This window comes from Rhodococcus sp. D-6, from assembly GCF_040256695.1.
Lineage (GTDB): Bacteria > Actinomycetota > Actinomycetes > Mycobacteriales > Mycobacteriaceae > Rhodococcus > Rhodococcus pyridinivorans.
The window spans coordinates 1376558-1434228 of the sequence record NZ_CP132970.1 but is presented as its reverse complement, the minus strand read 5'-3'; the positions used below and the strand labels follow the sequence as shown (position 1 = coordinate 1434228).

Sequence of the window (57671 nt, the reverse complement as noted above, 5' to 3'; positions counted from 1 at the left end):
ACGCCGAGGTGCTCGACCTCGTGGCGGCCCTGCAACGCAGCGTCGATGCGGCGGGCAAGAAGGTCCCGTCCGGTTCGTCCTCCGGCGGAAAGAAGTCGTCGAAGGACGAGGACGAGGACGAAGGCGAGGACGAGGGCACGAAGAAGAAGGCCCCCGCGAAGAAGACCGCGTCGAAGAGTTCGGCGTCGAAGAGTTCGGCGGCCAAGAAGACTCCTGCGAAGAAGAGCACGGCGAAGAAGACCGCGTCCAAGAGCTCGGCAGCCAAGAAGGCTCCTGCGAAGAAGACGGCCGCCAAGAAGACCTCCGGCGAACGCAAAGGCGCCTGACCTCCGACGCGAAGTCGAAGATCAGGCGCCGAGGCTCGGAGCCGGAGACAGCCGGATCAGACGGTGAATCCGAGTGCGCGCAGCTGCTCGCGTCCGTCGTCGGTGATCTTGTCGGGACCCCACGGCGGCATCCAGACCCAGTTGATGCGCAGCTCGTCGCACAGGCCGCTGCGCACGAGTGCGCCCTTGGCCTGCTCCTCGATCACGTCGGTGAGGGGGCACGCCGCCGAGGTGAGCGTCATGTCCACGGTCACGGTCTCGTCGACCTCGGAGATCCCGTAGACGAGACCGAGATCGACGACGTTGATGCCGAGCTCGGGGTCGACGACGTCGCGCATCGCCTCCTCGAGTTCGTCGAGGCGGCCCGGATCCAGCGGCGGGGCCGTGGCCGCGACCAGCGTCGAGGTCTCGTCCGCGCCGGCGTCGGCCGTCGGATTCTCGTCGGTGTTCACGGTGCCCGGTGCGGGTTCGGTCATCAGTTCTGTCCTCCGCTCGAAAGGGTGTGCGCGCCGCCCGCCAGGTCGGCGGGGGCGGCGTCCACGGTCTGCGCGACCGCGTCCTTGAAGGCCATCCAGCCCAGCAACGCGCACTTCACGCGCGCCGGGTACTTCGCGACGCCGGCGAACGCGATGCCGTCGCCGATCAGGTCCTCGTCGCCTTCGACGGTGCCGCGGCTGCCGACCATCTCGACGAACCCCTCGACGATCTTCAGCGCATCGCCGAGCGGAACGCCGATCACCTGGTCGGTGAGGACGGACGTCGAGGCCTGGCTGATCGAGCAGCCCTGCCCGTCGTAGGAGACATCGGCGACGGTGTCGCCGTCGATGTGCACGCGCAGGGTCACCTCGTCGCCGCAGGTCGGGTTGACGTGGTGCACTTCGGCGCCGAACGGTTCGCGCAGTCCGCGATTGTGCGGGTGCTTGTAGTGGTCCAGGATCACTTCCTGGTACATCTGCTCCATCCGCATCGGATCACGCCTCCCCGAAGAACTTCTGGGCGCGTCGGATCGCCGCGCCGAGTGCCTGCACCTCGTCCGGCGTGTTGTACACGGCGAACGATGCGCGGGCGGTCGCGGCCACCCCGAAGCGGCGGTGCAGCGGCCAGGCGCAGTGGTGTCCGACCCGGATCTCGACGCCCTCGTCGTCGAGAATCTGGCCGAGATCGTGGGCATGGATTCCGTCCACGACGAACGACACCGCACCGCCGCGCTGTTCGGCGGTCGTGGGTCCGATGATGCGCACGCCGTCGATGCCGCCCAGCTCGGCGAGCGCAGCAGCGGTCAGCTCGTGTTCGTGTGCAGCGACGGCGTCCATCCCGATGTCCTGCAGGTAGCGCACGGCGGCACCGAGGCCGACGGCCTGCGAGACCATGGGCGAACCGGCCTCGAATCGCTGCGGCGGTGCGGCGAAGGTCGTGGCCTCCATCGTCACCGTCTCGATCATCGAGCCACCGGTGATGAACGGCGGCACGTCGGCGAGCAGGTCGCGGCGACCGTAGAGGACGCCGACACCGGACGGACCGAACATCTTGTGTCCGGAGAACGCCGCGAAATCCACACCGAGAGCACGGAAGTCGACGGCCACGTGCGGCACCGACTGGCACGCGTCGAGCACGACGATCGCGCCGATCTCCTTCGCGCGTCGCACGATCTCCTCGACGGGAGCAACCGCGCCGGTCACGTTCGACTGGTGCGTGAACGCCACGACCTTCACAGCGTCGGTCAGCGTCAGCGAATCGAGGTCGATGCGACCGTCGTCGGTGACGCCGTACCAGCGCAGGGTGGCACCCGTGCGCCGTGCGAGTTCCTGCCACGGAACGAGATTCGCGTGGTGCTCGAGCTCGGTGACGACGATCTCGTCACCGGGGCCGAGCCGGTGCGGGAACCGGTCGTCGGCGAAGGCGTAGGCGACGAGGTTGAGCGACTCGGTGGCATTCTTGGTGAACACCACCTCGTCGATGTCGACCCCGACGAACGACGCGATGACAGCGCGGGCGTCCTCGTACGAGTCGGTCGCCTCCTCCGACAACGCATGCGCACCGCGGTGCACGGCCGCGTTCCGCGTCGCCAGGAACTCACGCTCGGCGTCGAGCACCTGCACCGGACGCTGGGAGGTGGCCCCCGAGTCGAGGTAGACCAGGGGTTTGCCGTCGCGCACCGTGCGCGCGAGGATCGGGAAATCCGCCCTGATCCGGGCGATGTCCAAGGTCCGCACCGGCACCGTCATCCGATCACGCTCCTTGCGTTGCTGCCTGGGTGAAACGAACGTAGCCGTTGGTCTCGAGCTCGTCGGCGAGCTCGGGGCCACCGGACTCGACGACGCGGCCACCCACGAAGACGTGCACGAACTGCGGCTTGATGTAGCGCAGGATGCGGGTGTAGTGGGTGATGAGCAGGACGCCGCCGTTCTCGTTCTCCTGGTAGCGGTTCACGCCCTCGGAGACGACGCGCAGCGCGTCCACGTCGAGGCCCGAGTCGGTCTCGTCGAGGATGGCGATCTTCGGCTTCAGCAGACCGAGCTGCAGGATCTCGTGGCGCTTCTTCTCGCCACCGGAGAAGCCCTCGTTGACGCTGCGCTCGCCGAAGGCCGGATCGATGTCCAGCTCGGACATCGCCTGCTTGACCTCCTTGACCCAGTGGCGCAGCTTGGGGGCCTCGCCGCGCACGGCGGTCGCGGCGGTGCGGAGGAAGTTCGACATCGACACGCCGGGCACCTCGACCGGGTACTGCATCGCGAGGAACAGGCCGGCGCGGGCGCGCTCGTCGACGCTCATCTCGAGCACGTCCTCACCGTTGAGGGTGATGCTGCCCGAGGTGATCTCGTACTTGGGGTGGCCGGCGATCGCGTACGACAGGGTGGACTTGCCGGAGCCGTTGGGACCCATGATGGCGTGCGTCTCACCCGAGCGGACCGTGAGGTTCACGCCCTTGAGGATGTCGATGGGTTCAGCGTTCTCGTCGGTCTGTGCGACGCGGACGTGCAGGTCCTTGATCTCGAGGACGTTCGAAGGTGTGGACATCGAAATGCGTTTCCTTAGTGAAGTATCGGGAGTACGGGGAGGCAGGGCCGGTCAGGCGCCGACGGCGGCGAGTTCCGCCTCGATGGCGGCCTCGAGCCGTTCGCGGACCTCGGTGACCGTGATGCGCTCGAGCAGCTCGTGGAAGAAGCCGCGGACGACGAGGCGACGCGCTTCCTCCTCGGGGATACCGCGAGCACGCAGGTAGAACAGCTGCTCGTCGTCGAAGCGGCCGGTCGCCGACGCGTGTCCGGCACCGACGATCTCACCGGTCTCGATCTCGAGGTTCGGCACGGAGTCGGCGCGCGCACCGTCGGTGAGCACCAGGTTGCGGTTGAGCTCGAAGGTGTCGGTGCCCTCGGCCTCGGCGCGGATGAGCACGTCGCCGATCCACACGGTGTGCGCGTCGGGCTTGCCGGAGGCCGGATCGCCCTGCAGCGCACCCTTGTACACGACGTTCGACTTGCAGTTCGGCTGCGAGTGGTCGACGAGCAGGCGCTGCTCGAAGTGCTGGCCGGCGTCGGCGAAGTACAGGCCGAGCAGTTCGGCGTCGCCGCCGGGGCCGTCGTACTTGGTGGTCGCCGACACGCGCACGAGATCGCCGCCGAGCGCCACGGTGAAGTGGCGAAGCACGGCATCGCGGCCGAGGCGAGCGTGGTGCGCGGCGACGTGTACGGCGTCGTCGGCCCAGTCCTGCACCGCGACGACCTTCAGCTGTGCGCTGTCGCCGAGCACGAACTCGATGTTCTCGGCGTAGGTGCCGCTGCCGCGCTGGTCGATGACGAGCGTGAGGTTGGCGAACGCCTCGAGCCGGATCTGCACGTGTCCGTAGGCGACGGCGCCCTCGCCCGGTCCCGTGATCGTCACGGTGACGGGCTCGGCGACCTCGACCTCGCGGCCGACGGTGAGGACGGTCGCGGTCTCGAACGACGAGTACGCCTGTGCTGCGATCCGGTCGAACGGCACACCGGCCTGTCCGAGTCGCGCGTCGTCGCGCGCCACGGTCTCGACCTGCACGCCGTCGACCGGGGTGACCTCGACGGTCGCGGTGCCGGTCGCGGGAGCGGTGCCGTCGTGCAGACCGCGCAGGCGGCGCAGCGGGGTGAACCGCCACACCTCGTCGCGACCCGACGGAATCTCGAAGGCGTTCACATCGAAGGACGTGAAGACCTCACCCTTGTTGATTGCCGGCTTGCCGGCGGTGTTGATTGCCGGCTTGCCGGCGGTGTTGATTGCCGGCTTGCCGGCGGTGTTGATTGCCGGCTTGCCGGCGGTGTTGATTGCCGGCTTGCCGGCGGTGTTGATTGCCGGCTTGCCGGCGGTGTTGACCGCCGGGGCACGGTTCTCGGCGCGCACGGCATCCTGCACTCCGGTAGCAGGAGTGTTCTTCGCTTCCGCAGTCATTTAGCCGACTGCCCCTTCCATCTGCAGTTCGATCAGGCGATTGAGTTCGAGGGCGTACTCCATCGGCAGTTCCTTGGCGATGGGCTCGACGAACCCGCGCACCACCATCGCCATGGCCTCGTCCTCGTCGAGTCCGCGGCTCATGAGGTAGAACAGCTGGTCGTCGCTCACCTTCGAGACGGTCGCCTCGTGACCCATCGTGACGTCGTCCTCACGGATGTCGACGTACGGGTAGGTGTCGGAACGGCTGATCTGGTCGACGAGCAGCGCGTCGCACTTGACGGTCGACTTCGAACCGTGAGCGCCCTTGTTGACCTGCACGAGGCCGCGGTAGGAGGCACGTCCACCGCCGCGCGCCACCGACTTCGACACGATGGTCGAGGAGGTGTGCGGCGCCAGGTGCAGCATCTTCGCGCCGGTGTCCTGGTGCTGGCCCTCGCCGGCGAAGGCGACGGAGAGCACTTCACCGCGAGCGTGCTCGCCCATCATCCACACGGCCGGGTACTTCATCGTCACCTTGGAACCGATGTTGCCGTCGATCCATTCCATCGAGCCGCCGGCCTCGACCTTGGTGCGCTTGGTCACCAGGTTGTAGACGTTGTTCGACCAGTTCTGGATGGTCGTGTAGCGGCAGTGTCCGCCCTTCTTGACGATGATCTCGACGACCGCGGAGTGCAGCGAGTCGGACTTGTAGATCGGGGCGGTGCAGCCCTCGACGTAGTGCACCGAGGCGCCCTCGTCGACGATGATCAGGGTCCGCTCGAACTGGCCCATGTTCTCCGTGTTGATGCGGAAGTAGGCCTGCAGCGGAATGTCGACGTGCACACCCGGCGGGACGTAGATGAACGAGCCACCCGACCACACCGCGGTGTTCAGGGCGGAGAACTTGTTGTCGCCGGCCGGGATGACCGTGCCGAAGTACTCCTTGAACAGCTCGGGGTGCTCGCGCAGGCCCGAGTCGGTGTCGAGGAAGATCACGCCCTGGCTCTCGAGGTCCTCGCGGATCTGGTGGTAGACCACCTCGGACTCGTACTGGGCGGCGACACCGGCGATGAGGCGCTGCTTCTCCGCCTCCGGGATGCCCAGCCTGTCGTAGGTGTTCTTGATGTCCTCGGGGAGCTCGTCCCAGCTCGCGGCCTGCTTCTCCGTCGAGCGCACGAAGTACTTGATGTTGTCGAAGTCGATTCCGTCGAGGTTCGAGCCCCACACCGGCATCGGCTTCTTGTCGAAGGTGCGCAGCGCCTTGAGGCGGATATCGAGCATCCACTCGGGCTCGTTCTTCTTGGCGGAGATGTCCCGCACGACCTCTTCGGACAGGCCGCGCTGCGCCGTGGCACCCGCGGTGTCGGGGTCCGCCCAGCCGTATTCGTAGTGGCCGAGAGAATCGATCGTCTCTTCCTGCGTCAGCGGCGCGGTTCCGGACGTCTGATCCGATGCGACGGTCATGCGAGCTCCTTCCGGAGTCTGGTGGGCGTCGGCGCGGGCTGTGCGTCGACGGTCGACGGGTGGGTGGATGTCTTCCTGATGTGCCCTGGTTCGCGGAGCACTCGCGGTGGGATCGTCACGTAGGCGGCTCCGGACGGGGCGCGTCCGCTCTGGAGAGAACGGGCACGTGTGTCGTGCAGAAGGCGTCGCCGTTCGCGATCGTCGCGAGGCGTTGCACGTGGGTTCCGAGGATCCGCACGAAGGCCTCCTGCTCCGCCTCGCACAGTTCGGGGAACTGCTCCGCGACGTGCGAGACCGGGCAGTGGTGCTGGCAGATCTGCACGCCGGTGCCGACGCGGCGGGTCGAGGCGGCGAAACCGGAGGCGGTGAACGCCCCGGCGATCTCCTCGGCGACGCTCTCGACGTCGTCGACGTTCTCGTCGGCGGGCGCGATGGTGCCGAGGATCGAGTCCACACGGCGGCGTGCGAAGTCCTCCACGGCAGCGTCGCCGCCGAGTTCGCGGAGGTGCCGCATGGCGGCGGTGGCGAGATCGTCGTAGGAGTGCCCGAGGCGGGCGCGTCCGACGGCGGTGAGCTGGAAGCGGCGGGCGGGGCGGCCACGACCGCGTCCTTGCCTGCGCGGCGGCGCGGCGGCCTGCGCCTCACCGGACTCGATGAGCGCGTCGAGATGGCGTCGCACGCCCGCGGCGCTGAGCCCCAGACGCTCGCCGATCTCCGGCGCGGTGATGGGACCTTCTTCGAGCAGCAGCTGCACGACGGCGGCGCGGGTCTGACCCTCCGGGATCTCGCGGCCCGTCGAAGCAGGATTCTTGCGGGTGTCCTCGACGCGCGACGCCGTCGCGGCAGGTGCGTGACCTGCGCGTTCTGCGGTGTCGGTGGTGTCGGACGGGTATTTCACAACACCAGTGTGACGGAATTCGGAAGGACGGTCCACCAAGGGTGCCCTTTGTTACACCTCGTGACGGAGCCGTCGGAGACCACCCTCGTCGTCCCGTTACGCTTCTGACGTGCCGTCGACTCCTCCCCTGTCCGCCCCGCACACGACGTCTCCGTCGCCGGGCCGATCCGGGGTCCGCGAACGGCTGCACGTGTGGATCCGACGCGCTCTGGGCCTCGACGCCCCGGGACCACACGCCGATGTCTCGGTCGTCCTGCACGGCGACGAGATCGAAGGTCGCGGACTCGACGCGATCGAGAACGTCTACCTCCACCGCATCCGGCTGCTCGGCGCCACCGGTGCCGTCCTCATGGCAGTCGGGGCACTCGGCGCCGGCGCCCAGCCGGTCCTGCAGAACCCCGTGCAGGGCGTCCGCGCCCTCGGACTGGCGGCACGCATGCCGAGCGCCGCCCTCACGACGACCATGATCGGCACGGCGCTGGTGATCCTCGCCTGGTTGCTGCTCGGCCGGTTCGCGATCGGCCGGGGCGCACCGGACGGTCCCGTGCGCCGACTGTCCCGGTCGCAGCTCGACCGCACCTTGCTGCTGTGGATCCTTCCGCTGGTCGTCGCTCCGCCGATGTTCAGCAAGGACGTCTACTCGTATCTCGCGCAGAGCGAGATTGCCGCGCGCGGGCTCGATCCCTACGCGATCGGTCCGGCCGGCGCGCTGGGGGTCGACCACGTCCTGACCCGGACGGTGCCGAACATCTGGCGCGACACCTCGGCCCCCTACGGCCCGGCCTTCCTGTGGATCGGCGAGAAGATCACGTACCTCACGGGCGAGAACATCGTGGCCGGCATCTTCGTCCACCGGCTGCTCGCGCTCGTGGGTGTGGCCCTGATCGTGTGGGCGCTGCCGCGGCTCGCCCGCCGGTGCGGCGTTGCGTCGGTGAGCGCGTTGTGGCTCGGTGCCGCAAACCCGCTGTTGCTCTTCCACCTGGTCGCGGGCATCCACAACGAGGCCCTGATGCTCGGGCTCATGCTCGCCGGTGTCGAGCTCGCGCTGCGGGCCGTCCACCCGGACGACGAGGCGGCCTCGCGCCTGCGTCTCGCGGGGTGGCTCGCGGCCGGCACCGCGCTGATCGCCCTGTCGTCGATGATCAAGGTGCCCTCGCTGCTCGCGCTCGGATTCGTCGGCATGGCCCTTGCCCGCAAGTGGGGGGGCGGCTTCCGCGCCGTGCTCGCCGCCGCCGCGATCCTCGGCATCGGGACCTGTGTCGTCATCGGCGCTGTGAGCTGGGGCAGCGGCCTGGGCTTCGGCTGGACGAAGACCCTGGGCACCGCCACGGAGGTCCGCAGCTGGATGTCGATCCCGACCCTGCTCGGCATGGGTACCGGCCTCGGCGGCGTGCTGCTCGGTCTCGGCGACCACACGACGGCCGTGCTGTCCATCACGCGCCCCATCGCAGCGCTGGTGGCCGCTTTCGTCACGATGCGCATGCTGCTCGCGGTGCTCATGGGACGGATCCATCCGGTCGGTGCGCTGGGGGTCTCGCTGGGCGCGATCGTGCTGCTCTTCCCGGTCGTGCAACCGTGGTACCTGCTGTGGGCGGTGATCCCGCTCGCGGCCTGGGCGACCCGTCCGGTCTTCCGGATCCCCACCATCGCGTTCTCGTCGGTTGTCGGCATGATCCTCATGCCCAACGGCAGCGAATACCAACCGTTCATCATCGTCCAGGCGTCGATCGCGACCATCGTCGTGGTCGGTCTGATCATCGTCGCCACACGCTCCCGGCTGCCGTGGCGGCTGCAGGAGCGCACACCACCGCGTCCGGCGGAAACCGCGGACGCCTAGGCTGGAACCCTGTGATCCCGAGTTCTCCCGCCGGTGCGGTACCGGCCGTGCGCCTGGACGGCGTCGTCAAGACCTACGGGGGCGTCACCGCCGTGAACGGTCTCGATCTGACCGTCGAACGCGCCCAGGTGCTCGCCCTCCTCGGCCCGAACGGCGCCGGTAAGACCACCACCGTGGAAATGTGCGAGGGGTTCGTCACTCCCGACATGGGCACAGTCCGCGTCCTGGGGCTCGATCCCGTCGCCGATTCCGACGCCCTCCGCCCCCGGATCGGCGTGATGCTGCAGGGTGGCGGCGCCTATCCTGGTTCGCGGGCCGGTGAGATGCTCGACCTGGTGGCGGCGTACTCGGCGGATCCCCTCGACCCCGACTGGCTGCTCCAGCGTCTCGGGCTCACCGACGCCCGCCGCACCCCCTACCGCCGATTGTCGGGCGGACAACAGCAACGCCTCGCGCTCGCATGCGCGCTGGTGGGGCGCCCCGAACTGGTGTTCCTCGACGAACCGACGGCGGGTCTCGACGCACAGGCCCGGCTGCTCGTCTGGGAACTGATCGACGCACTGCGCCGCGACGGTGTGAGCGTGCTGCTCACCACCCACCTCATGGACGAGGCGGAAGAGCTCGCCGACGAGATCGTCATCATCGATCACGGGCGGGTGGTCGCCGCAGGGACACCCGACGAAGTCACCCGCGACGGCGCCGAGGGCCAGCTGTGGCTGTCCGCGCCTCCGGGCCTCGACCTGAGTGCCCTGCAGTCCGCCCTGGCCGGCACCCACCGGATCCGGGAGGACAATCCCGGGCGGTATCTCGTCGAGGGCACGATCGAACCGTCCGTCGTCGCGGCGGTGGCGACCTGGTGCGCGAATCTGGGCGCACTGGCAACCGAGATCCGGGTGGATCAGCGCAGCCTCGAGGACGTCTTCCTCGAGTTGACCGGTCGGGAGTTGAGAGGGTGAGCGTGACCCACGATCGTCTGGCGAACAACCGGTTCGCGGAAGGGACCTTCACCCCGCGACCGCAGCCGAACTCGCCGTCGAAGATGCTCGCGGCGCAGACCGCCATGGAACTCAAGTTGCTGCTGCGCAACGGCGAGCAGCTCCTACTGACCATGTTCATTCCGATCACGCTGCTGATCGGCCTGTCGCTGCTACCGATCGGCGATCTCGGCGACTCGCGGGTCGACAGCGTGCTGCCAGCGGTGATGATGGTGGCCGTGATGTCGACGGCGTTCACCGGTCAGGCGATCGCCGTGGGCTTCGACCGCCGCTACGGCGCGCTCAAGCGGATCGGCGCGACCGCGCTGCCCAAGTGGGGAATCATCGCTGGCAAGAGCGCGGCGGTGGGCATCGTCGTCGTCCTGCAGGCCGTGTTGCTCGGTGCCATCGGGCTGGCCCTGGGCTGGCGCCCCTCCCCCGTCGACCTGCTCATCGGGGCGGTCGTCATCGCCTTGGGCACGGTGATGTTCGCGACACTGGGGCTGCTGCTCGGTGGAACCCTGCGCGCCGAGATCGTGCTCGCCCTCGCGAACATCGTGTGGTTCGTGCTGTTGGGCATCGGCAGCGTCGTGGTGCTCGGCGACGTGATCCCCGAAGCGGTGGTCCACCTGCTGCGGATCGTGCCGTCGGGGGCGTTGACGCTCGCGCTCGAGAACGCCACCTCGGGTGTGTTCGACTGGTTGTCGATCGTCTCGCTGCTCGTGTGGACGGTGATCGGCGGCACCGCCGCGGCGCGCTGGTTCCGCTTCACCTGAGTCGTGGGCGGCCCGATCGGGCACGACCCAACTACAGCGTGTAGTGGTTCACGCCGTACCATCGAACCGTGTTGTATCGCGGCTACCTGAGCCTTGTCGACCGTCTCCCCCTGCCGTCGCTGCGGACGCAGAAGATCATCGCGTTCCTCACGATTCTCACCCAGGGCGGCATCGCAGTGACCGGCTCGGTCGTCCGCGTCACCGCCTCCGGACTGGGTTGCCCGACCTGGCCGCAGTGCTTCCCCGGGTCGCTGGTCCCGGTGGGTGTGTCGAGCGGGGTGAACACCCTGCACCAGGTGGTCGAGTTCGGCAACCGGCTGCTGACCTTCGTGGTCGTGGCCGTCGCAGCCGCGATCGTCCTGGCCGTCACCCGTGCGCGGCGCCGCAAGGAGGTCATCGCCTGGGCGTGGTTGATGCCGGCAGGCACCGTGCTGCAGGCGATCATCGGCGGCATCACCGTCCTGGCCGGTCTCGCCTGGTGGACGGTCGCGATCCACCTGCTCGCATCGATGCTCATGGTGTGGCTGGCGACAGTGCTCTACGCGAAGGTGAGCGAGCCGGACGACGGCACGGTGGTGCAGGTATTGCCCCAGCCGCTGCGCCGGCTCACCGCCTTGTCGGGTGTCGCGCTCGCCGTGGTCCTCGTGCTCGGCACGATGGTCACCGGCGCCGGCCCGCACGCCGGAGACAAGAGCGTCGACAGACCCGTCCCGCGCCTCGCGCTCGACATCACCAATCTCGTCCACCTGCACGCCGAAGCGCTCATCGGCTATCTCGCGCTGCTGATCGGCCTCACCTTCGCCGTCTACGCGGTCCATGCACCCCGAGCCGTCACGCTGCGTCTGAAGGTCGTCCTGGCCCTGGTGGTCGCACAGGCCGGCATCGGCCTCGTCCAGTTCTGGACGGACGTGCCTGCCGTGCTGGTCGTCTTCCACGTCGCCGGCGCCGGACTGTGCACGGCGGCGACCGCCGCGGTCTGGGCGGCCGGACGGACGCGCACGACCGCACCGGATCGCGAGCCCGTTCCGGCCTGACCGTTCGACGACGCGGCCCCTCCCCGGACTTCCGGGAAGGGGCCGCGTGTCGTCGTACGGATGTCGGGCGGTCAGCGCTCGTTGCGGGCCTTGGGGAACTTCGTCTGACGTGCCACCCAACCGGCCATCTTCGCCCAGTGACCCTTCTGCGGGTTGGCGATGCTGGTGACCTCGCGGTCCCACTCGGAGACGGTGACGTCGGGGATCTCCTCGACGATGGCGCGCGCCGTCGGGAGGTCCTTCGCGACGCGGTCGCCGAGGGTGCCGTCGGCGGCGACCACGGTGATCCGGACGCCGGACAGACCGATCGGCTGCAGCACGGCCTTCCCGGAACCTCCGTGCTCGGCGACGAAGCTGCGGATGGACGAGACGATGTCGGCCGGTGCGGCCACGACCTGTGTTTCGACGCTCATGTCTGCAGAATACTGTGAGCGCTATGCACGCAATCGAAGTGGCACAGCACGGAGGCCCCGACGTCCTCGTCCCCGTCGAACGACCCGACCCCTCGCCCGGACCGGGTGAGCTGCTGGTTCGCACCGACGCGATCGGCGTCAACTTCATCGACACCTACTTCCGCACCGGCCTCTACGGCACGGAGCTGCCGTACATCCCGGGCTCGGAGGGCACGGGCACGGTCGTCGCCCTCGGCGAGGGTGTGCGGGACACGGCGGTAGGCGACCGAGTGTCGTGGTGCGAGGCACCCGGCTCGTACGCCGAACTGGTCCGCGTCCGCGAGCAGGTCGCCGTGCCGGTCCCGGACTCGGTGCCGGCCGAGCAGGCCGCCTCGGTCCTCCTGCAGGGCATGACCGCGCACTACCTGCTGAACTCCGTCCACCCGGCACAGCCCGGCGAGACGGTGCTCGTCCACGCAGGTGCCGGTGGTGTGGGGCTGATCCTGACGCAACTCGCCGTCGCGAAGGGCGTGCGGGTGATCACCACCGTGTCCTCCGACGAGAAGGAGGCCCTGTCGCGGGAGGCCGGCGCCGCGGAGGTGCTGCGCTACGGCGACGACCTCGCCGAGAAGGTGCGCGAGCTCACCGACGGCGAGGGGGTGGCCGCAGCCTACGACGGTGTCGGTGCCGCGACCTTCGAGGCGTCGCTCGCGTCCGTCCGTGTGCGCGGCACGGTCGCGCTGTTCGGTGCCGCGAGCGGACCCGTCCCGCCCTTCGACCTGCAGCGGCTGAACCCGGCGGGTTCGCTGTTCGTCACGCGGCCGACCCTCGTGCACTACACCCGAGACCGCGAGGAGCTGCTGTGGCGGGCGGGCGACGTGCTCGGGGCGCTCGCCGACGGGTCGCTGAAGCTCCGCGTGGGAGCGAGCTATCCCCTCGCCGAGGCCGCCCGCGCCCACGCCGATCTCGAAGGACGCCGGACCACCGGATCGATCGTCCTGATCCCGTGATCTCCGGACCCGGCACGACGAACGCCCCGGCCGCTCGGCCGGGGCGTTCGTCGTGAAGCGTGGATCAGAAGTACGAGCCGATCGTCGGCAGTGCGAGCACGGAGTCGATCGCCAGGCCCAGGCACACCACCGCGAGGTAGTTGTTGGACTGGAGGAACAGCTTGAGCGGCTTGACCGACGCCCCGCCGCGCACACTGTTGAACAGCTGGTGCGCGACGATCAGGAACCAGGCGCCCGCGAGCAGCGCGACGGCCGCGTAGATCACACCGGCGGCCGGGACGATCACCAGCGTCGCGATCACGGTCGCCCAGGTGTAGAGCACGATCTGCTTCGTGACGTGCTGCTCGGTGGCGATGACCGGCAACATCGGCACGCCGGCTGCCTTGTAGTCCTCCTTGTAACGCATCGCGAGCGCCCAGGTGTGCGGCGGCGTCCAGAAGAAGATGACCAGGAACAACACGATGGGTTCCCAGCTCAGCGAACCCGTCACGGCGGCCCAGCCGACCATCACGGGCATACATCCGGCAGCCCCGCCCCAGACCACGTTCTGCCAGGTCCGGCGTTTGAGCACCATCGTGTACACGAGCACGTAGAACGCGATCGTCGCCACGACCAGCAGTCCGGCCAACAGGTTGGCGCGCCACCACAACCACGCGAAGGACGCGATGCCGAGCAGCATGCCGAAGACGAGGGCGTTGCGTGTCGGCACCGTCTGCCGGGCGAGCGGACGCAACGCCGTGCGTTTCATCACCTTGTCGATGTCGGCGTCGACGACGCAGTTGAGCGAGTTGGCGCTCGCCGCACCCATCCAGCCGCCGAACAGGGTGCTCAGGATGAGCACGATGTCGACGTTGCCGCGGTCGGCGAACAGCATCGCGGGAATGGTCGCGACCAGCAGGAGTTCGATCACCCGCGGCTTGGTCAACGCTATGTAGGCGAGGACGGTGCCGGAGATCCGGCCCCACGCGGTGTCGGGGCGCGGGGCGCTCGGCGCTTCGGGGGCGCCGAAGCCGTGTCCTCCCGGCCGTCGCCCTGCCCGCACACTGTCTCCTTGTCCCACGCGGATCCGCACCTTCGTTTCGCCCGTTCACGGTCGCCCGGTTCCGGACGCTCCTCTACTACGAACGATGGTAGACCGGACCGTTGCCCGGACCGAATCGACCCGTTCGGAGCAGCGCATTAGTCTGAAGTAGCGCGCGGGCCGACTTCCACCCGCCGGGACCCCGTACACCCATGTCAGGAGACTTCAAGCTCGTGTCGATCACAGACGAGATCCGCACCCTCACCCAGCCTGCGCATCCTGCCGACTGGACCGACCTGGACACCAAGGCCGTCGACACCGCGCGCGTGCTCGCCGCCGACGCCGTGCAGAAGGTCGGAAACGGGCATCCCGGTACCGCGATGAGCCTCGCTCCCCTCGCGTACACCCTTTTCCAGCGTGTGATGCGCCACGATCCGACCGACCCCGAGTGGGTCGGCCGCGACCGCTTCGTGCTCTCGTGCGGACATTCGAGCCTGACGCTGTACACCCAGCTGTACCTGTCCGGCTACGGACTCGAGCTCGCCGACCTCGAAGCGCTGCGCACGTGGGGTTCGCTCACCCCGGGCCACCCCGAGTACGGCCACACCGCCGGCGTCGAGATGACCACCGGCCCACTGGGTCAGGGTCTGGCCTCCGCCGTGGGCATGGCGATGGCCGCCCGCCGCGAGCGCGGTCTGCTCGATCCCGAGGCGCCCGCCGGCTCGAGCCCGTTCGACCACTACGTCTATGTGATCGCGTCCGACGGCGACATCGAGGAGGGCGTGACCTCCGAGGCGTCCTCGCTCGCCGGTGTCCAGCAGCTCGGCAACCTGATCGTCTTCTACGACGACAACAAGATCTCCATCGAGCACGACACCGCGATCGCTCTCGGTGAGGACGTCTCCAAGCGCTACGAGGCATACGGCTGGCACGTGCAGACCGTCGAGGGCGGCGAGAACGTCACCGCCCTGCTCGAGGCCGTCGAGGCCGCGAAGGCGGTCACCGACCGTCCGTCCTTCATCTCCGTCCGCACGATCATCGGCTACCCGGCGCCGACGAAGATGAACAGCGGCGACGCGCACGGTGCCGCGCTCGGCGTCGACGAGGTCGCCGAGATCAAGAAGATCCTCGGCTTCGACCCCGAGAAGAACTTCGACGTCGACCCGGCCGTGATCGAGCACGCCCGGCGTGTCGTGACGCGCGGCACCGAGGCACGCGCCGCATGGCAGGCCGACTTCGACGCGTGGGCCGCCCGCGAGCCGCAGCGCAAGGAACTGTTCGACCGCCTGCACGCCGGTGAGTTCCCGGAGGGCTGGGTCGACGCACTGCCGACCTACGAGCCCACCGAGAGCGGTCCCGCGACCCGCTCGGCGTCCGGCAAGGCCCTCGCCGCGCTCGGACCGGTACTGCCCGAGCTGTGGGGCGGTTCCGCCGACCTCGCCGGCAGCAACAACACGACGATTCCCGGTTCCGACTCCTTCGGTCCCGAGTCGATCTCCACGAAGGACTGGAACGCGCAGCCCTACGGACGCACCCTGCACTTCGGCGTCCGCGAACACGCGATGGGATCGATCCTCAACGGCATCGCCCTGCACGGCCCGACCCGCCCCTACGGCGGCACCTTCCTCGTCTTCTCCGACTACATGCGGCCCGCGGTGCGTCTCGCGGCCCTCATGCAGACCCCGGCGATCTACGTGTGGACGCACGATTCGATCGGTCTCGGTGAGGACGGCCCGACGCACCAGCCGATCGAGCACCTCGCGGCGCTGCGCGCGATCCCGAATCTCGCCGTGATCCGCCCGGCCGACGCCAACGAGACGTCGTTCGCGTGGAAGGCCGCGTTGGAGAACCGCACCGGCCCGACCGCTCTGGCGCTGACCCGTCAGAACGTGCCGGTGCTCGAGGGCACGCGGGAGAAGGCCGCCGAGGGTGTCGCCCGCGGTGCCTACATCCTGGCCGAGGCCTCGTCGGGCACCCCGGAGGTCGTGATCCTCGCGACCGGTTCCGAGGTCCAGCTCGCCGTTGCCGCCCGCGAGACCCTCGAGGCCGACGGTGTGCCCACCCGCGTCGTCTCCGTGCCGGTGCTCGACCGGTTCCTCGAGCAGGACCAGGCCTACCGCGACGAGGTGCTGCCCCCGTCGGTGCGCGCCCGCGTGTCCGTCGAGGCCGGTCTCGCGATGCCGTGGTACCGCCTCATCGGCGACGCCGGTGAGCCGGTCTCGCTCGAGCACTACGGCGCCTCCGCCGATTACAAGACCCTGTACCGCGAGTTCGGCATCACTGCCGAGGCCGTCGTCGACGCCGCGCGTCGCTCGCTGACCCGAGTGAAGGGATGATCCGATGACCCAGCAGACCTCCACGCAGAACGCTGCGCTGGCCGAACTGTCCGCCCAGGGTGTCTCGGTGTGGCTGGACGACCTGTCCCGCGACCTCATCGACTCCGGCAAGCTCGCCGAGCTCGTCGCGACCCGCAGTGTCGTGGGTGTGACGACCAATCCGTCGATCTTCCAAGCCGCCCTGTCGAAGGGCCATGCCTACGACGCGCAGATCCGCGATCTCGCCGCCGCCGGTGCCGACGCCACCGAGGCGATCCGCACCGTCACCACCGACGACGTGCGCGCGGCCTGCGACGTCCTCGCGCCGGTGTTCGAGGCCACGGACGGCCTCGACGGACGGGTGTCGATCGAGGTCGACCCGCGTCTGGCGCACAAGACGGACGAGACCGTCCAGCAGGCCCTCGAGCTGTGGCGCATCGTCGACCGCCCGAACCTGTTCATCAAGATCCCGGCGACGATGGCGGGTCTGCCGGCCATCGCCCGGGTGATCGGTGAGGGTGTCAGCGTCAACGTCACGCTGATCTTCTCGGTCGAGCGCTACGAGCGGGTCATCGAGGCCTACCTCGACGGCCTGACCGCGGCGAAGGCATCCGGTCACGACCTGTCGAAGATCCGCTCGGTCGCGTCGTTCTTCGTCTCGCGTGTCGACACCGAGATCGACCCGCGCCTCGAGGAGATCGGCACCGACCGGGCGCTGGCTCTGCGTGGCAAGGCCGGTCTCGCCAACGCGCGGCTCGCGTACGGCGCGTACCAGCGCGCGTTCGAGGGCGGGACGCGGTTCGAGCAGCTCGCCGAGGCGGGTGCCGTTCCCCAGCGTGCGTTGTGGGCGTCGACGGGTGTGAAGAACCCCGATTACCCCGACACCCTCTACGTCACCGAGTTGGTCGCGCCGAACACCGTGAACACGATGCCGGAGAAGACCCTCGAGGCCGTCGCCGACCACGGGGAGGTCACGGGCGACACCGTCACCCGCAACATCGCCTCCTCCCAGCAGGTCTTCGACGCGCTGGCATCGGTCGGTGTGGATCTTCCCGACGTCTTCCGCAAGCTCGAGGACGAGGGTGTGGAGAAGTTCGTCGTGGCGTGGAAGGACCTGCTCGCGGCGACGGCGGAACAGCTCGCGGCTCACGCGCCGGGCGCGGAGGGCTGAACGTGCCCGAATCCGGTGCGGCGGAGTGGGTGAATCCGCTCCGGGACAACAGAGATCGCAGACTGCCCCGTATCGCCGGCCCGTGCGCGCTGGTGATCTTCGGCGTGACCGGCGATCTGGCCCGGCGCAAGTTGATGCCCGCCGTCTACGATCTCGCCAACCGCGGCCTCCTGCCGCCCGGATTCGCGCTCGTCGGTTTCGCCCGGAGGGATTGGGCCGACGAGGACTTCGGTCAGGTGGTCCACGACGCGGTGCGTGAGCATTCGCGTACCCCCTTTCGCGAGGAGGTCTGGCAGCGCCTCGCGGAGGGGATCCGCTTCGTGCAGGGCACCTTCGACGACGATGCGGCGTTCGCGGAGCTCGCGACGACCCTCGAGAAGCTCGACCGCGAACGCGGTACGGGTGGCAACCACGCGTTCTACCTGTCGGTTCCCCCGGACGCCTTCCCCGTGGTGTGCGGGCAGCTGTCGCGTTCGGGTCTGGCCGCGGAACGCGGCGGCTCGTGGAGCCGCGTCGTGATCGAGAAGCCGTTCGGGCACGACCTCGAGAGTGCGCGCGAGCTCAATTCGGTTGTCGGTGAGGTGTTCTCCGAGGAATCCGTCTTCCGCATCGATCACTATCTCGGCAAGGAGACGGTCCAGAACATCCTCGCGTTGCGTTTCGCGAACCAGATGTTCGAGCCGGTGTGGAACGCGCACTACGTCGACCACGTGCAGATCACGATGGCCGAGGACATCGGCCTCGGTGGTCGCGCCGGCTACTACGACGGCATCGGCGCGGCCCGCGACGTCATCCAGAACCATCTCCTGCAGCTGCTCGCATTCACCGCGATGGAGGAACCGGTGAGCTTCGCGGCGTCGGAGCTGCACGCGGAGAAGATCAAGGTGCTGTCGGCGACCCGGCCGGCGGAGCCGTTCGACGAGACCACCGCGCGCGGCCAGTACGCATCCGGCTGGCAGGGCGGCGAGAAGGTCGTCGGACTGCTCGAGGAGAAGGGTTTCGCGGCGGATTCGACCACCGAGACGTACGCGGCCATCACCCTCGAGGTCGACACCCGCCGCTGGGCGGGTGTGCCCTTCTACCTGCGCACCGGCAAGCGCCTCGGCCGCCGCGTCACCGAGATCGCGGTGGTCTTCAAGCGGGCCCCGCACCTGCCGTTCGACAAGACCATGACCGAGGAGCTCGGTCAGAACGCGTTGGTGATCCGCGTGCAGCCCGACGAGGGCATCACGATGCGCTTCGGGTCGAAGGTGCCCGGCTCCGAGATGGAGGTCCGGGACGTGAACATGGACTTCAGTTACGGCCAGGCATTCACGGTCTCCTCCCCCGAGGCCTACGAGCGCCTGATCCTCGATGTGCTCCTCGGCGTCCCGTCACTGTTCCCGGTGGACGAGGAAGTCGAATTGTCCTGGAAGATCCTCGATCCGGTGCTCGAGCACTGGGCGGCGAACGGGCGACCGGAACCCTACGAGTCCGGCACCTGGGGTCCGCAATCGGCCGACGAGATGCTGCGGCGTACCGGCCGGGAATGGAGGCGTCCGTGAGGCTCCAGTTGCGCAACACCTCCGCGAATGCCATCAGTCGCAAGCTGGTGGAGCTGCGACGGTCGAGTGGAATGGTCACGCAGGGCCGTGTTCTCACGTTTATCGTGTGCGCCGGCGACGCGCGAGGCCTCGACGCCGCGATCACGGCCGCCACCGAGGCGTCGAAGGAACATCCCTGCCGCGTCATCGTCGTCGGTCGCGGACGACAGGACGGTCCGTCGCGGCTCGACGCGGAGATCCGGGTCGCCGGTGAAGCGGGTGCCTCCGAGGCATTGATCCTCGCCCTGCACGGCGAACTCGGTGAACATCAGGAATCGGTCGTGGTGCCTTTCCTCCTTCCGGACACCCCCGTCGTCGCGTGGTGGCCCAACCAGGCCCCCGCGGTCCCGGCCGAGGACCCGGTGGGTCGTCTCGCCGTCCGCCGCATCACCGACGTGACCAACTCCGACGACCCGCGTGCCGATCTCGCGACCCGCCTGTCCGGTTACCGGCCGGGCGACACGGATCTGGCCTGGGCCCGCATCACCTACTGGCGGGCGCTGCTGGTCTCGGCACTCGATCAGCCGCCCTACGAGCCAGTGCTCTCGGCACGCGTGTCGGGGCTGCGGACCGAACCGGCCGTCGATCTGATCGCGGGGTGGCTCGCGAGCCGTCTCGACTGCCCCGTCGAGCGATCCGTCGGCGAGCTGAGGGTGGAACTGCGCACGGCGTCGCAGACGATCGCCCTGGAACGCCCGCAGGAAGGTCGCGTGGCGACCCTCGAACGCACCCACAAGCCCGATTCGCTGATCAGCCTGGCGCGCCGGAACTCGGCCGAATGTCTCGCCGAGGAACTGCGTCGCCTCGATCCCGACGAAGTCTACGAAGCCGCGTTGTCGGCCCTGCCGAAGGTGGATTATGTCTGACACGGCCCGCACTCCGTCCGAGATCCGGCGTTTCGCCGACGCCGACGAGGTCGCCCGCGCCGCGGCGTCCGCCTTCGTCGATGCCGTCGTCGCCGCGCAGCGCGAGCGGGTGCAGGCCCACGTCGTGCTCACCGGCGGCGGTACCGGTATCGCGATGCTCGAGCACGTGCGTCGCGACCAGGGCGCCATCGACTGGTCGGCGGTGAACGTCTACTTCGGCGACGAGCGTTTCCTGCCGCCCGGCGATCCGGATCGCAACGAGGTGCAGGCCCGTGGGGCTCTGCTCGACCACGTGCCGATCGACCCGGCACGCATCCACACCATGCCGGCGCTCGGCGAGGACGGGTGCAGCACACCGGAGGACTCGGCCCAGCGGTACGCCGAACTCCTCGCGGCGCACTCCCCCGACGGCACCGTGCCGGTCTTCGACGTGCACCTGCTCGGCATGGGCGGTGAGGGACACATCAATTCGCTGTTCCCCCACACCGACGCGGTGCGCGAGTCGGAGCGTTTCGTGGTGGGTGTCGACGACTCCCCGAAGCCGCCGCCGGCCCGGGTGACGCTGACGCTGCCCGCCGTGCAGCGGGCGCGGCAGGTCTGGTTGCTGGTCACCGGTGCCGCCAAGGCGGAGGCCGTCGCGGCGGCCGTGGGCGGTGCCGCACCGGAGGACTTCCCGTCCGCGGGCGCCCACGGCACCGAACGCACCGTGTGGTTCCTCGATCCGGCTGCCGCAGAGCAACTCCCGGCGCAGTGACCGGGCGGAGCGTCGGGAGTCCGACGCCGTGATCGGCGATCCGGCCGTCATGCGCCCGCGCCGTCGAAGTCGGGATCGTCGGCGTCGTCCGTCTCCACACGGCGCCCCTCCGAAGTACCGGCGGTGTCGCCGTCGTCGACACCGGTTCGCACACACCGCATCCGATTCATCGATCGCGGACCTGCCGTCGAGCGCAGTGCGCGCAACGGTGATCGGCCCGGGACACATCGCACCGTTCGTGGGTCCATGCCGGTGAGCTCCTCCCGTCGTGGACCGTTGTCGTCACGGCCCTCTGTCTCGTTCGACGCGCCGGGACGCCCGACGGTTCCACTCGGGACGAAATCGGCCGGTCCGATCCGGGATCGAGCGGTCAGATACCCCGTTCGATCACCGCGGCGGTGACGCGGTCGTCGATCGACGACACCGGGTTCTCCCGTGCCACCCAGGGGTCACCGTCGAAGTACTTCGCGAAGATCTTCTCGGCCGTGCGGGTGGCGATCGCCTGCGTCGTCAACGTCGGGTTCGGACCTCCGAGACTGTTGGCGAGCGCCGAGTTGTCGGCGACGAACAGTCTCTTCACCCACCGGGCCTCCGCGTCGGCGTCGAGCACCGAATCCCGGTCGCTCACTCCCATCCGCATGCTCGACTGCGAGTGCAGGATCAGCGGTGGCCAGTCGCAGCGATGCACCCTCTTCGCGCCCGCCGCTCTCATCAACTCGACGGCCTTGCGGGTCGCGTGGTCACGATTGCGGCGGGTACGCGCCGAGCGCCGACGATGCTGCACGGTCACCCGCGGCGCCAGACCTGCTTCGTCCGGGTACAGGATCGGCGAAAGCGTCACGCGGTTGTCCGGTTCGACGTCGTCGTCCGAGATGACGAGCGCCGCGAGGACCCGGTCGGCGTCGGCCATCGTATCGAGCAGGTCGCGTCCGACGAGCCTCCCCACGCTGTCGGCCCCCGCGGAATCGACGACGCCTCCGGCACGTCCGTACCCGTGGATGCCGGAGTCGCTGAAGTTCAGCGCGTACGCGATCAATGCCGGGGGCAGGCCGACCTGCTCGATCCCGCCGTAGCCGGGCAGATCGACGCGCGCGTTGGAACCCGGGCCGCGCGTCTGCCCGGTGTACTCGTCGAAGACGCCGAAGACCGCGTCCATGTGGTGGTCGGTGAGGCCCCGGCCGACCCAGCCGTTCGGATTCGGCAGCACCGAGTTCAGCCACAATCGTGGGCTCTCGATGCACCCGGCCGCCAGCACCACCACCGGGGCGGTCGCTTCGTGCTCGTCCTCTCCCGTCGTGAACCGCACTCCGCGCGCCACGGTCTCCCCGTTCACCTCCTCGACGAGGATCTCGAAGACCACTGCATCGGCGATCAGGGTGACGGCACGCCCCTGGGGTGACCACGCGTCCGCGGTGAGCATCATCGGCACGTACGAATTGTCGGTGGAGCGTCTGGCCTTGAGATTCCGCGGCGCCCCCAGCGGCAGATAACAGCCCTGATAGCAGTGCCCGCACATCGTGCAGCCCCGCGCTTCGGGATGGTGCAGACGCGCACGGTCGCGGGTGCGGCCGGCGGTACCACCGGGTTGGAGGATCGCGTTCTGCTGTGCGCGGTGGGCGGCCACGGTGGTATCGAGCGAGGTCTGGTGTGGCAGACCCATGGCCGCTGCTCCCCGCAGGAACAACTGCTCCTTGGCGCCCATCGGGGCAGTCTGCACCGGCAGCGTGGCCTCCACCCACTCGTAGTAGGGACGCAGTTCGTCGTATCCGAAGGGGAAGAGGTGCGCCGTGTCGTACATGTCGCGGTCGGCGCCGTCGTATCCGGAGAATACGCCGGGTGCCGCCCGCGGCGAGTTGCCGAAGAAGTGGAGCGTGGTGCCACCGACGCCGGATACCTGCCACACGAACGAATTCTGAGGCAGATCTCGGAGCCACGGCGTGCCCGAGCGGTCTCCCGGTCCGTGGCGGAACAGCCCGGTGATCGGATTGTTGAGGTCGTCCTCGAAATGGGTCCACTCGTTCTCCGGGTCGGCGAAGCGGGGACCTGCTTCGAGAACGAGCACGTCGAGCCCGCGCGCCGCGAGTTCCTTGGCCACGACGGGTCCGCCACCCCCGGCGCCGATGACGATGACGTCGGTCATCTATCCCTCCACCTCGTCGATTTCGCCGTAGTAGCCCAGGAACTCGTCCCACCCGTCACTCGGCCCTGCATAGCGGCTCAACTCCCAGCCGACCGGCCGCCCCGTGAGCTCGCGCCGAGTACGGTTGTACGCGGAGACCTCCGAGAACGCCGCGAAGGCCGCCAGCGTGGGAATCGCGTTGACCACGAATTTCAGCACCAGACCTTCGAAACGCGGGTCGGTGTCGAGCCATTCGAAGACCTGCGCCTTCGCGGCATGACTCAGGTTCGCGAACGGCGCTGCGAACGGACCACTCACCGAACGCGGGTCGGCGGTGACACCGAAAGTGTTGAGCAGCACCGCGATCGCCGCGGCGCCGGGCAGGTTGCCCGCCTCGGGTCCGAGCAGCGGCATCGGCGAGGCCTGGTCCAGGGTTCGCTCGAGGGATTCCGCGGTGCCGGCGGTGACGCCGCCGGGCCGGTCGGTCCACACGCCCTGTTGGTGCGAGTACGGGTCGTTGCCGGGTGCGACGAACGCGAGCACCCCGTTGATCGTGTCGCGTACGGGCGGCGTCTCGTTCAGCGGACTCGCGTCGGCTTCGCTCGCGAGCACCCCTGCGGTGCCGATCAACGCCGCCATCGTCGCGGCCGTCCCGGCGAGAAAACGCCGCCTGTTCCAGTACCCGTGCTGCGGGTCGTCCACGTCGCCCCCTCGTCGTTGCCGTGGTGCAGCGTACGAGATGTCGTGGAACGATTGCGGAATGTCGTCCGGATCGTCCGGCGGGTCGCACGGACCGGTGGAGCGATCCACGGAAATCGGGTAGCGCGCTACCCGTGCCGTCCGCGCCCGGGGCGTGCAGGATTCGAACACGGCCGATCGGTGCGACGGTGTGGGAATCATGTTGCAGAAGAGGGAGAGCAACCGGTTCGCGTCCGTCCTGGAGGCACTCCGAGACCGGGACGATGCTCCTGCTGATCGTCCCGGCGACGAGCGTCGCGCCGACGTTCTTGCGCCGGCCTCGGACACGGCACCTGCCGGACTGCGCAATGCGACGCCTTCGCGATTGCACATCACCGACACGGAACGGCCGGACGCTCGTGTGCGCACCGCTCGAACGTCGCGTACCGACCGACCCGGAGCGGCAGTGGCCCTGGGAGGGGCTGATCCGCCACGGATATGTCGTCCCCCTCCGCGCCACAGCGGAGACACGTCTCGGCGGCACCGAGGCTCGTTCCCGCCGCCGTCTGCACACTGTCACGTTGTGGTGCATGCTCGTGATCAGCGTGGCGGTGCCGGTGGCGGCATTCGCCACTGGGCTGGTGAGGATCGCAGAGGCTCCCGTCGTCGGTGAACCGGTATCCGTGAGGACCGAAGTGCCGGACAACGACCTCCACGACTGCCGCCATCCGAGTTCGAGGATCTCGTCCCTGTACCGACGGTTCACCCCGCCGTGCCGGATCGGGACGATCCTGTGAACGGATTCGAGCAGCGCACTACACAGCGGGAGGACCCATCGCGGTGAAACGGACCGCACCGACAGCCGGATGCAGGACAATTTCGATAAGGCGAGCGCCCATCGAGAGGAGCCGTGATGAGCACGCCGAGGACGATCACAGGCGAAGTGAGCCCGGAGCGCGATTGCCCGAGCGACTCGTCGCTGGTGCGGTTGATATACCACCGCAACTTCCTGCTCCCGATCGGTGAGGTCTGGGCGGCACTCACCGATTCGGAGAAGCTGGGCCGTTGGTACGGCACGTACATCGGCGACCCCGCTACGGGCCGTGTGCTCCTGACCATGACGGACGACCACGATTCGGCCACCACCTACGTCGACATCCTCCGGTGTTCTCCCCCCGAGGGATTCGCCGTCGACGTGGACGGGTGGCAGCTCGAGGTGGTGCTGCGTCAGGTCGGGAAGGTCACCACCCTCGAGTTCACACACCGGCACGTCCCGCGCTCGGAGGCCGGAGAGATCGGGCCGGGGTGGCAGTACTACCTCGACCGCCTCGACGCAGCACTGGCCGGCACCCGCCCGCCGTTGTGGGACGACTACCTCGACCTGGTCGACGAATACCGCTGACCGGCGCCTTTCGCTGCAGTGATCCGCCCGACGAGCACCACCGGAAATCTCCATCGACGAGTACCGCAGGCCGTACAAGGTGGACGAGGTCGCCAACGACCGGATCGAGGAGGTCTGGTTCACGGGCGTCCACTCCGACGTCGGCGGTGGATTCGAGGACTGCCGGAACAGACGAGCGCGACGGCGACGCCGACCCGGATGAGCCGCATCTGGTGGCTCATCGGGCGAGGAACTCGTGAGATCCTCGGCGGGGCACGATCGCCCGAAGAACTGAAGATCCACGAGAGCGTCGAGCTCCGGGAGGACGGTCTGGCGACCCGGCTACGGAATCCGCACTGGGTCGATCCGGAGTGGTACACGCCGAAGCGCTACGACCTCGAGGTATCCGGCCATACGAACCGCCGGACCGCGCCGCTCCGCCCCCATCGGAGGTCTCGGCGCACCGGGGTCGGTCACAACTCCCGTGAACGCGACAGCTCCGCCGACCTCGCCCTGAGGTGGCGTCGCTCGGGTTCGGTACCGGCGAGCTCGAGCGCCCGCCGATACGCTTCGGCCGCTTCACCTTTCCGGCCGACCCGAACCAGCAACTCGGCTCGTGCCACCACGTACGGTCCGTAGTCGCGGATACTCGGCTCGTCGGCGAGTCCGTCGAGGAGTTCGAGTCCGGCCGCGGGCCCGTCGCGCATCGCGACCGCCACGGCGCGGTTCAGTGCGACGATCGGTGACGGGCTCAGGGCGGTCAGTACGTCGTAGAGGGCGACGATCTGCGGCCAGTCGGTGCTGTCGACGTCGCTCGCCTCGTCGTGCAACGCGGCTATCGCGGCCTGCACCCCGTACGGGCCGGGTGGTCGTCCGGTGAGTGCGGCGACCACCAATGCGCTGCCCTCCTCGATCATCGCGCGGTCCCATCGGGTGCGGTCCTGCACGTCGAGCAGCATGACGGCGCCGGTCGGGGCGGTGCGTGCGTCCCGGCGGGCATGGACGAGCAGCATCAGCGCGAGCAACCCGCTCACCTCCCGTTCCGTCGGCATCAGACGGTGCAGGATGCGGGTGAGGCGGACCGCCTCCTCTGCGAGGGCGAGGCGTTGCAGATGTTCACCGCTGCTCGCGGCATAGCCCTCGGTGAAGATCGAGTACAGCGCCGCGAGCACCACCGGCAGGCGCTCCGGCAGCTCGTCCGGTCCGGGTACCCGGAACGGGATGCGGGCACCGCGGATCTTCTTCTTGGCCCGCACGATCCGCTGGGCCATCGTCGGCGACGGGACGAGGAAGGCCCGCGCGACCTCGTTCGTCGTGAGACCACCGAGGCAGCGCAGGATCAGCGCGACGCGGTCGTCCGCCGCGAGGGCGGGGTGGGCGCACGTGAAGAACAGTTCGAGGCGGTCGTCCGTCAGTTCTCCGGCATCGGGCGGTTCGTACGACGCGCGACGTTCGGTGTCGACGGCGAGTTCCGCCAGTCGCGTCGCATACACGCGGTCGCGGCGCACCCGATCCAGCGCTCGGCGCCTGGCCGTGGTGAGCAGCCAAGCGCCCGGACGCTCGGGCACACCGTCGACCGGCCAGTGCACGAGCGCCGCCTCGAGTGCCTCCGATGCGACCTCCTCGGCGAGGTCGAGGTCGCCGAAGCGATGGACGAGCGCGGCGAGGAGCCGGCCGTGTTCCTCGCGGAACACCGACTCGACGGCCGAGGCCGGCTCCCCCATCGCTCAGTCCCCGAAGTCGGCGATCGGCCGCACGACGACCGTGCCGCCGTCCCGCGATCCGGGACAGCGTGCCGCCCAGTCGAGTGCCTCGTCGAGGCTGCCGACGTCGATGACGTCGTATCCGCCGAGCACCTCGCGGCTCTCGCCGAACGGTCCGTCGGTCACCGTGCGTCGTCCGTCCGCGTCGACCTGCACGGTCGTCGCGGTGACGAGATCCTGCAGGGCGTGCCCGGACACGAGGACACCCGCGTCGCGCATCGCCTTCTCGTAGTCCTGCCAGTCCTCGACGGTGCAGGTGGCCTCGTCGGTCGTGGATGCGTAGATCAACAGCATGTACTTCATGGCGGTCGCTCCCGTCTGTGTGGTGTTCGTCCTACACCATCACGACGAACGGACACCTGCCGGATCGACGCCCGACGAGAAATTTTTTCTAACCGCTGTTGCGCAACGCCGTGGCGAGACCGTTCATCGTGATCTGGATACCGCGCCGGACACGGTCGGTGTCCTCACCGGCACGGAACCGGCGCAGCAACTCGACCTGCAGGTGGTTGAGCGGTTCGAGATACGGGAACCGGTTGTGCAGCGACCGCTCGAGCGCCGGATTATCCGCGACGAGCGAGTCGTAGCCCGTGATCTGCCGGTAGGCGTCGACTGTACGGGCGTGCTCGTCGACGATGCTGCCGAACACCCGCTCGCGCAGTTCGGTGTCCTCGACGAGTTCGGAGTACCGGGCGGCCAGGCCGAGATCGGACTTGGCGAGCACCTGCGCCATGTTCGACAGCACCGAACGGAAGAACGGCCAGCGACGGTAGAGATCCTGCAGGGTCGCCAACCGGTCCGGATCACCGGCCACCCAGTCCTGCACAGCCGTTCCCGTGCCGTACCAGCCGGGGAGCATCACGCGGCTCTGGGTCCACGAGAGCACCCACGGGATGGCCCGCAGGTCGCTGATCGCCTTCGTCTGCTTACGGGAGGCGGGACGGCTGCCGATGTTGAGGGCACCGATCTCCGAGACCGGCGTCGCGGTGGTGAAGTACTCGACGAATCCCGGTGTCTCGTGCACGAGTCGGCTGTACGCGGCGCGAGCGAGGTCGGCAAGTTCGTCGAGGATGCGGTAGGCCTCCGGCGCGTCCTTCCCGAGGCCTTCGACATCGAGCAAGCTCGACTCGAGGGTCGCCGAGACGAGCGCCTCGAGGTTGCGGCGGGCGAGCACCGGTTCGCGGTACTTCGCGGCGATGACCTCGCCCTGCTCGGTCAGACGCAACGAGCCCTGGACCGCGCCGGGAGGCTGGGCCAGGATGGCGTCGTAACTCGGTCCGCCACCGCGACCGACGGTGCCGCCGCGACCGTGGAACAGGCGCAGCCGGATCCCGGCGGTGCGCGCCGCCTCGACGAGATCGAGTTCCGCGCGGTAGAGCGCCCAGTTGGCGGTGAGATAACCGCCATCCTTGTTGGAATCGGAGTAGCCGAGCATGATCTCCTGCAGTCCGTCGTGTCCGTCGACGAGGCTGCGGAACTCGGGCACGGCGAGGGCGGCGGTCAGCGTGGCGGCACCGCCGCGCAGGTCGTCGATCGTCTCGAACAGCGGGATGACCTGCACCGTGCTGCGCGGATAGCCGCGGTCGAGGTCGAGCAGCCCGACCTCCTTGAGCAGGACCTCGACCTCGAGCAGGTCGGACACCGAGGTGCACATGCTGATGATGTAGTGCTCGATGGCGGCCGGTCCGATGCGACGGACCACGTCGGCGGCAGCACGCAGGATGCCCAGTTCCTTGGCTGTCTCGTCCGACAGGTGGGCGTCGGGGGTGGTGAGCGGGCGGCGGATCCGCAACTCCGCGGTGAGCAGCGCGACCTTGTCGTCCTCCGGCAGGTCGCGGTAGCGGTCGGTCACTCCCGCCCAGGAGAGCAGTTCGGCGACGACGTTCTCGTGGACCTCGGAATTCTGACGCAGGTCGAGTGGCGCGAGGTGGAAGCCGAAGACCTCGACGGCGCTGCGCAGGTGCGCGAGTCGATCGTCGGCAATCACGGTCGCTCCGCCGGCGCGCAGCGAGGCGTCGACGATGTTCAGGTCGGTGTGCAGGCGGGCCGGGGTGGCATAGGGCTCGCACGGGATACGCACCGTGTGGGGCAGATCCACGCCGGGCAGCAGCCTGTCCGCGGTGGCGGTGAGGCGAGCGCGGATACCGTGTACGGCGCGTCGGTACGGCTCGTCGCTGTGGGCGGGATTGTCGTCGCCCGAGTCGTCGGCGAGCTTCTTCAGGGCGCTGCTGATGGTCGCGGTGCGTTCGGACATCGACAGTTCGCGTTCGAGCGCGGCGAGTTCGGTGAGGTGATGCCGCAGCGCGGTCTCACAGGCGCGATTCGCGGCCGTGGTGACGACCTCGCCGTCGACGTTGGGGTTGCCGTCGCGGTCGCCGCCGATCCAGGTTCCCGGCCGGACCAGCGGTTCGGTGAGCACCGCCGCGTCGGGCCAGCGTCGCCGGAGTTCGCGTCGCACTTCGGCGTTGAGGGCGGGAACGACGTCGAACAGTGCGAGGTCGTAGTAGCGCAGACCGTTGTCGACCTCGTCGATGATCCTCAGGCGCGCGAGCCGGATGAGCGCGGTGTCCCAGAGGGTCAGGATGTGCCGGTACAGGGCGCGGTCGATTTCCTCGAGCGCGGCGGGTTCGTCGGTCCTCTCCCGGCGCCGCATGAGTTCGGTGACGGCGGTCTGGACGTCGAAGACGGTGCGTCGGCGGGTCTCGGTGGGATGAGCGGTGATGACGGGGGCGACGAGAGCCGACGCGAGCGCGTCGGTCACGGTGTCGGCATCGAGGCCCGGACCGGCGGCGTCGAGCTTGGCGTAGGTGGCGGCGAGGCTGCTGTCCTGCGGTGGGTCGCCTGCGCGCACGTGCAGGGCTCGACGTCGTTCGCGGTGCAGATCCTCGGCGAGATTGGCGAGCAGACCGAAATGGCTGAACGCCCGGGCGACAGGAATCAGGTCGTCGGTGGCGACGCCGGCGAAGCGTTCGGCGAGTTCGGTGCGGTCGATCTCGGAGCGCCGGATCCGGAAACTCTCCACCCGGGCCGATTCGACCAGGTCGAAGGTCTCGGGTCCTGCCTGCTCACGGATGACGTTGCCGAGGATGCCGCCGAGCAGGCGAATGTCCTCGCGGAGGGGTTCGGTAGCAGAGGCAGGCACAGTGTCCGTCATACGGCCAGTATCTGTGCCCGGCGGCCGGGGCGCGACCGCGGCAGCGTCCGTGCACGTGCGGGGATCAGCTGAACTTGATCTGCAGTCCGATGCCGAGGATCGAGATCACCCAGATGATGCCGGTGAAGACGGTGAGACGGTCGAGGTTCTTCTCCGCCACCGTCGAGCCCGAGAGATTGGACTGGACTCCGCCACCGAACAGGCTGGACAGACCACCGCCCTTACCGCGGTGCAGCAGCACCAGCAGGATGAGCAACAGGCTCGTGACGATCAGGAGGATGTCCAGGAACAGTTCCATGTCGGTGTTCGATGTCCTTCGGATGGTGGGCGACGTCGGCGTCAGCTTACCCGCTCGTCCTGTGGGGACGCTGCGGGTGTGCCGGGGACGCCGGGTGGGCGAAATGCGGGCGGGGTGCAGCATCTCGTCGAGATCCTGCACCCCGCCCGATGCCGGTCGCTCTAGAGGAGCGGACCGCCTGCGGCGATCGCCGACAGCTGAGCGAATTCGTCGGCCTTGAGGGAGGCGCCTCCCACGAGACCGCCGTCGACGTCGCTCTGAGCGATGAGCTCACCGACGTTCTTGGCGTTGACCGACCCGCCGTACAGGACTCGGACCGATGCCGCGACCTCGGGCGAGGCCAGTTCGGCGAGGGTACTGCGCACCGCGGCGCACACCTCCTGCGCGTCGGCCGCCGAAGCGACCTTGCCCGTGCCGATGGCCCAGACCGGCTCGTACGCGACGACGATCTTTGCGATCTCGTCGGCGGACAGGCCGGCGAGCGAGTTCTTCAACTGCTCGACGTTGTACTCGACGTGGTTGCCGGCTTCGCGGACGTCGAGTCCTTCGCCGATGCACACGATCGGAGTGAGACCGTGCCGCAGCGCGGCCTTGGTCTTGTCGCGGACGATCTCGTCGGTCTCACCGTGCAAGGTGCGACGCTCGGAGTGCCCGACGATCACGTAGGTGCAGCCGAGCTTCGCGAGCATCGCGCCGGAGATCTCGCCGGTGTAGGCGCCGGAGTCGTGGACCGAGATGTCCTGGGCTCCGTAGGTGATGCCGAGCTTGTCGCCCTCGACGAGGGTCTGCACCGAGCGGATGCCGGTGAACGGCGGGATGACCGTCACGTCGACCTTCTCGAGGTACTTCTCGGGAAGGGTGAACGCGATCTTCTGCACCAGGGCGATGGCCTCGAGGTGGTTGAGGTTCATCTTCCAGTTGCCCGCGATGAGCGGTGTCCGTGCCATGACCGTCAGCCCTCCAGAACTGCGATGCCGGGCAGTTCCTTGCCCTCGAGGTATTCGAGGGAGGCGCCACCACCGGTGGAGATGTGGGAGAAGCGGTCCTCACCGAGTCCGAGCGACCGCACGGCCGCAGCGGAGTCGCCGCCACCGACGACGCTGAACGCGCCCTTGCCGGTGGCCTCGATGATCGCTTCCGCTACACCCTTCGTGCCCGCCGCGAAGTTCTCGAACTCGAACACGCCCATCGGGCCGTTCCAGAACACCGTCTTCGCCGAGCCGAGGAGCGAGGCGAAACGCCGCACGGACTCCGGTCCGATGTCGAGGCCCATCCATCCGTCGGGGATGGAGTCGGCCGCGACGGTCTGCGACTGTGCGTCGGCCGCGAACTTGTCGGCCACCACCACGTCCTGAGGGATGTGGATGACGTCGCCGAAGCGTTCGAGCAGTTGCTTGCAGGTGTCGATCATCGACTCCTCGAGCAGCGACGTGCCGACCGAGTAGCCCTGTGCCGCAAGGAAGGTGAAGCACATGCCGCCACCGATTACGAGCGTGTCGACCTTGGGTGCGAGCGCCTCGATGACCCCGAGCTTGTCGGAGACCTTCGAGCCGCCGAGCACCACGGCGTACGGACGCTCGGTGTCGGTGGTGAGCTTGGCGAGCACGTCGACCTCGGCCGCGACGAGACCACCCGCGTAGTGCGGGAGCAGCGTCGCGACGTCGTAGACCGACGCCTGCTTGCGGTGCACGACACCGAAGCCGTCGGAGACGAATGCGCCGTCGTCGCCGACGAGCTCGACGAGCTCACGGGCGAAGGCGAGCCGCTCGGCATCGTCCTTGCTGGTCTCGCGAGCGTCGAAGCGGACGTTCTCGAGCAGGAGGATGTCGCCGTCGGTCAGCCCTTCGGAACGCGCCAGCGCATCCTGGCCGACGACGTCGGAGGCGAGCTGGACGTTGCGGTCGAGCACCTCACCGAGTTTCGCTGCGACGGGCGCGAGCGAGTACTTCGGATCCGGCTCGCCCTTGGGGCGGCCGAGGTGCGCGGTCACGACGACCTTGGCCCCGGCCTCCGCGAGCGTGCGGATGGTGGGCGCGGACGCGAGGATGCGGCCGGCGTCGGTGATCGTGTCGCCGTCGAGCGGGACGTTGAGGTCGGAGCGCACGAGTACGCCCCGACCCTCCACACCTGCGTCGAGCAGATCCTCGAGGGTCTGAACTGCCACTGTTCAAATGTCCTGTTCTACGAGTTTCAAAGAGACTTGCCGACGAGACCGACGAGGTCGGCAAGACGATTCGAGTAGCCCCACTCGTTGTCGTACCACGAGACGACCTTGACCTGCTCGTCGATGACCTTGGTCAGAGGCGCGTCGAAGATCGACGAGTGCGGGTCGGTGACGATGTCCGAGGACACGATCGGATCGGTGTTGTACTTCAGGATGCCCTTCAGCGGACCCTCCGCGGCAGCCTTCAGTGCGGCGTTGACCTCATCGGCGGTGGCCTTCTTGGTGAGGGTCGCGGTGAGGTCGGTGACCGAGCCGGTCGGGACCGGGACGCGCAGCGCGTAGCCGTCGAGCTTGCCGAGCAGCTCGGGGAGCACGAGGCCGATGGCCTTGGCGGCGCCTGTGCCGGTGGGGACGATGTTCAGGGCGGCAGCGCGGGCGCGACGCAGATCCTTGTGCGGTCCATCCTGCAGGTTCTGGTCCTGGGTGTACGCGTGGATCGTGGTCATCAGGCCCTTCTCGATGCCGAACTCGTCGTTCAGCACCTTGGCGAGGGGGCCGAGGCAGTTCGTGGTGCACGAGGCGTTGGAGATGATGTTCTGCGTGCCGTCGTACTTGTCGTGGTTGACGCCCATGACGATGGTGATGTCCTCGTCGGTGGCAGGCGCCGAGATGATGACCTTCTTGGCGCCGGCGTCGATGTGCCCCTTCGCCTTGGCGGCGTTGGTGAAGATGCCGGTGGACTCGACGACGACGTCGACACCGAGGTCGCCCCACGGAAGAGCGGAGGGGCCCTCCTTGATCGAGAGGGCCTTGATCTTCCGATCGCCGACGACGATGTCGTCGCCCTCGACATGCACGTCCTTGTCGAGGCGCCCCAGGATCGAGTCGTACTTCAGGAGCGTCGCGAGGGTGTCGTTGTCGGTGAGATCGTTGACGGCAACGATCTCGATGTCGGTGGTGCCGAGTGCCTTCTGTGCCTCGACCGCCCGGAAGAAGTTGCGCCCGATGCGTCCGAATCCGTTCACGCCTACGCGGACAGTCACAATGAAGCTCCTTTGCCCAGTATTCCGATGGTCGTACTTGTGTGACCTTCACCCTAGTGGGGTTCGGTCGTACTGTGGGGAGCCGCCCGGTCGTGGCGCGAACTCCCTTGCAAGCCTGCCCCGCTATGCCTCGTCCAGCAACTCAGCGGTGACGGCCGACTCCGTATCGGGGATCCCGAGTTCCTTCGCGCGACGATCCGCCATCGACAGCAGGCGGCGGATCCGTCCCGCGACGGCGTCCTTGGTCATCGGCGGATCGGCGAGCTGGCCGAGCTCCTCGAGGGACGCCTGACGGTGCTGCACGCGCAGCGCGCCGGCGGCAGCGAGGTGGTCGGGCACGTCGGCGCCGAGGATCGCCAGCGCCCGCTCGACCCGCGCGGCGGCCGCCACGGCGGCGCGTGCGGACCGGCGCAGATTGGCGTCGTCGAAGTTGGCGAGGCGGTTCGCGGTCGCCCGCACCTCCCGGCGCATGCGGCGCTCCTCCCAGACCAGCCGGGTGTCCTGCGCGCCCATGTGGGTGAGCAGCGCGCCGATGGCCTCGCCGTCGCGGATCACCACCCGGTCGGCGCCGCGCACCTCACGCGCCTTGGCAGTGACGCCGAGCCGGCGGGCGGCGCCGACGAGCGCGAGGGCGGCCTCCGGGCCGGGGCAGCTCACCTCGAGCGCCGAGGAACGGCCCGGTTCGGTGAGCGAGCCGTGGGCGAGAAACGCCCCGCGCCACGCCGCGGCGGAGTCGGAGACGCTGCCGCCGACCACCTGTGCCGGCAGTCCGCGCACCGGTCGTCCGCGACCGTCGAGCAGACCGGTGCGGCGGGCCAGCGCCTCACCGTCCTTCCCGACACGGACGATGTACCGGGAGCTCTTGCGCAGACCACCCGCGCCGAGCACCTGAATCTCCGCGGGATAGCTGTAGAGCTCGAAGATCTCGCGGCGGAGGCGACGTGCGATCGATCCGAGGTCGACCTCGGCCTCGACGACCACTCGCCCGGCGACGATGTGCAATCCCCCGGCGAAGCGCAGGAGGGCGGACACCTCGGCCTTGCGGTTGCTGATCCTGGTGACCGACAACCTGCTCAGCTCGTCCTTGACCTCCGCTGTCATTGCCACGAGACGCTCTCCCTCCCACCCCCGCGCGTGGCACGGACTCCACCGCGCGAGGACAGACATGTTTCCAGTGCCCCCGCCAACTTGGCGGGGTCGTGTCGATGCGTACCGGTCTCGGCGACGTCGACGAACGAGACGTCCGCTCCGAATCGGGCCGCGGACCGGCTCAGGTGCTCGCGCTCGCGTCCTTCCGGTACCGAGGCAGCATCCACGACGACGTGGTCGACACGGAAATCGGGGGCGTGCTGGGCGAGAACGTGCAGGTGGCGTTCCGCGGAGAAGCCTGCGGTCTCCCCCGGTTCCGCCGCGAGGTTGAGCACGAGGACCTTGAGCGCCGTCGTGTGGACCAGCGCCTCGTGCAGGTCCGGGACGAGCACGTGCGGGATGACGCTCGAGAACCAGGATCCCGGGCCGAGCACCACGAGATCGGCCTCGCACACCGCGTCGAGCGCGGGCGGGCAGGCCGGCGGATCGGCGGGAATCAGCCGGACCCGGCGCACCTTGCCCGGGGTGGTCGCCACCGCGACCTGCCCCCGGATGCAGCGGCTCACCCGCGGGTCGGATTCGAGTCCCGACACGTCGGCCTCGATGTCGAGCGGGATCGGCGACATGGGCAGCACACGGCCGCGCACGTCGAGGACGCGGGCGAGCATGTCGAGGGCGGTGACGGTGTCGCCCGCGACCTCGGCGAGCCCGGCGAGGATCAAGTTGCCGACCGAGTGCCCGGCGAGGGCGCCCGTGCCCCCGAAGCGGTGTTGGACGGTCTCGGTCCACACCCGGACCTCGTCGTCGCGGCCGGCGAGCGCTGCGAGCGCCATGCGCAGGTCGCCGGGTGGGACGACGCCGAGTTCGGCGCGCAGCCGTCCCGAGGACCCTCCGTCATCGGCGACGGTCACCACGGCGGTGACCCGGTCGGTGAGGCGCCGGACGGCACTGAGCGTCGCGTACAGGCCGTGTCCGCCACCGAGAGCAGTGATCGCGGGGCCGGGCACCACCCCGGAGCTCGGAGCGCTCTCGGAGTACGGCGTGCTGTCGGAGTCGGGAGTCTCGGCGGCGTTCACTCGCGCCCCAGATCCCGGTGCACCACGTTCACCGTCAGATCCGGTGCCTGCTCGAGGCGTGCAGCGAGGGCCTCGGCCATCGCCACGCTCCGGTGTTTCCCTCCGGTGCAGCCCACTGCAATCGTCATGTAGCGCTTCCCCTCCCGACGGTAACCGGCGGTCGTCAGATCGAGCAGCCGGTGATAGGTGGCGAGATAGTCCTCGGCACCGTCGCGGGAGAGTACATAGTCGCGCACCGCCGCGTCCTGCCCGGTGTGCGGCCGCAATTCGGCGATCCAGTGGGGGTTCGGCAGGAACCGCACGTCGCACACGACGTCGGAGTCCATGGGCAGGCCGTACTTGAAGCCGAACGACTCCACGGTCACCCGGATGGTGTCGGATGTGGCGTCGCCGAAGGCCGCCTCGATCTTGCGACGCAGATCGGGCCCGGACAGCGCGGACGTGTCGATGACGAGGTCGGCCGCGGCCTTCACGGGAGCGAGCTGCTCGCGTTCGACGGCGATGCCGTCGGTGAGCGTGCGATCGGCCGTGTCGGACTGCAGCGGATGACTGCGGCGTACCTGCTCGAACCGCCGGACGAGCACCGAGTCGGCCGCTTCGAGGAACAGCACCCGGGTGTTGACCGGGCGGGCCGCCAGATCGGTGACGACGCGTTCGAGGTCGCCGGTGAACAACCGGCTGCGCACGTCCATCACCACGGCGAGACGTTGCAGCGGAGGTTCGGCCTGCACCGCGAGATCGATCATCGACAGCACCAACTGGGGCGGGAGGTTCTCCGCGACGTACCACCCGAGATCCTCGAGGGCGGTCGCTGCAGTACTCAGTCCGGCTCCGGACAGTCCGGTGACGACGATGACCTCGGCCTGCGCCGGCCGTTCACCGTCGACACCCTGTTCCGAACCGTCCGCCATCCCCGGGATCCGACCCACTTCGGTCACTGTTCCGACTCCGCTCGTACTCCCGACACGCCGACGGAGCCATCATCGCCTACGGGCGTGTCGCCCGCATCCGCGGCCGTCGGGTCACCCGCAGGTGCCGCAGCCGGATCGCTCGCATCCGCGACGGTCGGGGCGTCGGTGTCCTGCGGCGACTCGGCCGGAGCCGGTACGTCGCCCCGCAGCGCCTCGAGGACGGCTTTCGCCGTGGCCTGCCCGATCCCGGGCACCGCGGTGATCTCCTCGACGCTCGCCTCGCGTAGCCGCGCGACCGACCCGAAGTGGGTGACGAGCGCCTTGCGTCGGGTGTCGCCGAGACCACGAACCCCGTCGAGAGCGGAGGCGGTCATGCGCTTGGACCGCTTGCTGCGGTGGTAGGTGATCGCGAAACGGTGTGCCTCGTCGCGGATACGCTGCAGCAGGTACAGCGACTCGCTGGTGCGCGGAAGGATCACCGGGTCCTCCTCCCCCGGCACCCACACCTCCTCGAGACGCTTCGCGAGCCCGACGACCGCGACATCCGTGATACCGAGTTCGTCGAGGACCTCGGCCGCGGCCGCGACCTGCGGCGCACCACCGTCGACGACGAACAGGTTCGGCGGGTAGGCGAACCTGCGCGGACGGCCCGTCGCCGGGTCCAGTGCTGCTTCGGGCGCGAGGTCCCCGCCGTCGCCACCCTCCGGAACGGATCCGTCCGAATCGGCCTGTCGGGCGAGGTCGCGGTTGTGGCGGAGGAAACGCCGGCGGGTGACCTCGGCGATCGAGGCGACGTCGTCGGAGTGCCCGTCGCCCGCGGCGTGCTTGATGGCGTAGTGCCGGTAGTCGGACTTGCGGGGCAGTCCGTCCTCGAAGACGACCAGCGATGCGACGACGTCGGTGCCCTGCACGTGGCTGATGTCGACACACTCGATACGCAGCGGCGCCGAGTCGAGGTCGAGGGCGTCCTGGATACCCTGCAACGCCGCCGATCGGGCATTGAAGTCGCCCGCGCGCCGCAGCTTGTGCTGGGCAAGTGCTTCCTTGGCGTTGCGTTCGACCGTGTCGGCCAGTGCCTTCTTGTCGCCGCGCTGCGGGATGCGCAGACGCACGGGACCGCCGCGCAGACGCCCGAGCCAGCGGCTCATCTCATCCGGGTCGGGCGGCAGGGCGGGGACGAGCACCTCGCGCGGCACGGCACTGGTGGCGTCCGCGTCGTCGGTGCCGAGCGCGGCCTCCTCGCCGTAGAACTGGGTGAGGAACTGTTCGACGAGCAGCGAGAGTTCTTCGGCGTCGTCGGTCCCCTCGGCGGCCTCGACGCCTTCGATGTCGCGGTCCTCGGGACGGTCGAGCACGTCGCCGGACTTCTCGACGACCCAGCCGCGTTGACCCCGCACGCGACCGCCGCGCACGTGAAAGACCTGGACGGCCACCTCGAGGTCGTCGCCGGCGAACGCCACGAGGTCGGCGTCGGTACCGTCGCCGAGCACGACGGCCTGCTTCTCGAGTGCCTTGCGCAGTGCCCCGAGATCGTCGCGCAGGCGGGCTGCGGTCTCGAAGTCGAGTTCCTCCGCGGCGGCCTGCATCCGCTTCTCGACATCGCGGACGAGTTTGTCGGTGCGACCGGCGAGGAAGTCGCAGAAGTCCTCGACGATGCGGCGGTGTTCGTCGGCGGAGACGCGTCCGACACACGGCGCGGAGCATTTGTCGATGTAGCCGAGCAGGCACGGGCGGCCGATCTGCGCGTGCCGCTTGAAGACCCCGGCCGAGCACGTGCGCGACGGGAACACCCGCAGCAACAGGTCGAGGGTCTCGCGGATCGCCCAGGCATGCGAGTAGGGACCGAAATAGCGCACGCCCTTGCGGCGCGGCCCCCGGTAGACGAACAGACGGGGGTATTCCTCGTTCAACGTGACCGCGAGCATCGGGTACGTCTTGTCGTCGCGGTAGCGGACGTTGAACCGCGGATCGAACTCCTTGATCCAGTTGTACTCGAGTTGGAGTGCCTCGACCTCGGTGCGCACCACCGTCCACTCGACCCGGCCCGCCGTGGTCACCATCTGACGGGTGCGCGGATGCAGCGAGGCGATGTCGGCGAAGTACGAGTTCAGGCGGGACCGGAGATTCTTCGCCTTGCCGACGTAGACGACCCGGCCGTGCGGGTCGCGGAACTTGTAGACCCCCGGCTCCGTGGGAATGGAACCGGGGGCTGGGCGATATGTCGAGGGGTCGGGCACAGGTCCAGGCTAGTCGTCGCCCCTGACGGCTCCGCCGTCGTTGTTGTCGCTGACGGCTCCGCCGTCGTCGTTGTCGCTGACGGCTCCGCCGGTGTAGCGGGACTCCAGTTCGCGGAAACGCTCGAGCGCGTCCACGGCGCGTTCCCCGTCGCGCGCCTGGATGGCGACGACGGGCACGTACTCGTCGAACGGCAGTTCGAGGCGGGCCCAGGGGGCGCCCTGGTCGAAGAACAGCCCGCGCACGTCGGTCCACGGGATGTGTCGTTCGGCGACTACGTTGCGGACGGAGACGCCGTCGGCACCCGCCCGCAGCCGTGGGCGGGTGAACAGCAGGACGCCTCCGGTGAGCACGACACCGATGGCGAGGATCGCGATCTGGTCGACGACCCGCAGGTTCACGCCGGTGTCGCCGCCCCCGCGGAGCACGAGCGCCGCGAAGATGTGGATGGCCATGACGACGACTGCCGCCACGACGACCCAGCGCCGCATCTTCTCCGGGCGTACCTCGAGATCCCAGCCGGTCTCGTCGCGGGTCAACGCGCCGCCTTCCGCAGCCGCCGCAGGGTCACGGCGGTGTCGAGCGCGGCCGCGCAGGCCTGGCCGCCCTTGTCTTCCGCGGAGCCGGGCAGACCGGCGCGGTCGCGGGCCTGCTGTTCGGTGTCGGTGGTGAGAACACCGTTGCCCACGGGGGTGCCCTCGTCGAGCGCGATCCGGGTGAGGCCGTAGGTCACGGCGTCGCACACGTACTCGAAGTGCGGTGTGCCGCCGCGGATCACCACGCCGAGCGCGACGACCGCGTCGTGGGTGCGGGCGAGCTGCTGCGCGACGACGGGAAGCTCGATCGCTCCGGCGACCCGCTCGAGGGTGACGTCGGTGACACCCGCCTGCTCGGCGACACGCTGTGCGCCTGCGATGAGGGCGTCGGAGATCTCGGTGTGCCAGCTGCCGGCGACGATCGCAAGGCTCAGCCCTGCGGCGTCGGCGAGCTGCAGGTCGGGCAGGCCTTCGCCGCTCATCAGGCGTCTCCCTCGTCGAACTCGTCGAGACCGATCAGGTCGTGGCCCATGCGATCGCGCTTCGTGCGCAGGTACGAGATGTTCTCGCGGTTCGCGCGCAACGGCATCGGGACACGTTCGGTGATCTGCAGGCCGTAGCCGTCGAGACCGACGCGCTTGGCCGGGTTGTTGGTCAGCAGCCGCATCGACGAGATACCGAGGTCGACGAGGATCTGAGCGCCGATGCCGTAGTCGCGGGCGTCGGCGGGCAGGCCGAGTTGCAGGTTGGCGTCGACGGTATCGGAGCCGGAGTCCTGCAGCTGGTAAGCCTGCAGCTTGTGCATCAGGCCGATGCCGCGTCCCTCGTGGCCGCGCATGTAGAGCACGACGCCGCGGCCTTCCTCGGCCACCATCTCGAGGGCGGCGTCGAGCTGCGGACCGCAGTCGCAGCGCAGCGACCCGAAGACGTCGCCGGTCAGGCATTCGGAGTGCACACGCACGAGCACGTCGGAGCCGTCGCCGTCCGGGCCGGCGATGTCGCCGCGGACGAGCGCGACGTGTTCGACGTCGTCGTAGATGCTCTGGTAGCCGACGGCCGTGAAGTCGCCGTGCCGGGTGGGGATGCGGGCCTCGGCGACGCGCACGACGTGCTTCTCGTGCTTGCGGCGCCACGCGATGAGATCCGCGATCGAGATCAGGGCGAGTTCGTGTTCGTCGGCGAAGACCCGCAGTTCGTCGGTGCGCGCCATCTCGCCTTCGTCCTTCTGCGAGACGATCTCGCAGATGACGCCGGCCGGTCGCAGGTCGGCCATGCGCGCGAGGTCGACGGCGGCCTCGGTGTGCCCGGGCCGGCGCAGGACGCCGCCCTCCTTGGCGCGCAGCGGCACCACGTGACCGGGACGCGTGAAGTCCTGGGCGGTGGAGTTCGGGTCGGCGAGCAGCCGCATGGTGGCGGCGCGGTCGGACGCGGAGATACCTGTGCCGATGCCTTCCCTCGCGTCGACGGTGACCGTGTAGGCGGTGCCGTGCTTGTCCTGGTTGACGCTGTACATAGGAGGCAGACCGAGACGGTCGCAGTCCTCGCCGTCCAGGGGCACGCACAGGTACCCGGACGTGTAGCGGACCATGAACGCCACGAGTTCCGGCGTTGCCTTCTCCGCGGCGAAGATGAGGTCGCCCTCGTTTTCACGGTCTTCGTCGTCGACCACGACGACCGCCTTACCGGCGGCGATGTCGGCGACCGCGCGCTCGATGGTGTCGAACCTCGTCACTTCCCTGGACTCCAACTCTCGTATCCGGACGACTCGTGCTCCGCGTCCACTGTCGATCTCCACAGTACGACGCGTCAGCGCGCGTTCTGCAGGCGCTCCACGTACTTGGCGATCACGTCGACCTCGAGGTTGACGAGGGTGCCCGGCTCGGCGGTGCCGAGCGTCGTCAGCGACAGGGTGGTCGGAATGAGCGAGATCTCGAACCACTCCTGTCCGCGTTCCCCTCCGAGACCCGAGACCGTCAACGAGACACCGTCGACGGTGATCGATCCCTTTTCGACGACGTAGCGGGAGATTTCGGCCGGGAGCGAGATGCGCACCACAGTCCAGTTCTCCGAGGGTGTGCGGGAGACGACGGCTCCGGTGGCGTCGACGTGGCCCTGCACGAGGTGGCCGCCGAGGCGACTGTTCAGCGCGGCGGCGCGTTCGAGGTTGACGGAGCTGCCGAGCGTGAGCTGTCCGAGCGACGACCGGTTCAGCGTCTCCTGCATTACATCGGCGGTGAAGGACCCGCCGTCGAGGACGTCGACGACCGTCAGGCACACCCCGTTGACCGCGATCGAATCGCCGTGCTCGGCGTCGGAGGTGACCAGCGGTCCGCGCACGGTGAAGCGTGCCGAGTCGGCGAGGTCCTCCTTCGCGACGATCTCACCGAGTTCCTCGACTATGCCGGTGAACATGTTCCGCTCCTTAGCTCCCGATCCGCGACCGGGTCCGATTCGGTTGTCCCGGTCCGGGACGAGTGTCGGTTGTCCCGGTCCGGGACGAGTGTCAGTTGTCCCGGTCCGGGACGAGTGTCAACAGAATGTCCGAGCCGACGGTCTCGACCCGTTCCCGGCGGAACCGTAGCGCGTCGGAGATCGTGCCCACCCCGGCGTCCTCGACGGCGGCCTCGCCGGCTCCGAGCACGACGGGCGCCAGGTATGCCTGGATGCGGTCGACGCAGCCCGCTGCGAGGAAGGCGCCCGCGAGCCGAGGGCCGCCTTCGAGCAGTACGTCGGGTCGGTCGCCGAGCGCGTCGAGCACCTCCCCGATGTCGTGGGTGCGCAACACCAGCGTCGGCGCCGCGTCATCGAGAACTCTTGCGGAGGTGGGGATCTCACGCATACCGATAACGACCCTCAGCGGCTGGTGCGGCGCGAGTTCGCCGTCGGGCAGACGGGCGGTCAACCACGGGTCGTCGGTGAGGACGGTGCCGGTTCCGACGATGATGGCGTCGAGCCGGCTGCGCTGGTCGTGCACGCGCGCACGCGACTCGGGACCGGAGATCCACTTGCTCGTGCCGTCGGCGGCCGCGCTGCGACCGTCCATCGACGCGGCGTACTTCCACGTCACGTGCGGCCGGCCGGTGTGTTGCCGGTGCAGCCATGCCCGCAGCGGGCCGCGGGCGACGGTCTCGGCACCGAGACCCGGATGCACCGTGATGCCCGCGGCGCGGAGGGTGTCGGCGCCGCCCCCGGCGACGGGATTCGGATCGGCGACGGAGTAGTACACCGTCGCGATCCCCGCCTCGATGAGGGCCTGCGCGCACGGGCCGGTGCGGCCGGTGTGGTTGCACGGTTCGAGGGTGACGACGGCGGTTCCGCCGCGCGCGCGTTCGCCCGCGGCCTCGAGTGCCCGGACCTCCGCGTGTGGACCGCCGGGTGGTGCGGTGGCCCCGACACCTGCCACCGCGCCGTCCGCGTCGAGGATCACCGCTCCGACAGGCGGGTTGGGGCTGGTCGTGCCCCGCACGGCCTCCGAGGCGTCGAGCGCGAACTGGAGGGCTTCGGCGATCTCGGGTGCGGTCACGGCGCGAGCGTCAGGTGCGGGGACGCAGCCCCGGCCTGCGCCCGCAGTTTGCGGACCGCCTCACCGGGATCGGCGGCGCCGTAGACGGCAGACCCGGCGACGAAGCAGTCCACACCGGCTTCCGCGGCGGCCTCGATGGTGTCGGTGTTGATGCCACCGTCGATCTCGACGAGCAGACGCAGTTCACCCGAGTCGACCAGGCGACGCACCTGACGGGCCTTGTCGAGGACGTCCGGGATGAAGGACTGACCACCGAAGCCCGGCTCGACACTCATCACGAGCAGCGTGTCGAACTCCTTCAGGATCCCGAGATAGGGCTCGATGGGGGTGCCGGGCTTGACGGACAGCCCGGCCTTGCCGCCGGCCGCGCGGATGTCGCGGGCCACGGCGACCGGGTCGTCGGTCGCCTCCGCGTGGAAGGTGACGTTGTGGGCACCGGCTTCGGCGTAGGGCGGAGCCCATCGACCGGGGTTCTCGATCATCAGGTGACAGTCGAGCGGGATGTCGGTCGCCTTCAGCAGCGACTCGACGACCGGGAGACCGAGCGTCAGGTTCGGAACGAAATGGGCGTCCATGACGTCGACGTGGAGCCAGTCGGCACCGGCGACGGCCTGCGCCTCGTCGGCGAGACGAGCGAAATCCGCGGACAGGATGGACGGAGCGATCATCGGGTGGGCCACAACCGACGAGTCTAGTCGGCGCCCTCCACCGGGTCGGACCTGCGTCGCACCCGCCGCACGCAGCCGAACCCGGCCGGGAATCTCCGATCTCGGGCGCATTGGTGCCACCAAGTGGCCGCAATACCCGAAAGGCTGGCAGTCACCTACGAACTACGAACTCGAGGATCATCGTGACCGATCTCCATCACCGCGAATCCCTCCCTCCCCGTCCGGACGGATCGAACACCGTCGACACCTTCCTGATCTCCGACGGAGCAACCGAACTCGTCGACTTCCTCGTCGCCGTCTTCGAGGCCGAGGAGGTGCCCGAAGCGCGCACCCTCGACCACGACGGGCTCCTCCTCCACTCGGAGGTGCGGGTCGGCGACTCCGTGCTCGTGGTCGCCGACCGGAAACCGGACTGGCCCTTCACCCCCGCCTTCGTACGGGTCCACGTGCACGACGTCGATGCCGTCCTCGAACGCGCCACGCAGTACGGCGCGGCGATCGTCACACGGCCTACGGACTTCTTCGGCGATGTCCTCGCCCGGTTCTCGGATCCGTCCGGCAATCTCTGGTGGATCCAGCGGCACGATCCCGGCGCCGACACATCCGCGTGGACGGACGATGCGGCAGCGGACGAGTCGGCGGACTGGTCGCACATCGCGAGTCCGGAACTCGGGTACATCCACTCGACACTCACCGAAGCCGTTCGTACCCTGCGGGATCCACGGTCTCGCGCAGTGTGACCGGCGGTCGCCGGACCGGCGCCGCGGGTCGTCAGACCAGGCGGGCGAGGGCGTCGAAACGATCGATGTCCTCGCGGTGGCAGACGTGGCTTCCGGCGGTGAGCAGTGCCGCGGTGCCGCAGGCGATCCCGAGAGCAAGCGCGTCCCGCAACGATCGTTCCTGCAGCAGTCCGACGACGAGTCCGGCGACCATGCTGTCGCCGGCTCCGACGGCGCTGCGCACCTTGGCCGCCAGGGCCGGCACCCGCACGGCCTCGTCGGCGGTCACCATGATCGCCCCGTCTGCGCCGAGCGAGACGACCACGATCTCCGTGACACCGGAGGTGACGAGTTCGCGCGCGGCCGCGATCTGCTCGTCGTCGGTGGCCAGCTCCCGCCCGGTCCACTCGCACAACTCGTCCAGGCTCGGTTTGACGAGGTAGACACCCGAATCGATGCTGGTCAGCGCATCGCCCGACGAGTCGAGGACGAACCGCGCGCCGGCCTCATGCGCCGCCGCCGCGATGCGTCGGACGAAGGTGCCGGGTACACCGGGCGGGAAGCTGCCGCTCGCCACCACGTACTTCGCGCCTTCGGCGACCTTCTCGAGTGTCGCGAGGCAGCGTTCCTGCTCCTCGTCCGTCAGCTCGGGACCGGGTGTGACGAAACGGTATTCCTGACCGCTGCGACGGTCGATCGCCGTGAAGCACTCTCGGGTGGACCCGGTGATCGGGACGATGTGTTCCTCGACGTCGTCGTCGTCGAGCAGACCGCTCATCTGTTCACCTCGCGCACCACCAGCCGGATAGACGGCGGCGGCTGAGGCACCGAGCACGCGCGCGACCTTCGCGACGTTCACTCCTCCCCCGCCGGCGTCGTAGAACGGTTCGTCGCAGCGGAGCTTGCGGGTGGGCACCACCGCGTCGGTAAAGGTCGTGACGTCGAGTGCCGGGTTCATGGTCAGGGTGACGATCTCGGGCATGACCGGAACCTTATTCGGCCCCGGCCGGCCGCGCGCGGAACTGCATCACGCCGCCGCCCGGTGCTTGCGCTTCTTCGCCCGGCCCTTGCTGCGACTCGCCACGGCGGAGCCGAGCATCAGCAGACGCATGGACCGCGCGGCGGCGTCGACGAGCAGGTCGTGACCGTTGGCGACGGCGTCCTCGAGGCGCATCGGGACGGGGATGATCGACGCGATCGCGCCGATTCCGACGTCGTGGACGTCGCGCGCCCCCTCGCCGAGCGACCCGGCGATGGCGAGCACCGGCACCCCGGCGCGCTGGGCGCGGCGGGCGACCTCCGCGGGCACCTTGCCGCGCGGGGTCTGGACGTCGATGCTGCCCTCGGCGGTGATGATCAGATCGGCGCGCGCGATCAGGGAGTCGAGATCGATACCGGACAGGCCGCTGTCGAGCAGCACGTCGAACCGGGAGGCGATCCGGGCGCCGATGCCCGCGGCCAGACCGGCACCGAGGCCGCCTGAGGCGCCGGTGCCCGCCCCGAACCGCACATCCAGCCCGTGTGCCCGCCCGTCCCGTTCGAGCACCTTCGCCCAGCGCTCCAGAGCGGTGGACAGCTCCTCGACCTGCGCGGGTGTCGCGCCCTTCTGCGGGCCGAAGACCCGAGCGACACCGGTCGGCCCACACAGGACGTTGTGGACGTTGCAGGCCAGGACGATCTCGGTGTCGGCGAGCGCCGGGTGCAGATCGTCGAGATCGAGACGCGCGGCGCGCGCGAGGTGCCGTCCCCCGTCGGGCAGTTCGTGGCTGTCGGCGTCGAGGATCCGGGCGCCGAGTGCTCGCAGTGCCCCGGCTCCGCCGTCGCTGGTGCCCGAGTCGCCGCAGCCGATGACGATGCGGCGGATGCCGTCGTCGAGTGCCGCGGCAACGAGTTCACCGACCCCGCGGGTGGTGGTGGCACCGGGATCACGGCGATCGGTGGGCACGAGACGAAGGCCGGCGGCCGAGGCCATCTCGACGACCGCCGTCCCGCGGGTGACACCACCGAGACGCGCCCAGCTCGCCCGCACCGGCTCGCCGACGGGACCGGTCGCGGTGACCGGGACGAGCGTGCCGCCGGTGGCCTCGGCAAGGATCTCGGCGGTGCCCTCCCCGCCGTCCGGAACAGGCACGAGGTCGACGGCGGCGCACGGCAGAGCCCGGCGGACTCCCGCACCGATCGCAGCGGCGACGCTGCGCGCATCGAGACTCTCCTTGAAACCGCTGGGTGCGACGAGCACGCGACGAGGAACCTTCAAAGCCATGACGACTCCGATCGTGAAACGGGACAGACCGTGGAACGGGACAACGGGGGAGGGAACAGGGATCAGACGAACAGCGACAGGCCGAGCAGCGGCCAGACGAACCACGCGAACAACAGGACCAGCGCGGCGAGGAGCGGGCCGAGCCGCGCTGCCAGGCGCAACAGGTCGGAAGTCGAGTAGGTGGATGTGCCGGGCACGTCCGCGAACAGCGTCACGGGCTTGGCCGACGACGGCAGGGTGTGGCAGAAGCCTGCGGCGGCCGTCGAGACGAAGGCCGCGGCGAGCGGATCGACACCTGCGCTCGGGGCGAGTGCCACCACGACGGGAACGAGAACGGCGGAACGGGCCGAGCGCGACTGGATGACCAGGTGCGCCGCAGCGGAGATCACGACCACGACGACCACGAACAACGGACCGGCACCCTCTCCGCGCGAGGTGAGCGGGCCGAAAGCCGTCGATGCGAGCCAGTCCGCCGCGCCGCTCGTCGTCAGCGCGGTACCGATCGACAGCGTTGCCGCCATGAACAGCAGCAGAGGCCACGGCACGGTCTTCAGCGCAGGCGCGAGACGCACGGAGCCGTACCGCGGGGAGGTCGCGACGAGCGCACCGAGCAGCGCCACCACCGCCGGGTGGATGCCGTGTACGGGTTCGGTGCACCACAGCACCATCACCACGACCAGCAGAAGGGCGGCGCGGGATTCGGCGACGGAGAGCGGCCCGCAGACCGGGGTGTCGGCCTGCGCGCCGATGTCGGCGGCGGTGACGGTGAGGCGTCCGCGCCGATCGTCGGTGGAGGTGAACAGCAGCAGCACCAGTTCGGCGGCGGCGTGCGACGAGACGATCGCCAGCGGCAGGCCGAGGATCATCCAGGTCGCGAAGTCGAATCCGGTGCCGGTCGCCGTGACGAGGATCTGCGAGGTGATCAGGTGCGCACCGGCGCCGAGCAGCGACGCCACCGCCGACAGCAGGATCACCGTGGGGAAGAGCAACGCGAGTGCCCGCACCAGTCGTGGCCGGTCTGCGAGGACCGTCGCGAGCGCGACGAACACTGGGAGCACCAGTGCGGCGCGACCGGAGGTCGACGGGACCGCGAACGCGGTGACGATCAGCGCGGCCGTCACCAGGTGCACGAGCGCCCGCGGGCTGTGCGCCCCCGTCACCAGGAAGGCCGCGCCGCGCGTCGCCAAACCCGAGGACGCGACACCGGAGGCGATCACGAAAGCGGACAACAGGAGCCACACGACGTCGTCGCCGAGGGTCGCGAACAGTGCCTCCGCGTCGATGACCCCGACGACCGTGAGGGCCGCGGCAGCGCCGAGCGCCACATAGGTGTCGTCGATCCTCGTGAACACCCACAGCCAGACGGCCACGACGAACACGATCATGGTGACGGCGGCCGGAGGCGTCAGGTCGGGGTCGGTGCGCGTGAGATACACGAGGAGACCGACGGTGCCGGCGAGTATCCCGACCGCGACGATCCGGCCGGGCGTCGGGGCGGTGTGTCTGCGCGGCGGACGCTGCTGTGGCGCAACGGAGCTCGGCGGGACGGTGGCGTGGAAGGTCATCGCAACCGGTACCCCGCTCCGCGGATCGTCTCGACCCGGTCTCCCCCGATCTTGTTGCGCAGTGCGCGCACGTAGACGTCGACGACGTTGGACGCGGGATCGAAGTCGTATCCCCACACGTGCCCGAGGATCTGTTCGCGGGAGAGCACCTGCCCGCGGTGACGCAGGAAGACCTCGAACAGGGCGAACTCGCGGCTGGTGAGATCGGCGCTCTCCCCTGCGATCTCGGCGCGTCGGGCCCGCAGGTCCAGAGCCATGTCGCCGTCGCGGATCACCGCTGCCGGATCGGCAGCCGAGCTGCTGTCGCCGATGCGCAACCGGATGCGGGCGAGCAGTTCGGCGAACTGGAACGGTTTGCTCACATAGTCGTTGGCACCGCCCTCGAGCCCCGCGACGGTATCGGTGACGCTGTCTCGCGCGGTCAGCACGATCACGGGGGTCCGCACACCTTCACCGCGCAACCTCTCGAGGACGGTGAAGCCGTCCATGCGGGGCAACCCGATGTCGAGGATCACCAGATCGAAGGCGCCACTGCGAGCGAGCATCAGGGCGGTCTCGCCGTCGGTGGCGTCGGTGGTGGTGTATCCCGCTGCGCGCAGCCCCTTCTCGAGGAAGGCGGTGATGCGGGTGTCGTCTTCGGCGATGAGGATTCTGCTCACTGCGATGCGGTCCTTCGAGTCTCGGCTGTACCGGGGGAACCGGCCGTGCCGGTCGTGCCGGTGGTTCCTGCGGGGTCTCGTAGGGGGAGGTCGATGCCGAAGGTCGCGCCGTGCCCGACCGCGCTCTCGACCCAAGCCGAGCCGTGGTGCGCGTCGGCGATGGCGCGGACGATGGCGAGTCCGAGACCCGCCCCGCCTCGTTCGGCGGCGGGTCCGTGCCGGTCACCGGGGACGGTGCGTCCGCGGCGGAAGCGTTCGAAGATGCGTGCCGCGTCGTCCGGAGCGACCCCGGGTCCGGTGTCCCGGACCCAGATCCGGAGGTGCTCGGTGCCGTCGTGCTCGACGAAGACGGATCCGAGCTGGATGACGTCCCCAGGGTGGGTGTGCGTGACGGCATTGGTCGCGTACTGCAGCACGGCCTGGGTGACGCGTTGGGCGTCGATGTCGGCCATGCCCTCGGCGATCTCCATGAGCTGCCAGTCGCGGGTGCCGAGCATCTGCGCCTTGGCCTCGACGTCGAGCATGAGGTCGGTGACGTCGACCGGTCGTCGCTGCACGAAGTCGGGGCGCTCGGCCTTGGCGAGGACGAGCAGGTCGGTGACGATCCGCGCCATCCGGTCGAGTTCGTCCTCGACGAGCCGGATCGTCTCCTCGCGCGTCGCGTCGTCGGCGTGACCGAGATCCATGAGTTCGAGGTGCCCGCGGATCACGGTGATCGGTGTCCGCAGTTCGTGGCCGGCGTCGTCGACGAACTGCTGCTGCGTGGTGTAGGCCTGTTCGAGGCGGTCGAGCATCGAGTTGAAGGTCTGTGCCAGTGCGGCGATGTCGTCGCGTCCGTGCACGGGCACCCGACTCGTCAGATCCTTCTCGCCGATGGCGGCGGCCACCTCGCGCACCTGGCGGATCGGGGCGAGGATCTGTCCTGCGACCAGCCAGCCGATGATCGCCGTGAGACCGAGGCCGCCGATCGCGACCAGTCCGATGGTGCGGGCGGTGTCGGCGACCTTCGCGCGCTGCTCGGCGGTGAACACGGCGACGATCAGCGCGCCCCGGTCGTCGCCGGAGGTGACGTCGGCGCGGGCCCAGCGCATCTGTCCACCGTCCACCTCGTGGACGCCCGAGCCGGTGGGGGCGTTGAGGATGCGCTCGAACATCACACCGTCCTCGGTGAGGTTCGCCGGCAGGTCGGGCCGGTCCACCGCGATACGGCGGTCGAAGAGCAGCGAACCGTCGACGACGCCGACGATCACCTCGCCCTCCGAGGTGTGCTGGCGGTTGAGATAGACCTCGAGCATCCGCTCCACGGAGGTGAACGGGAACGTCGTGGTGGGGTCGACGCCCTCGGCGGCGAATGCCCGGAATTCGTCGATCTCCTGAGTGATGTCGGCATTCGCATCTCGGTCGACGTGGTTGAGGAGCAGCACCCGCGCGGTGACGACGACGGCGACGAGCGCGACGGCCGTGGTCAGCAGGATCCAGCTGAGGATGCGCCACCGGGCAGGGAGAGCGGATCCGCGACCGGGGTGAGGGATGCGGAGGTGACCGGTGCGCTCCGTCCCGGCCGGCTTCCCGGACTCAGTCGTCATCGTCGTCCCAGTCGTCGTCCCCACTGTCGTCGCCGTCGTCGTCCCAGTCGTCGTCCCACTCGACCTGAGGGGTCGGCAGGGGCTGACGCGCGACGTCGGACCAGCCCGGATCGGGAACCGGGGCCGGCACGACGGCAGGCGGGGATGTCTGCGTGCCGGGGACCGACGGTGCGGACGCCGACTCCTGCTCGGGTTCGGGTCGTACCTCGGGCGCCTCGGCCCCGGGGGACGGCGCCGCGGGCTCGGTCGTGGTCGGCACGACGGAGACGGTGACCGATGCATCACCGATCTCGGGGGAGCCCGCCGGTCGTGTCAGGGCCTGGCTCCCCCACGCGAGGGCCGCCGGGATCAGCAGCAGCGCTGCGATCACGAGCATGCGTTTCATCACCGGCATGGAGAACAGCATCCTGCACCGGAGTGAATCGATCGTGAAGACCGGATGAGAAGACTTTCATCTTCCCCGGCGCCGGACACGACGATCCGTGTCCGGCGGTCGCGATCAGCGCTCGGGTTTACGCAGCGCAGCCATGAACATGGCGTCGGTGCCGTGGCGGTGCGGCCAGAGCTGGACTCCCGGCCCCTCCCCGACCTGCGGCACGCCGGGGACGAGTTCGCGGGTGTCGAGCTGTTCGACACCGTGGCGGCGCACCGCGTCGGACACGACGGCGACGGTCTCCGAGACGTGCGGTGAACACGTCGAGTAGAGCACCACACCACCGGGACGCAGCAGTCCGATCGCCGATGCGAGCAGTTCCTTCTGCAGCCGCACGAGTTCGGCGACGTCGCCGGGTTGCCGTCGCCACCGCGCCTCGGGACGCCGACGCAACGCGCCGAGACCCGTGCAGGGTGCGTCCACGAGGATCCGGTCGTAGCCCGGCTCGAGTCCGGGCTCGCGCCCGTCGGCGATGTGCACGGTCACCGGCAGGTCGCGGGCGGTCTTGCGGACGAGTTCCGCGCGGTGGTCGACCGGTTCGACCGCGTCGACGGCGAACCCGTCGATCGCGGCGATGGCGCCGAGCAGCGCCGCCTTTCCGCCCGGTCCCGCGCACAGGTCGAGCCAGCGGCCCCGGTCCTCGCCGGCGAGGGGTGCGAGGGTGAGGGCACGTGCGACGAGCTGGCTGCCTTCGTCCTGGACTGCGGCCATGCCTTCCCGGACGGGTTCGAGGCGGCCGGGGTCGCCGTGCTCGAGGTGCACCGCATAGGGCGACCACGGTCCGAGCTCACCGCCGGTGACGAGCGCGAGTTCCTCCGCGGTGATAACCCCGGGCCGGGCGACGAGGTGGACGATCGGGCGCGCGTCGTCGGCGGCGAGGACGTCGGCGAGTTCGGAGGCATCCGATCCGAGCGCGTGGGCGAACGCTTGCGCGATCCACAGGGGGTGCGCGTACCGGAAGGCCAGGTGACCCACCGGGTCGCGGTCCGGGTCGGGGGCGAGCAGCGTGATCCACTCTTCCTCCGAACGCTCACCCACACGACGAAGCACCGCGTTGACGAAACCTGCTCGGCCCGATCCGAATTCGGCCCGGACGAGGTCGACGCTCGTGGCGACGGCGGCGTGCGGGGCGACGCGCGTGCGCAGCAACTGGTAGGCACCCAGACGCAGTACGTCGAGCAGCGCGCCGTCGATCTCGTCGACGGGACGGTTCGCGGCGTCGGCGATCACGGCGTCCAGCAGGCCTCGCGCGCGGGCCGCGCCGTAGGTGAGCTCGGTGGCCAGGGCGGCGTCGCGCGCGTCGAGATGCCGCTCCCGGAGCAGCGACGGGAGAACGAGATTGGCGTAGGCGTCCCGTTCGCGCACGGCGCGCAGCACGTCCCGCGCGGCGACACGTGCGGGGTCGGCGGGAGGCTTCCACGGTCGGGGGGCGTGTTCGGACGCCGGATTGCGGTTCGGCTTCCCACCGCCGCTGCGTCCCCCGCGACCTGCGGGGTTCCGTCCTCCGGCATTGCGCTTGCCCCGCGGGGGCCTGCCGGATTCGCTCATCGCGCACGCACCTTCGGGTCGAGACGGGCGCCGCGCGCCCAGTCCGTGGCTGTCATCGCCTTCTTCCCGGGCGGTTGCACCGTCCCGAGCCGGACGGCAGTGGTAGCGGTACCGACGAGCACGCCGTCCTTGCGGATGTCGAGCTCACCGGGTTCGAGGGTCTCGTCGGTCACCGTCACGGGACCGATCTTCACGCGCAGGTCGCCGATCATCGTCCACGCACCCGGAGCGGGCGTGACGGCGCGAATTCGCCGGTCGACGACGTGTGCGGGGAGTGTCCACTGCACCTGGGCGGCCTCGACGGTGACCTTGGGCGCGTGCGAGACACCGTCGGCCGGCTGCGGTGCGGGCGTGAGGATGCCGTCTTCGAGGCCGTCGAGGGTGGATTCGAGCAGCGTCGCACCGACCTCGGCGAGGCGGCCGAGCAGGTCGCCGGCGGTGTCGGTGGGACGGATCGTCTCGGTGACGACGCCGTAGACCGGACCGGTGTCGAGGCCGGCCTCGAGCCGGAAGGTGCTCGCTCCGGTGATCTCGTCACCTGCAGCGATCGCCGCCTGCACGGGCGCCGCGCCGCGCCAGGCGGGCAGCAGCGAGAAATGGAGGTTCACCCATCCGTGCACAGGGATGTCCAGGACGTCCTGCGGGATCAGGGCGCCGTAGGCCACCACGGGGCAGCAGTCGGGTGCGAGTTCGGTCAGTCGCGCGACGAACTCGGGGTCACGCGGCGAGCGCGGCGTGAGGACCTCGATGCCGTGTTCGTCGGCGATCTTCCCCACGGCGGATCGCACGACCTTCCGGCCGCGACCGGCGGTGGTGTCGGGGCGGGTGACCACCGCGACGACCTCGTGGCGTGACTCGATGAGGCGGAGCAGCGACGGGACGGCGGGTTCCGGTGTTCCCGCGAAGACCACGCGCATGTCAGAGCACCGCCGAGCAGGAGGTGGGGTGCGCTGCGTGTGGACTGTGCGGGGATGTCACGGATGCTGCTCCAGTTTTCGACGGCGATGACCTCTCACAGTCTAGGGAGTCGACGTCGTGCGACCTGCATCACCGCGCCGGGCGGTCACCTCGCGGAGGCCGGCACCGGAGAGCATGGAGCTCAGGCGTCGGAGCCCGAGCGCCCGCGCTCAGGTGTTGGACTGGAGGATCAGTTCGGGGATACCGGTGCCGAGCGCGACGGTGGTGCACTCCCCGATCGCGTACCGGTCGGGGTCGAGCGCGTGCCGCGCGAGCTGCAGCGAGAAGGGGTCGTAGACCATGTTGAAGTGGCCGGTCAGATCTTGCGGGCACAGCTCCTGGATCACGTGATTGACGGCGCCCTCACCATGGAGTGCGACATTGCCGGCGGGCTGGATGACCTCGTCGACCTCGCTACCGATGGTCGTGTAGCGCACGCCGGGCACGGTGTCGGTGGGTGTGTTGAGTTCGGTGAGCAGTTCCGACCCCTGAAGCTGCTGCACGAGGGCGACGGAGAACTCGCCCTCGACGATGTCGGTCGCTCCGGGCAGCGCGGCGACGGCGGCCCCGATGCCGTAGAAGGTGCCTCCGTAGCTCGGCGACGCGATCCCCACCCACCGGTCGACGACCTCGCCACCCCCGAGTTCGTTGATGTAATAGCGGGCCACCGTGGCTCCCTGTGAGTAGCCGACGACGTCGACCTCCTCCGCACCGGTGGCGTCGAGGACCTCGGTGACGAACTCACCGAACTGTGCTGCGGAGACGCGGATGTCGCCCGTGCCGTAGTCCTCGGCACCGTCGGCGAACCCGTAGTTCAGGGCGAATACGCACCAGCCTGACGCGGCGAGCAGCGGCGAGAGCGCAGCGAAGTCGGAGTAGGCGTTGGAATCGGTGCCGTGCGCGAGCACCACCGGATGAGGGCGCTCCTCGGACGGCACGCACGCGAAGTCGTTGCTACCGGCGGGGGCGACATCGGGGTTGTTCTCGGCGTATTCGGCCGCTTCGGCGTGCCCGGTGGCCACCGGTCCCGCCGGGACGGGCACGCTGCTGTACGACCCTTCCCCGAGACCGAGGATCGGTCCGTCGTCGGACGGGAGCGGCTGCGCCGCCGCTGCGCCCACAGTCAGTGCCGCTGCACCCACAGTCAGCATCGCGACGACACACGCTCCGACGACACCACCGACACTCCGCCCGGCACCCATTCGTCCGCCCTCTCCTCCTGCGCCTACCCGGCACCTACGGAAGTAGATCGGTCACAATCACCGGCTCCGTTACTGTGACAAATAATATCCCCGGCAACGCGTGTCGCTGTCGTCCGTATGTACGGCAGCAGCCGGCGGGTCTTGCTCTCGGTCCACGCCGGATCGACACTGGGAACAGCCTCCGTCGACGGACACTCCACCGATCCCGACGGATCTGCCGATACCCGAATCATGGGAATCGCGCACTCCGCCCTCCGCCGCGACCTCCTCCGCATGAGGTCGCCACCTCGACGAAGACATGGCAGCAGACCCACCGAGTGGCTCTCGCCCACCACGTGTTGTGGATGATGGATTTCCTTCACCATCACCACTGGTTCGAGGACCGTGGGCTCTATCCGCGTGTGGTGCAGTGCAATCCCGACGCGGCACCGCTCGTGGAGAGGATGAACGCCGACCACCGCACCATCGAGCCTGCGATCGCCCCAGTCGAGGAGGCGGCACGCGATCTCCGCGCCGACCACCCCGGCTCCGGCGAGCACTCGGTGCAGCACTGTCCCGCTTGTCCGAGGTTCTGCTCCCCCATCTCGAACGTGAGGAGCGGGAGATGATGCCACTGGTCTCGACCAGCATCACCGACGCGCAGTGGCGCGCGTGGGGCCAGGAGTTCAATATCGAGCCGAAGGGGATGCAGCAGCTCGGCAAGGAAGGGAACTGGCTCATCGACGGTCTCGACGACTCCTCGCGCGATCACGTCGTGCACCTCGTGCCGCCCGTACCGCGTTTCGTCCTGCTGCGCATCCTGGGCATTCGACATCGCCACGACTTCGCGGCGCTGTGGAAGGGTACGGACGCCGCATCCGTTCCGTCGCAACCGATTCCGAAAGCGGCCTAGGCCGGCAGCGGAGATCCGCGCCCCCTCCGCGGCCGGGTCAGCCGATACGCGGCGGATCCACCTGAACCCGCAGCGGACCGTCCGCGCGACGCGCCGTGCGGGTGGCCTGGGCGTCGCGCAGGGCGCGACCGAGTGCGCGACCGCGCTCGCGTGCGACCCGCACGATCATCCGGTGCACGTCCTCCGGTTCGGGTCCCTCGGATCCGAACGGCAGTCGTTGCCCCGGCGGGAGCGGCACGGGCCCGAGCACCTCGGCTCCATCGGGCAGGTGTGTGGCCTCGAGCAGTTCGGCGACCGCCGCGGACGACCCGTCGATCGCGGCCATGTGGACCGCGGGCGGGAAACCGACCTCGGCTCGTTCGGAGACCTCGGACTGGGCGTGTCCCACGGGATCCCAACGCACGAGCGCCTGCACGGTGGGGATCCCGGAATCGGCGACGACCACGACCTGTCCCCCGTCGGCGAACGACCGTACGAGCGCCGATGCGGTGAGCCAGCGGCGCATCGTCTCCTCGGTGGCGCGCAGATCGGCACGGCCGAGCAGGGCCCACCCGTCCAGGAGCAGCGCCGCCCCGTAACCGCCCTCGGCGACGGGTTCGGCGCCCACGGTGGAGACGACGAGCGACGCCGAACCGGGCACGGTGTGCTTGACGTCGTTGCCGCCGGAGGTCACGACCGGCACGCCCGGAAAGGCGCGGCCCAGTTCTTCGGCGGTGCGGGCCGCCCCGACCACCACGGCCCGCAACGAGCGCGCGCCGCACGCGTGGCAGCGGTGACGCGCATCGGCGACACCGCACCAGCGGCATGCCGGGATCGCGGCACCGTCGGGACCGGCCGCCGTGGGCAGTGCGAGCGGGCCGTTGCAGTGCCGGCAGCGGGCGGGTGCCCGGCACTTTCCGCACGCGAGCGCGGGCACGTATCCGCGCCGCGGTACCTGCACGAGCACCGGGCGGTCGACCGCGAGAGCGGATCGGGCGGCGGCGAACGCGATGGCAGGCAGTCGCGCGGCACGCGCGGCCGGATCCCGTGCGAGTGCGTGGTCGCTGTCGGCGAGGGCCGTGACCTTCGGCGCGCACGCCCGTACGACGTCGCGGGGTGCCACGAGATCGTGTGCCCAGCCGGCCTCGACGAGCGCCTGGGTCTCCGCGGTGCGGGCGTGCCCGGCGATCACGATGGCGGCACCGACCGCGTGGGCGCGCAGAGCAGCCACTTCGCGGGCGTGCGGATACGGGGACCGTGGTTCGCAGTGCAGGTCGTCGCCGTCGTCCCACACCACGAGGAGCCCGAGATCGGGGGTCGGGGCGAAGACGGCGGCCCGGGTCCCGACGACGATGCGCGCGGATCCGCGCAGCGCCGCAAGCCAGCGTCGATACCGTTCGGCCGGTCCGAGGCCGGCGGCGAGGCCGACGACGTGATCGGCCCCGGCGACGTCTGCACACGCCTTCACGAGACGGTCGAGGTCACGCTGGTCGGGAACGACGAGCACGGCCGCCTTCCCCGAGGCGAGGGTCAGTGCGGCGAGTTCGGCGAGCCGTCGGGGCCAATCCTCACCGGGCAGCGCCTGCCAGGACGCGCGCGGGGCGCGGCCGCCGCCGAGCGCTTCGAGGAAGTTCTCGCCGTGCCGGTACCGGCCCCACGCGGCAGGATCGATCTCCGGAACAGGCGGAGGTTCCGGTGGGCGCGACGCCTCGGCTTCGACACGTGCGTGTCGCGGAGGTACCGCCAGACGCAGCACGTCGGCCCGGGTCCCGGCATAGCGGGTCGCGACTTCCTCTGCCAGAGCAGCGATCTCGAGCGTGAGGACCTGCTCGGACGAGACGACGCGGTCGAGTCGGCCGAGCTTGCCGGTGTGATCGCTCGTCGCGGCGCGTGCGAGCAGGAAACCGTCGACGAGACGTCCGGCGAAGCGGACGCGGACGCGGACGCCCGGGCGGGCGTCCGCGTCCAGGTCGCGCGGGATCAGGTAGTCGAACTCCCGGTCGAGGTGCGGAACCGGTAGCAGCGGGAGAACCCGCGCAACCGGATCGACCTCGGCGGCGTCGAAATCAGCAGCCACCCGGGCCCGATCGGAATCTACAGACCGGCGGCCGCGCGCAGCTTGTCGGCGCGGTCAGTGTTCTCCCACGGCAGGTCGATGTCGGTACGGCCGAAGTGGCCGTACGCAGCGGTCTGCGCGTAGATCGGGCGCAGCAGGTCGAGATCACGGATGATCGCGCCCGGGCGCAGGTCGAAGACCTCGCCGATGGCCTGCTGGATGCGGGCCGGGTCGGTCTTCTCGGTGCCGAAGGTCTCGACGAACAGACCCACCGGAGCAGCCTTGCCGATCGCGTAGGCGACCTGCACCTCGATGCGGTCGGCGAGACCGGCGGCGACGGCGGTCTTGGCGA

General features: G+C 69.5%; 54 protein-coding genes and 1 pseudogene (2 of these 55 running past the window's edge). 16 read left to right on the top strand and 39 right to left on the bottom strand.

Going from position 1 to position 57671, the window contains the following annotated elements; genetic code table 11:
- Nucleotides 1-326, top strand: partial view of a Ku protein gene (locus RBB84_RS06825; RefSeq protein WP_064256291.1) — the end only. 724 nt of this gene lie to the left of the window's left edge; the window shows 326 of its 1050 coding nt (coding positions 725-1050); the start codon falls outside the window, past its left edge; its stop codon occupies nt 324-326.
- A 56-nt stretch (nt 327-382) separates the two neighbouring features.
- Here RBB84_RS06825 and RBB84_RS06820 read toward each other — a convergent pair whose 3' ends face one another.
- From RBB84_RS06820 to RBB84_RS06790, 7 genes are all read right to left on the bottom strand, one after another.
- On the bottom strand, nt 383-802 hold the full coding sequence (locus RBB84_RS06820; protein ID WP_064256292.1) for a metal-sulfur cluster assembly factor: 420 nt from the start codon (nt 800-802) through the stop codon (nt 383-385).
- Nucleotides 802-1293 carry a Fe-S cluster assembly sulfur transfer protein SufU gene (gene sufU / locus RBB84_RS06815; RefSeq protein WP_026061042.1) on the bottom strand — a complete coding sequence of 164 codons (492 nt, stop codon included), beginning with the start codon at nt 1291-1293 and terminating at the stop codon, nt 802-804. Before sufU ends, RBB84_RS06820 begins: the two co-directional genes overlap by 1 nt.
- A gap of 4 nt (nt 1294-1297) precedes the next feature.
- Nucleotides 1298-2551 (bottom strand): cysteine desulfurase, encoded by a 1254-nt coding sequence (locus RBB84_RS06810; RefSeq protein WP_064256293.1) that lies wholly within the window; start codon nt 2549-2551, stop codon nt 1298-1300.
- A gap of 4 nt (nt 2552-2555) precedes the next feature.
- Entirely contained in the window at nt 2556-3344 is a 789-nt protein-coding gene (gene sufC / locus RBB84_RS06805; RefSeq protein ID WP_016691727.1) for a Fe-S cluster assembly ATPase SufC, read from the bottom strand.
- A gap of 51 nt (nt 3345-3395) precedes the next feature.
- Complete coding sequence (gene sufD / locus RBB84_RS06800) at nt 3396-4745, bottom strand: Fe-S cluster assembly protein SufD (protein WP_350247304.1); 1350 nt, start codon at nt 4743-4745, stop codon at nt 3396-3398.
- Nucleotides 4746-6191: a Fe-S cluster assembly protein SufB gene (gene sufB, locus RBB84_RS06795; protein WP_024100815.1), complete on the bottom strand. Its 1446-nt coding sequence runs from the start codon at nt 6189-6191 to the stop codon at nt 4746-4748.
- 115 nt (nt 6192-6306) lie between these two features.
- Complete coding sequence (locus tag RBB84_RS06790; protein ID WP_064256295.1) at nt 6307-7125, bottom strand: metalloregulator ArsR/SmtB family transcription factor; 819 nt, start codon at nt 7123-7125, stop codon at nt 6307-6309.
- A gap of 154 nt (nt 7126-7279) precedes the next feature.
- Between RBB84_RS06790 and mptB the strand changes: the two genes are divergently transcribed.
- The 4 genes from mptB (at nt 7280) to RBB84_RS06770 (ending at nt 11710) form a co-directional block, all read left to right on the top strand.
- The gene (mptB, locus tag RBB84_RS06785; protein WP_094980516.1) at nt 7280-8926 is read left to right on the top strand and encodes a polyprenol phosphomannose-dependent alpha 1,6 mannosyltransferase MptB; all 1647 of its coding nucleotides are present in this window, start codon (nt 7280-7282) and stop codon (nt 8924-8926) included.
- A gap of 11 nt (nt 8927-8937) precedes the next feature.
- Complete coding sequence (locus tag RBB84_RS06780; RefSeq protein ID WP_024100812.1) at nt 8938-9882, top strand: ABC transporter ATP-binding protein; 945 nt, start codon at nt 8938-8940, stop codon at nt 9880-9882.
- Nucleotides 9879-10676: an ABC transporter permease gene (locus RBB84_RS06775; protein ID WP_006551497.1), complete on the top strand. Its 798-nt coding sequence runs from the start codon at nt 9879-9881 to the stop codon at nt 10674-10676. Before RBB84_RS06780 ends, RBB84_RS06775 begins: the two co-directional genes overlap by 4 nt.
- Nucleotides 10677-10744: 68 nt before the next feature.
- Nucleotides 10745-11710: a COX15/CtaA family protein gene (locus tag RBB84_RS06770; protein WP_024100811.1), complete on the top strand. Its 966-nt coding sequence runs from the start codon at nt 10745-10747 to the stop codon at nt 11708-11710.
- A gap of 71 nt (nt 11711-11781) precedes the next feature.
- On the opposite strand, the gene RBB84_RS06765 is transcribed toward RBB84_RS06770, so the two are convergent.
- A complete protein-coding gene (locus tag RBB84_RS06765) occupies nt 11782-12123 on the bottom strand; it encodes a hypothetical protein (RefSeq protein WP_006551494.1) in 342 nt (113 codons plus the stop codon).
- A 23-nt stretch (nt 12124-12146) separates the two neighbouring features.
- Here RBB84_RS06765 and RBB84_RS06760 point away from each other — a divergent pair, with 23 nt between their 5' ends.
- Complete coding sequence (locus RBB84_RS06760) at nt 12147-13112, top strand: quinone oxidoreductase (RefSeq protein ID WP_024100810.1); 966 nt, start codon at nt 12147-12149, stop codon at nt 13110-13112.
- A 64-nt stretch (nt 13113-13176) separates the two neighbouring features.
- Here the strand turns inward: RBB84_RS06760 and RBB84_RS06755 are convergent, their stop codons facing one another.
- Nucleotides 13177-14154, bottom strand: coding sequence for a heme o synthase (locus tag RBB84_RS06755; protein WP_006551492.1), 978 nt, complete (start codon nt 14152-14154; stop codon nt 13177-13179).
- 212 nt (nt 14155-14366) lie between these two features.
- Between RBB84_RS06755 and tkt the strand changes: the two genes are divergently transcribed.
- The 5 genes from tkt to pgl are packed head-to-tail and all read left to right on the top strand — an operon-like array spanning nt 14367 to nt 20822.
- Complete coding sequence (tkt, locus tag RBB84_RS06750; RefSeq protein WP_024100809.1) at nt 14367-16469, top strand: transketolase; 2103 nt, start codon at nt 14367-14369, stop codon at nt 16467-16469.
- 4 nt (nt 16470-16473) lie between these two features.
- Entirely contained in the window at nt 16474-17619 is a 1146-nt protein-coding gene (tal, locus tag RBB84_RS06745; RefSeq protein ID WP_006551490.1) for a transaldolase, read from the top strand.
- Nucleotides 17620-17621: 2 nt separating this feature from the next.
- A complete protein-coding gene (zwf, locus tag RBB84_RS06740; protein WP_006551489.1) occupies nt 17622-19163 on the top strand; it encodes a glucose-6-phosphate dehydrogenase in 1542 nt (513 codons plus the stop codon).
- A complete protein-coding gene (gene opcA / locus RBB84_RS06735; RefSeq protein ID WP_024100808.1) occupies nt 19160-20068 on the top strand; it encodes a glucose-6-phosphate dehydrogenase assembly protein OpcA in 909 nt (302 codons plus the stop codon). Before zwf ends, opcA begins: the two co-directional genes overlap by 4 nt.
- The gene (pgl, locus tag RBB84_RS06730; protein ID WP_019289290.1) at nt 20061-20822 is read left to right on the top strand and encodes a 6-phosphogluconolactonase; all 762 of its coding nucleotides are present in this window, start codon (nt 20061-20063) and stop codon (nt 20820-20822) included. The genes opcA and pgl overlap by 8 nt, the downstream gene beginning before the upstream one ends.
- 370 nt (nt 20823-21192) lie before the next feature.
- Here the strand turns inward: pgl and RBB84_RS06725 are convergent, their stop codons facing one another.
- Together RBB84_RS06725 and RBB84_RS06720 are read right to left on the bottom strand one after the other, a co-directional pair.
- Nucleotides 21193-22962 carry a GMC family oxidoreductase N-terminal domain-containing protein gene (locus RBB84_RS06725; protein ID WP_006551486.1) on the bottom strand — a complete coding sequence of 590 codons (1770 nt, stop codon included), beginning with the start codon at nt 22960-22962 and terminating at the stop codon, nt 21193-21195.
- The gene (locus RBB84_RS06720) at nt 22963-23643 is read right to left on the bottom strand and encodes a twin-arginine translocation signal domain-containing protein (RefSeq protein ID WP_230809435.1); all 681 of its coding nucleotides are present in this window, start codon (nt 23641-23643) and stop codon (nt 22963-22965) included.
- 889 nt (nt 23644-24532) lie between these two features.
- Between RBB84_RS06720 and RBB84_RS06715 the strand changes: the two genes are divergently transcribed.
- Both RBB84_RS06715 and RBB84_RS06710 read left to right on the top strand, forming a co-directional pair.
- Nucleotides 24533-25021 (top strand): SRPBCC domain-containing protein, encoded by a 489-nt coding sequence (locus RBB84_RS06715; protein ID WP_019289288.1) that lies wholly within the window; start codon nt 24533-24535, stop codon nt 25019-25021.
- 79 nt (nt 25022-25100) lie between these two features.
- A complete protein-coding gene (locus tag RBB84_RS06710) occupies nt 25101-25223 on the top strand; it encodes a DUF2235 domain-containing protein (protein WP_006551483.1) in 123 nt (40 codons plus the stop codon).
- Between the two features lie 250 nt (nt 25224-25473).
- Here the strand turns inward: RBB84_RS06710 and RBB84_RS06705 are convergent, their stop codons facing one another.
- The 17 genes and pseudogenes from RBB84_RS06705 to rpe all read right to left on the bottom strand — a co-directional run bounded on the left by RBB84_RS06705 (nt 25474) and on the right by rpe (nt 43472).
- On the bottom strand, nt 25474-26724 hold the full coding sequence (locus RBB84_RS06705; RefSeq protein WP_064256298.1) for an RNA polymerase sigma factor: 1251 nt from the start codon (nt 26722-26724) through the stop codon (nt 25474-25476).
- Between the two features lie 3 nt (nt 26725-26727).
- Nucleotides 26728-27066 carry a YciI family protein gene (locus RBB84_RS06700; RefSeq protein ID WP_019289286.1) on the bottom strand — a complete coding sequence of 113 codons (339 nt, stop codon included), beginning with the start codon at nt 27064-27066 and terminating at the stop codon, nt 26728-26730.
- Nucleotides 27067-27154: 88 nt separating this feature from the next.
- The gene (gene ppc / locus RBB84_RS06695; RefSeq protein ID WP_019289285.1) at nt 27155-29917 is read right to left on the bottom strand and encodes a phosphoenolpyruvate carboxylase; all 2763 of its coding nucleotides are present in this window, start codon (nt 29915-29917) and stop codon (nt 27155-27157) included.
- Nucleotides 29918-29981: 64 nt separating this feature from the next.
- The gene (gene secG, locus RBB84_RS06690) at nt 29982-30215 is read right to left on the bottom strand and encodes a preprotein translocase subunit SecG (RefSeq protein ID WP_006551479.1); all 234 of its coding nucleotides are present in this window, start codon (nt 30213-30215) and stop codon (nt 29982-29984) included.
- A gap of 161 nt (nt 30216-30376) precedes the next feature.
- Nucleotides 30377-31162, bottom strand: a complete 786-nt coding sequence (gene tpiA / locus RBB84_RS06685) for a triose-phosphate isomerase (protein ID WP_064256299.1) — start codon at nt 31160-31162, stop codon at nt 30377-30379.
- 5 nt (nt 31163-31167) lie between these two features.
- Nucleotides 31168-32379 carry a phosphoglycerate kinase gene (locus tag RBB84_RS06680; RefSeq protein WP_006551477.1) on the bottom strand — a complete coding sequence of 404 codons (1212 nt, stop codon included), beginning with the start codon at nt 32377-32379 and terminating at the stop codon, nt 31168-31170.
- Between the two features lie 26 nt (nt 32380-32405).
- Nucleotides 32406-33422 carry a type I glyceraldehyde-3-phosphate dehydrogenase gene (gene gap / locus RBB84_RS06675; protein ID WP_006551476.1) on the bottom strand — a complete coding sequence of 339 codons (1017 nt, stop codon included), beginning with the start codon at nt 33420-33422 and terminating at the stop codon, nt 32406-32408.
- Nucleotides 33423-33545: 123 nt separating this feature from the next.
- Nucleotides 33546-34529 (bottom strand): DNA-binding protein WhiA, encoded by a 984-nt coding sequence (whiA, locus tag RBB84_RS06670; RefSeq protein WP_006551475.1) that lies wholly within the window; start codon nt 34527-34529, stop codon nt 33546-33548.
- A complete protein-coding gene (gene yvcK, locus RBB84_RS06665; RefSeq protein ID WP_269454803.1) occupies nt 34520-35521 on the bottom strand; it encodes a uridine diphosphate-N-acetylglucosamine-binding protein YvcK in 1002 nt (333 codons plus the stop codon). Before yvcK ends, whiA begins: the two co-directional genes overlap by 10 nt.
- 62 nt (nt 35522-35583) lie before the next feature.
- The gene (rapZ, locus tag RBB84_RS06660; protein WP_006551473.1) at nt 35584-36498 is read right to left on the bottom strand and encodes an RNase adapter RapZ; all 915 of its coding nucleotides are present in this window, start codon (nt 36496-36498) and stop codon (nt 35584-35586) included.
- 206 nt (nt 36499-36704) lie between these two features.
- Nucleotides 36705-38735: pseudogene (uvrC, locus tag RBB84_RS06655) on the bottom strand (excinuclease ABC subunit UvrC); the annotation flags it as partial.
- Between the two features lie 9 nt (nt 38736-38744).
- Nucleotides 38745-39272, bottom strand: a complete 528-nt coding sequence (locus tag RBB84_RS06650) for a PH domain-containing protein (RefSeq protein ID WP_350247298.1) — start codon at nt 39270-39272, stop codon at nt 38745-38747.
- On the bottom strand, nt 39269-39751 hold the full coding sequence (gene ribH / locus RBB84_RS06645) for a 6,7-dimethyl-8-ribityllumazine synthase (RefSeq protein WP_006551470.1): 483 nt from the start codon (nt 39749-39751) through the stop codon (nt 39269-39271). Before ribH ends, RBB84_RS06650 begins: the two co-directional genes overlap by 4 nt.
- Nucleotides 39751-41001 carry a bifunctional 3,4-dihydroxy-2-butanone-4-phosphate synthase/GTP cyclohydrolase II gene (locus RBB84_RS06640; protein WP_006551469.1) on the bottom strand — a complete coding sequence of 417 codons (1251 nt, stop codon included), beginning with the start codon at nt 40999-41001 and terminating at the stop codon, nt 39751-39753. Before RBB84_RS06640 ends, ribH begins: the two co-directional genes overlap by 1 nt.
- A 74-nt stretch (nt 41002-41075) precedes the next feature.
- Nucleotides 41076-41681, bottom strand: a complete 606-nt coding sequence (locus RBB84_RS06635) for a riboflavin synthase (protein ID WP_024100797.1) — start codon at nt 41679-41681, stop codon at nt 41076-41078.
- A 91-nt stretch (nt 41682-41772) separates the two neighbouring features.
- A complete protein-coding gene (gene ribD, locus RBB84_RS06630) occupies nt 41773-42792 on the bottom strand; it encodes a bifunctional diaminohydroxyphosphoribosylaminopyrimidine deaminase/5-amino-6-(5-phosphoribosylamino)uracil reductase RibD (RefSeq protein ID WP_024100796.1) in 1020 nt (339 codons plus the stop codon).
- Entirely contained in the window at nt 42789-43472 is a 684-nt protein-coding gene (rpe, locus tag RBB84_RS06625; RefSeq protein WP_006551466.1) for a ribulose-phosphate 3-epimerase, read from the bottom strand. Before rpe ends, ribD begins: the two co-directional genes overlap by 4 nt.
- Before the next feature lie 170 nt (nt 43473-43642).
- Between rpe and RBB84_RS06620 the strand changes: the two genes are divergently transcribed.
- The gene (locus RBB84_RS06620) at nt 43643-44200 is read left to right on the top strand and encodes a VOC family protein (protein WP_024100795.1); all 558 of its coding nucleotides are present in this window, start codon (nt 43643-43645) and stop codon (nt 44198-44200) included.
- Nucleotides 44201-44231: 31 nt separating this feature from the next.
- Here the strand turns inward: RBB84_RS06620 and RBB84_RS06615 are convergent, their stop codons facing one another.
- The 9 genes from RBB84_RS06615 to RBB84_RS06575 form a co-directional block, all read right to left on the bottom strand.
- Nucleotides 44232-45161, bottom strand: coding sequence for a 1-phosphofructokinase family hexose kinase (locus RBB84_RS06615; RefSeq protein WP_006551464.1), 930 nt, complete (start codon nt 45159-45161; stop codon nt 44232-44234).
- A gap of 45 nt (nt 45162-45206) precedes the next feature.
- Entirely contained in the window at nt 45207-46442 is a 1236-nt protein-coding gene (locus tag RBB84_RS06610) for a glycerate kinase (protein ID WP_064256303.1), read from the bottom strand.
- Nucleotides 46443-46504: 62 nt separating this feature from the next.
- Nucleotides 46505-48007, bottom strand: coding sequence for an SLC13 family permease (locus tag RBB84_RS06605; RefSeq protein ID WP_006551462.1), 1503 nt, complete (start codon nt 48005-48007; stop codon nt 46505-46507).
- Entirely contained in the window at nt 48004-48666 is a 663-nt protein-coding gene (locus RBB84_RS06600) for a response regulator transcription factor (protein WP_006551461.1), read from the bottom strand. Before RBB84_RS06600 ends, RBB84_RS06605 begins: the two co-directional genes overlap by 4 nt.
- A complete protein-coding gene (locus RBB84_RS06595; RefSeq protein WP_064256304.1) occupies nt 48663-50252 on the bottom strand; it encodes a HAMP domain-containing sensor histidine kinase in 1590 nt (529 codons plus the stop codon). The genes RBB84_RS06600 and RBB84_RS06595 overlap by 4 nt, the downstream gene beginning before the upstream one ends.
- Nucleotides 50242-50646, bottom strand: a complete 405-nt coding sequence (locus tag RBB84_RS06590; protein ID WP_228045031.1) for a hypothetical protein — start codon at nt 50644-50646, stop codon at nt 50242-50244. Before RBB84_RS06590 ends, RBB84_RS06595 begins: the two co-directional genes overlap by 11 nt.
- A gap of 105 nt (nt 50647-50751) precedes the next feature.
- Nucleotides 50752-52233 (bottom strand): transcription antitermination factor NusB, encoded by a 1482-nt coding sequence (locus tag RBB84_RS06585; RefSeq protein ID WP_064256305.1) that lies wholly within the window; start codon nt 52231-52233, stop codon nt 50752-50754.
- On the bottom strand, nt 52230-53150 hold the full coding sequence (gene fmt, locus RBB84_RS06580) for a methionyl-tRNA formyltransferase (protein ID WP_064256306.1): 921 nt from the start codon (nt 53148-53150) through the stop codon (nt 52230-52232). Before fmt ends, RBB84_RS06585 begins: the two co-directional genes overlap by 4 nt.
- Before the next feature lie 210 nt (nt 53151-53360).
- Nucleotides 53361-54392, bottom strand: coding sequence for an alpha/beta fold hydrolase (locus RBB84_RS06575; protein WP_006551456.1), 1032 nt, complete (start codon nt 54390-54392; stop codon nt 53361-53363).
- 317 nt (nt 54393-54709) lie between these two features.
- Here RBB84_RS06575 and RBB84_RS06570 point away from each other — a divergent pair, with 317 nt between their 5' ends.
- Both RBB84_RS06570 and RBB84_RS06565 read left to right on the top strand, forming a co-directional pair.
- Nucleotides 54710-55000: a hemerythrin domain-containing protein gene (locus RBB84_RS06570; RefSeq protein WP_231912014.1), complete on the top strand. Its 291-nt coding sequence runs from the start codon at nt 54710-54712 to the stop codon at nt 54998-55000.
- On the top strand, nt 54997-55284 hold the full coding sequence (locus tag RBB84_RS06565) for a hypothetical protein (protein WP_231912015.1): 288 nt from the start codon (nt 54997-54999) through the stop codon (nt 55282-55284). Before RBB84_RS06570 ends, RBB84_RS06565 begins: the two co-directional genes overlap by 4 nt.
- A 37-nt stretch (nt 55285-55321) precedes the next feature.
- Here the strand turns inward: RBB84_RS06565 and RBB84_RS06560 are convergent, their stop codons facing one another.
- Together RBB84_RS06560 and metK are read right to left on the bottom strand one after the other, a co-directional pair.
- Nucleotides 55322-57340, bottom strand: a complete 2019-nt coding sequence (locus RBB84_RS06560) for a primosomal protein N' (protein ID WP_064256307.1) — start codon at nt 57338-57340, stop codon at nt 55322-55324.
- 17 nt (nt 57341-57357) lie between these two features.
- Nucleotides 57358-57671, bottom strand: partial view of a methionine adenosyltransferase gene (gene metK, locus RBB84_RS06555; protein WP_016691682.1) — the 3' end only. 901 nt of this gene lie beyond the right edge of the window; only the last 314 of its 1215 coding nucleotides appear in the window; the start codon falls outside the window, past its right edge; it ends in the stop codon at nt 57358-57360.

Coding starts and splice junctions, on each gene's coding strand:
- fmt (WP_064256306.1), bottom strand. CDS start 53,150: ATGCGCGTGGTCTTCGCGGGAACACCGGAACCCGCCGTCCCGTCGCTG.
- RBB84_RS06635 (WP_024100797.1), bottom strand. CDS start 41,681: ATGTTCACCGGCATAGTCGAGGAACTCGGTGAGATCGTCGCGAAGGAG.
- tal (WP_006551490.1), top strand. CDS start 16,474: ATGACCCAGCAGACCTCCACGCAGAACGCTGCGCTGGCCGAACTGTCC.
- RBB84_RS06565 (WP_231912015.1), top strand. CDS start 54,997: ATGATGCCACTGGTCTCGACCAGCATCACCGACGCGCAGTGGCGCGCG.
- RBB84_RS06765 (WP_006551494.1), bottom strand. CDS start 12,123: ATGAGCGTCGAAACACAGGTCGTGGCCGCACCGGCCGACATCGTCTCG.
- RBB84_RS06605 (WP_006551462.1), bottom strand. CDS start 48,007: ATGACCTTCCACGCCACCGTCCCGCCGAGCTCCGTTGCGCCACAGCAG.
- secG (WP_006551479.1), bottom strand. CDS start 30,215: ATGGAACTGTTCCTGGACATCCTCCTGATCGTCACGAGCCTGTTGCTC.
- RBB84_RS06615 (WP_006551464.1), bottom strand. CDS start 45,161: ATGCCCGAGATCGTCACCCTGACCATGAACCCGGCACTCGACGTCACG.
- RBB84_RS06810 (WP_064256293.1), bottom strand. CDS start 2,551: ATGACGGTGCCGGTGCGGACCTTGGACATCGCCCGGATCAGGGCGGAT.
- tpiA (WP_064256299.1), bottom strand. CDS start 31,162: ATGGCACGGACACCGCTCATCGCGGGCAACTGGAAGATGAACCTCAAC.
- sufD (WP_350247304.1), bottom strand. CDS start 4,745: ATGACTGCGGAAGCGAAGAACACTCCTGCTACCGGAGTGCAGGATGCC.
- RBB84_RS06760 (WP_024100810.1), top strand. CDS start 12,147: ATGCACGCAATCGAAGTGGCACAGCACGGAGGCCCCGACGTCCTCGTC.
- rapZ (WP_006551473.1), bottom strand. CDS start 36,498: ATGGCGGACGGTTCGGAACAGGGTGTCGACGGTGAACGGCCGGCGCAG.
- RBB84_RS06595 (WP_064256304.1), bottom strand. CDS start 50,252: ATGACGACTGAGTCCGGGAAGCCGGCCGGGACGGAGCGCACCGGTCAC.
- ppc (WP_019289285.1), bottom strand. CDS start 29,917: ATGACGGACACTGTGCCTGCCTCTGCTACCGAACCCCTCCGCGAGGAC.
- sufB (WP_024100815.1), bottom strand. CDS start 6,191: ATGACCGTCGCATCGGATCAGACGTCCGGAACCGCGCCGCTGACGCAG.
- sufC (WP_016691727.1), bottom strand. CDS start 3,344: ATGTCCACACCTTCGAACGTCCTCGAGATCAAGGACCTGCACGTCCGC.
- RBB84_RS06725 (WP_006551486.1), bottom strand. CDS start 22,962: ATGACCGACGTCATCGTCATCGGCGCCGGGGGTGGCGGACCCGTCGTG.
- RBB84_RS06610 (WP_064256303.1), bottom strand. CDS start 46,442: ATGGCTTTGAAGGTTCCTCGTCGCGTGCTCGTCGCACCCAGCGGTTTC.
- sufU (WP_026061042.1), bottom strand. CDS start 1,293: ATGCGGATGGAGCAGATGTACCAGGAAGTGATCCTGGACCACTACAAG.
- RBB84_RS06715 (WP_019289288.1), top strand. CDS start 24,533: ATGAGCACGCCGAGGACGATCACAGGCGAAGTGAGCCCGGAGCGCGAT.
- RBB84_RS06585 (WP_064256305.1), bottom strand. CDS start 52,233: ATGAGCGAATCCGGCAGGCCCCCGCGGGGCAAGCGCAATGCCGGAGGA.
- ribH (WP_006551470.1), bottom strand. CDS start 39,751: ATGAGCGGCGAAGGCCTGCCCGACCTGCAGCTCGCCGACGCCGCAGGG.
- RBB84_RS06705 (WP_064256298.1), bottom strand. CDS start 26,724: ATGGGGGAGCCGGCCTCGGCCGTCGAGTCGGTGTTCCGCGAGGAACAC.
- RBB84_RS06700 (WP_019289286.1), bottom strand. CDS start 27,066: ATGAAGTACATGCTGTTGATCTACGCATCCACGACCGACGAGGCCACC.
- RBB84_RS06575 (WP_006551456.1), bottom strand. CDS start 54,392: ATGGGTGCCGGGCGGAGTGTCGGTGGTGTCGTCGGAGCGTGTGTCGTC.
- pgl (WP_019289290.1), top strand. CDS start 20,061: ATGTCTGACACGGCCCGCACTCCGTCCGAGATCCGGCGTTTCGCCGAC.
- RBB84_RS06820 (WP_064256292.1), bottom strand. CDS start 802: ATGACCGAACCCGCACCGGGCACCGTGAACACCGACGAGAATCCGACG.
- RBB84_RS06590 (WP_228045031.1), bottom strand. CDS start 50,646: ATGCCGGTGATGAAACGCATGCTCGTGATCGCAGCGCTGCTGCTGATC.